Below are 57,671 nucleotides of genomic sequence, written 5' to 3'. Positions count from 1 at the left end.
TACGTTACCGAAGTAGCAAAAACCGGTGATGACATCTGGATTAATTTAAAGAACAGAATATTCGCAATTCCAGTTCCTACCACACCTAAAACCATTATAAACAAAATTGATTCCTGCACTTTCACATCATGTACCACTTCAAAAAAACCGGAGAAAAACAAGATAATGAATGCCGGAACAAACAGCACCATAAAATTCCCGGTAGTAATACTCACCGGACTCAAATCATGCAAATATTTTTTGATTAAATTGACATTGACTGCGTAACATATCGAAGCTATTAAAACCAAAATAGCATAATAATAATTTTGTTCCGGATGATGCATGGCACCGTTCAAAATCAACAAGGCGCTTCCTAATAAACCAATTAGAATTCCAAAAATCTGATTTCTTTTGAACTGCAGTCCAAAAACCAAAGCGCCAAGAATCAGCGTATTCAAAGGGGTCAGGGAATTCAAAATAGAACTCACGGAACTATCAATTTCAGTCTGTGCAATTGCAAACAAGTAAGCGGGTATAAATGTCCCGAATAAAGATGTTAAAGCAATGTATTTCCATTTAAATACTGGGATTTTAGACAAACTTTTGAACCCTATTAATATTAAAAAAACAGCTGCAAAAATAATTCGCAACGATCCCAATTGTAACGCTGTCAAACCTATTAATCCTTTTTTTATCAGTATAAAGGAACTTCCCCAAACCAAGGCAAGAACCAACAAATACACCCATTTTAACTGCTTCGATTCCATAAAAATAATTTTGCCCAAAATTGTAATTATTTTATGAATTAGTCCTTCTTTTTTTAATTAATTTTGTAATTCATAAAAAAGTAGTTAATCTTCAAAATATACATTATAATGAATTTCAAAAAATCAATCGCAACACTGGTACTTACAAGTCTTTTATTTGTAGGTTGCAAAGAAAAAGAAACAGACATAGCTTCAAAAGAAACGGCTGAAACAACTGCTCCAAAAGTTAAAAAGGAAATTGCAGCTGCTAATCTTCAAACAGCGAGTTTCTCTGTAGAAGGAATGACGTGCGCTGTAGGCTGCGCCAAAACGATTCAAGAAGATCTAACCGCACAGGATGGTGTTCAAAAAGCAACAGTAGATTTTGATACTAAAATGGCCACTGTAACTTTTGACAAAACAGTTCAAACACCAGAAAAATTGATAACAGTAGTTGAAGCCGCTGCTGATGGCAAAACATACAAGGTTTCTAAAATGAAGTCCTAAATAGAACTTTCCCTTTATCGCAACAAAACATTCTCTTTACGGGGATGTTTTTTTTTGAACCACACAAGGATGTTGAAGGTCATTAAAAAAAGCGTACAGTTAGTGTTAACAGGCTAATTTAAACTTAAAAGCCTTATTTATTCTAAAAAGAGTATTGCTTATTTTGTACTATTCCGGTAAATGGCTATTGTTGTTATTTCCATTTCAAGGTTTCCATTAACCGCTGCATATCATTTTTGATATAACTTGCCGCTGGCATAATCGAGTCATAATTGGGTTTCGCATAAAAATAAACGGATCCCGTCAAAAAATGACTAGTACTGTCCGTAGCATAAAACTGGGAATTCGTTGCTGCATTTCCTTCTACCTGATAAAACATACCATACACTTTCTTATCGGGATTCAAATACGGTTGTTCCAGAATATCATCTGCTTTTATCACGTGTTCATAAGTCAATTTTTGTGCATCCCGCAACAGTTCATTAATGTTTTTAGTGACTGGTTTATAGGTGAGATAAATAGTCGCTTTCATTTTTGGATAGGTAATCGTGAAACCACAATTGGGCTCTTTCTGGATAACGGCCTCTGAATTCATTTCAAAAGCAAAAGGACATTCGTTTTCAAAATTCATATAACTGGCTTGCGGATAATCCAACCGCAAATAAGCGGATGGTTTTGGGATCACGGCGTCTTTGCAACTAAAACTCAACAATGACGTTAGTGCTATTACCAGAAAAGGGATTGTTTTTTTAAACATTTCTATTTTTTTTAATCTTACAAATTTTAAGAAAACGCATTCCAATGGCTCTCTTTCCTTCGCAGAGGACCATGGAAGGATTATTCAATCGTTACTTTTATCTGTTTAACTCGTTTTTTATCCACTGCTTCTATAGTAAACAGACAGTTTTCGAATGCAATTTTTTGATCTTTTTTAGGGAAATTGCCTAAAATTTCCAGAATAAATCCGGCTAATGTTTCGGCTTCTCCTTTTTTAATTTCGAATAATTCTTCATCAACATCAATAATCCGATAAAAATCTCTCAGGTTTATTTTTCCTTCAAAAAGGTAATTTTTTTCATCAATTTGAGAAAAACTAATCTGCTCATCATCAAATTCATCGCTGATATCCCCAACAATTTCTTCAATAACATCCTCAAGAGAAACTAACCCTGAGGTTCCTCCATATTCATCTACCACGATCGCTAAATGACTTTTCTTGTTCTGAAAATCTTTCAGCAAATTATCCAGCTTTTTGTTTTCAGGGACAAAAAAAGGTTCTCGCAGCAATGCTTTCCAGTCAAATTCATTTGTATTAATATGCGGAAGCAAGTCTTTGACAAACAAAACGCCTTCTATCTGGTCTATATTGTCTCGATATACCGGAATTCTGGAATATCCTTTTTCTATAATTTTGGGACAAATAGCAGCAAAAGATTCTTCTATTTCTAAAGCAAAAATATCGATTCGCGGACTCATTACTTGTCTGGTATCCGTATTTCCAAAACTCACAATTCCTTCTAATATTTTTTGCTCTTCGGAAGAGGTTTCATCCGAAGCCGTAAGCTCTAAAGCCTGTGATAATTGATCAACAGAAAAATTTGTTTTTTGTTTTCCTAATTTGTTATGCAAATAAATCGTTGCTGCACGCATTGGTAAACTAATAGGCGTCAAAAGCTTATCTAAAAAGAAAATAGGGTAAGCAATAAGTTTGGCAAACTTGGTATTATTTCGACTGGCATATACTTTAGGCAAGACTTCTCCAAAGAGCAAAATCAAAAAAGTGACTACCAATACTTCCAAGATGAATTTCAATACCGGTTGGGTTATCGCTGCAAACATGCTTTTGCCAGTATATGAAAACAATATTACTATCGCTATGTTGACAAAATTATTAGCAACCAGAAGTGTGGCCAGCAGTTTTTTAGGTTTTTCTAAAAGCGCAGCAATAATTTTTCCTTTAGAATCATTCTCCTGAATGATTTCATCAATCTCTTTTTGTGACAACGAAAACAAGGCTACTTCGGCACCTGAAATTAATGCGGAACAAAACAGCAATATGATTATTACTGTAAAACCAAATGCTAAATTAGTATCTATTGCGTAAGCAAAAAGCAAACTGGGCTCTGAGTCCAAATTGGTAAGGATTAGTTAAACACTCAAAATGGCAAGTCGTTTATAGGCAAGACATTCTTTTCGGTGTCAAAATTAGTGTTTTTCGGGACATCAGATACAGGAATTTGTTTATTACTTTCAGTGTCTTTCTTAGTTGACAGAAAAGTAAATTCGGTTACCTGAATTTCAGTGGTGTGTTTAGTACTCCCATCCTCTGACTGCCATTGACGGGATTTAATGCGTCCTTCCACGTAAATTTTATCGCCTTTAGAAAGGTATTTTTCACAAAGTTCCGCCGCTTTGTTGCGAACAACTAAATTGTGCCACTCCGTAGAAGTGATTTTTTCATTGGTGGTTTTGTTGATATACACTTCGTTTGTGGCCAACTGAAATCTTCCAATACAATTGCCTCCATCAAAATAATGCATTTTGATGTCGTCGCCAAGAAAACCAATTAGCATAACCTTGTTTAATGTTCCGTTCATTTTAGAATATGGTATTTTATCAAAGATACATTTTTTTAGAAACTCTATAAATCCTTTTCAATAAAATTATGAATCACAATTGGGAACGGAAAAGTTCTCAAAGTTTCAACGTCAATTCCGTTTTCAATTGTTCCTTCAATTTTCACTTTCCAAAACTTAATATGTAAATGCTGGTGTGACAATTTATGAAGGATACTTTTTTCGTTGTATTCTAACATACTTACGACAGTATTTTCTTTAAAATAATCCGCTTGAATAGCTTCGCTAACACAATCAAAATCTTCCTCTTTTTCGGTTTCTATCAAAGGAAATTCATAGAGATTGTGCCAAATTCCTTTGTCGGTTCGTTTTTGAATTATGGTGTTGTCATTTTCATCTGCAACAACCAGATAATTAAAGTAACGGCTTCTCACTTTTAGTTTTTTAGTCTTAACAGGCAACTGATTAACTTTGTTTTTTTGCAAAGCAGCGCAACTTTCATTAAAAACACAAATACCGCAATTTGGACTTTTAGGAACACATTGCAAAGCCCCAAATTCCATAATGGCTTGATTGAAGGTTGCCGGGTTATCTTTTGGCATCAGTTCGAAAGCCAAAGCAGCGAATTCTTTTTTGGCAGAAGCCTGAGCAATATCTGTATCTATATCGAAATAACGCGATAAAACTCGGAATACATTTCCATCAACAACCGGAACGGCTTCGTTATAAGAAAAAGAAGCGATGGCCGCAGCGGTATATTCCCCAATGCCTTTTAATTTTAGTAAATCCGCATAGTTATCCGGAAAACTTCCCCCTAAATCTGAGGCCACATATTGCGCCGTTTTATGCAAATTTCGCGCTCTGGAATAATATCCTAATCCCTGCCAAAGTTTCAAAACATGCTCTTCATTGGCTTTAGCTAAATCAAAAACAGTAGGAAAAGCGGCAGTAAAAGACATAAAATAAGGCATTCCTTGGGCAACGCGTGTCTGCTGCAACATGATTTCGGAGAGCCAAATAGGATACGGATCCGTAGTGTTTCGCCATGGCAAATCCCGTTTATTTTGTAAATACCATTTTATCAGCAGGTTAGAAAAATTCATTTTTAAATATTAGACTGCAAAAGTAAAAGTTTATGTGATTAAAATTTAATGAATTAGCTTGAATAATTGTTTTTTAAATTCCTATATTTGCAAACTCAAAAAAATAGTACAACATTATAAATAGGAAAGAAAATGACGAAAGCAGATATCGTAGCAAAAATTTCAGAAAAATTAGGTCTTGAAAAGGGAGATGTACAGGCAACTGTAGAGACTTTTATGAATGAAGTAAAAAATTCATTAGAAACTGGAGACAATGTTTATTTAAGAGGTTTTGGAAGCTTTATAGTGAAAACCAGAGCAGAGAAAACTGGAAGAAACATTTCTAAAAATACTACAATAAAAATTCCTGCACACAACATTCCTGCATTCAAACCTGCAAAAGTTTTTGTTGAAGGGGTGAAAATAAATAACGAAGCAAAATAATAATATTAATTAATCATAAAATCATAAGATATGCCAAGTGGTAAAAAAAGAAAGAGACATAAGGTAGCAACTCACAAACGTAAAAAAAGAGCGAGAGCTAATCGTCACAAAAAGAAAAAGTAGTTTTAAACTACTTTTTTCTTTTTAAATGTTCATTGAAATTGAAAGTTAGTAATCAGTATTCAGTTTTTAGTAGTCAGTCAACTGCGAACTTAACACTGCAAACTGCCAGCTAATTTTCCCCGGGTTCAATACCTGTTAAAAATATTGTTTAATCCATTTGTTCGCCACAGCGAATAGATAAAAATGTACAGCGTGAATAAAGAATTAATCATCCGATCTAGTTCTGAAGCCGTAGATTTTGCCTTATTAAAAGATGGAAAACTAATTGAATTACACAAAGAAGAAGAAAAAAGCAACTTCCAAGTTGGCGATATTTTTATTGCCAAAATCAGGAAACCCGTTGCCGGACTAAATGCTGCTTTTGTAAATGTTGGCTTTGAAAAAGATGCCTTTTTACATTATCATGATTTAGGACCCAATTTAGCTTCCCAACTGAAATTCATAAAACTTGTAAGCGCAGGTAAATTAAAAGATTTCTCCCTAAAAAACTTTCAGTTTGAAAAAGAAATAGACAAAGATGGTACCATTACTGATGTTTTGAGTGCCAATCAATCTGTTTTAGTACAAGTTGTCAAAGAACCTATATCTACCAAAGGACCAAGGATTAGCGCTGAGCTTTCTCTTGCCGGAAGATTTATAGTTTTGGTTCCGTTTTCTGATCGTGTTTCTATTTCTCAAAAAATAGAAGACAAAAAAGAAAAAGAACGCTTGAAACGATTAGTACAATCCATCAAACCAAAAGGATTTGGTGTTATTGTTCGCACAGTAGCCGAAGGCAAAAATACAGCCGAATTAGAAAAAGATTTGCAGAACCTGCTCAGCAGATGGACTGCAATGTGTAAAAAATTACCAACTGCTCATCATCCTTCCAAAGTATTAGGAGAACTCAATAGAGCCTCTTCGATATTAAGAGATGTATTTAATGATACCTTTAGTGGTATTCAAATTGATGATGAAGAGTTGTACAACCAAACGAAGGATTATTTGCAAGAAATTGCCCCTTCGAAACAATCAATAGTGAAGTTTTATCAATCAAATGACACACCTATTTTTGAGAAATACAACATAGAGAGACAAATCAAAACTTCTTTTGGAAAAACAGTATCCATGAGTAAAGGGGCGTATCTTATTATCGAACATACTGAAGCCTTGCACGTTATAGACGTAAACAGCGGAAACCGTTCTAATAAAGCTACCAACCAGGAAGATACAGCCATGGAAGTCAACATGATAGCAGCAGCCGAAATTGCAAGACAACTGCGTCTTCGTGATATGGGCGGAATCATTGTGGTTGATTTTATCGACATGTCGAATCCTGAAAATCGCAAAGTGTTGTTCGACTTCCTCAGGGAAGAAATGAGCGATGATAAAGCAAAACATAAGATCTTACCCCCTAGTAAATTTGGACTAGTTCAAATTACAAGACAAAGAGTAAGACCAGAAGTAAATATTAAGACCAGAGAAGAAGATCCAAACAATGAAAGTGCCGAAATTGAAGCACCAATTCAAATCATTGATAAAATCGCTTTTGATCTGGAAAGAGTATTAAAAAACCACAAAGATGTTGTGCTTAATGTACATCCGTTTGTGGCCGCATACCTTACCAAAGGTTTTCCATCATTACGTTCAAAATGGTTTCTTGAACATAAAAAGTGGGTGAAAATCATACCTCGTGATGCTTACACGTATTTAGAATATCATTTCTACGACAAAAAAGAAAATGCTGTCATAGAATAAATTATAAACCGCCTTTCGTAAGATTGGCGGTTTTTTTGTGCGTCATTGCGAGATTTTTCGAAGCAAGCGGTCATTGCGAGGCACGAAGCAATCAGGAGCTAATCCAGCTATACGTTACAATCTTTTCTTTTTTAAAGAAAAAAAGAAAAGGATTTCCACTGCTATCTGGGCTAGGGATTTGTGTAAAAAGAATTATTTCCTTCTCTCCACAAAGAATCGCTTCATCAACTCCGAAGCTTCATTTGCCAAAACTCCTTTTACAACAGTTGTTTTAGGATGCAATTGTGTTCCCATTTTAACAAAACCCCTATTTTCATCAGTGGCTCCATAGACAATTCTCGAAATCTGACTCCAGTACAAAGCGCCGGCGCACATCTGGCAAGGTTCCAGTGTGACGTACAGCGTACAACCCATTAAATATTTTCCGCCAAGATAATTCGCAGCAGCAGTAATGGATTGCATTTCGGCGTGGGCCGTAACGTCATGGAGTAATTCGGTAAGATTATGTCCTCGAGCAATGACCTTATTATCGATAACAATTAGAGCACCAACAGGAATTTCGCCTTTTTCAAAAGCCATTTCGGCTTCCTGCAAAGCCTTTTTCATAAAATATTCGTCAGTGAAAGGATTTATCATAACTACAAAAATAGGGCTTTACAATTTATTTTTCAGTACATTTAAATATTGAAATTTAAAAATGGAAAGAAAGTACAAAATAGCGATTCCCGAACCTTGTAGCGAAAACTGGGATGAAATGACTCCAAACGAAAACGGTCGTTTTTGCTTAAGTTGCTCCAAGTCGGTCATCGATTTTACAACAATGTTACCTCAGGAAATACAGCGTTTTTTCATTCAAAATCAAAACAAAAATATCTGCGGAAGATTTAGAAAATCACAATTAGATACGATAACGATTCATATTCCGAGTCGTGTTTTATTCACACAAACACATTATCACAAAATGTTCTTATTGGCATTGTTTATCGCTATGGGAACCACACTATTTAGTTGTAAAAATGAAAATGGTAAAAAGCAAAAAATTGATAAAATAAAGATTGTTAAAGATACGAGCGAAATTAAAACTATTGGTGTTGGTAAGTTATTACCTCCACAATCAAATGATTCGTTGAATCATAAATTACAACCCACATCAAAAGTAAATCAAGTAAAATTTAAAAAACCTAAAACTATTAAATGTGGAGAAGTAACATCGAAAAAAGAAGAAAAAACAAAAAATGAAACAAGCGTTATCTACGAAGATAATACTATCTATGGCGGCCTAGGAATTAGCGTTTATCCAGATTATATAGGTGGTATGTCTAAGTTTTATTCTTTTGTTAAAGATAATTACCACTTATCTAAAAAAGTAAAAGAAGTAGGAGAAATTCAAGCTTCTTTCGTAATTGAAAAAGATGGAAGATTAAACGATGTGAAAATTATTAAAGGAATAGGAGTTATAAGCAGTGAGGAATTATCTAGAGTTTTAAAATCTTCTCCAAAATGGTATCCTGGAGAAGAGAATGGTAAAAAAAGAAATTGTGAATTTCAATTATCACTTACAATTATACCAGACACCATTAAAAAGTCTTTTTTTAGAACCAAAATTATAACGAAGATTGACACTTTACAAATTAAACGAATTACCAAGTACGAAAACGACATGTTCTAACATTAAAAATGTAATTTTGTTTTTTTGCAAATAATGAAAAATAGCCTTCTCTATAATATCAACAATCCAACCGATTTACGCCTGCTTGATGAAACCCAACTTCCTCAGGTCGCTCAAGAATTACGCAATTTCATAATTGATATTGTAGCCGCAAAAGAAGGCCATCTTGGGGCCAGTTTGGGTGTTGTTGAACTCACCATCGCTTTGCATTATGTGTTTGACACACCAAATGATTTGTTGGTCTGGGATGTAGGCCATCAGGCCTATGGACATAAAATACTCACCGGCCGAAGAGAAAATTTTCACACCAACAGGCAACTCGGCGGTATTTCCGGTTTTCCAAAAAGAAGTGAAAGTATCTATGATGCTTTTGGCGTAGGACATTCTTCGACTTCCATTTCAGCAGCATTGGGAATGGCGATTGCTTCTAATTTAAAAGGCGAATACGATAAACAACATATTGCAGTGATTGGAGATGCCTCCATCGCATCAGGAATGGCTTTTGAAGGATTAAATCACGCCGGAGTTACTGATGCTAATTTACTGGTGATTCTTAATGATAACGCCATCGGTATTGACCCGAGCGTTGGTGCGTTAAAAAAGTATCTTACTGCCGTAAAAGAAGGGAAAAATCCGAGGCAGAACAACATGATTAAATCATTGAATTTTGATTATTCGGGTCCTATTGACGGGCATAATCTTTTTGCGGTTATCAAGGAACTCAAACGCTTGCAAAAAGTAAAAGGACCAAAATTTCTCCATATCATTACCACCAAAGGTAAAGGACTGCAACAAGCCGAAGAAAATCAGGTTAAATACCATGCGCCGGGGAAATTTGACGCTACAACTGGGGAAATTCACATCAAATCAGAAGAGAATTTACCGCCGAAATACCAGGATGTTTTTGGCTTGACCGTATTGGATTTGGCCCGAAAAAACGAAAAAATAATAGGAATTACACCTGCAATGCCTTCGGGAAGTTCCCTCAAATTCATGATGGAAGCTTTCCCAAAACGCGCCTTTGATGTAGGAATCGCCGAGCAACATGCCGTTACCTTAGCAGCCGGAATGGTGGCACAAGGAATGATCGTATTTTGCAATATTTATTCTACTTTTTTGCAAAGAGCATACGACCAAGTCATTCATGACGTAGCACTGCAAAACTTACCGGTAATTTTCTGTTTGGACAGAGCGGGATTAGTGGGAGAAGACGGCGCAACGCATCACGGTGTTTTTGATCTTGCTTATTTGCGCTGTATTCCTAATATGATTATTTATTCCCCAATGAACGAAATAGCGCTTCAAAACATTCTCTATACTGCACAACTGGGATTGAATCAGCCCATCGCTATCCGTTATCCAAGAGGTCGCGGTGTGATTCAGAATTGGCAAGATCAACATCTGGGAAAGTATAAAAAAATAGCAATTGGAGAAAGCATTTGTATTAAAAAAGGAACACATATCGCAGTATTATCAAATGGAACTATTGGTCACAATGTCACTTTGGCTATAGCCAAGACAGACCATCAGGAAACCATTGCCCATTATGATTTTTCATTTGTCAAACCCTTAGACGAAAAAGCACTACATACTATTTTTAATAAATTTTCAACTATAATCACACTAGAAGATGGCACAGTAAATGGCGGTTTCGGGAGTGCTATACTTCAATTTGCTTCCCAAAATAATTACACTTCAAAAATAAAAATATTAGGCATTCCTGACGAATTTATTGAACAGGGAACAGTGGCTGAATTACAACAATATTGCAAAATTGACGTTAAAAGTCTTGAAATCCTTTTTTCAAGCTATTAAAATAATTATTTTGCACGTTTAAATTTAATCTCCCCCGTAATGAAATTACTCCCTACTGCATTTTTACTTTTTTTATTTTCAGTTTCTATAAATAGTTTTTCCCAAGAAGCAACAGTCAGTACTATGAAAACTGCACTTGAACCTGTAACAACACTCACAAAAGTAAAGAAACCGCTGACCGTAGTAGTCAATATACGAACTAAGAAACCACATGTCCCTTTATCGTATTGGACAAAAAAAAATAGTTTAGGATTTGACATATCCGAAGTCGCTTTTATCAACTGGAGTCCCGGAGGAACAAGCTCCGTTTCCGGGTTGTTCAACGGAAAATTTCTGAGAACGTACAACCGAAGCAATTACAATTGGACCAATGAACTTTTAATCCGATATGGTTTAAACAAACAAGACCGCATCGAAGTAAGAAAAACGGATGATGCCCTTTTATTAAACTCAACATTTGGTTATCGAAAAGACACTCTTTCGAATTGGTACCATTCCGCAAAATTAAATTTCAATACGCAGTTCACTAATGGTTATTCTTATCCAAATACTCAAACTGCAATATCAAAGCCCTTTGCACCCGCTTATGCCTTCATGGGAATAGGAGCTGAGAATATAAATAAAGAGAAAAAAAGAACGTTTTATATTTCCCCATTTACATTTAAAACAACCTTGGTTTTAGATCAAAGATTAGCGAATCAAGGTGCTTTTGGTGTCACTAAAGCCATTTACGATCTGAACGGAAATTTGATCGAAAAAGGCGAAAAATCCAGAACAGAGCTCGGATTTTTATTTACGGGTCATCTGAAAAAAGAAATTTTTAAAAATATTCATTTAGAAAATCGCCTCAGTTTATATTCTGATTATGTGAATCATTTTGGCAACATAGATATCGATTACGACCTCCAATTTGAATTAGTGGTAAACCAATACGTAAAAGCGAATATTGGCGCACATATTATTTATGATGATGACATTAAATCAAAAAGAGAAATAGCGGGAATTCAAGTCACTGAAGGCCCAAAAGTACAAGTACGGCAAGCTATAGGTGTTGGAATACAATATTTGTTTTAAAAAAATCCTGAAAAATTTTTTCAGGGCTTTAAAATTTATGCTATTAATTTTTAATTATTTTTTCAACATAATGTAAATTTTCTCCTTTTATATCCAATATATAAATCCCGGTTGCCAATGCACTTAAATCAATTGATTTTACTCTACTGAATTCTTGGTTTTTAACATCATAAAGCACTCGTCCGTTAAGATCTATTACTTGGATATTTACCCTACCAGAGTATTGATCAATTTTAATTGTTATTGGCCCTTTGGATGGGTTTGGAAATACGCGCATCACATCACTCTCAAAGTTGTCTACCGCTAAGGCGCAATTTGGTCCTGATACGGGTCTTGTAAAATCTTCAGCTTGATCATTCCCGACATTATTGTCTCCAGCAGATGCATTAAACCCAAGGCCTCTGGCAGCAAAAACTTCCCAAATCAAACAGAAATCCTTACCGCCTGTTATTGCCTGATCTGCAGCTATAATAGCATTTCTTGCATCTACAAAAGTAGGACTGCAAACTTGTAATTTGATTCCATCTAATACAATTCGCATGATTCTATTATTCCCGCCTGTTCCTGTATATTTATTGTTATCAAGACCATATTTATTGATATAAGCCCACGTTAAATCCCACAGCATAGTAGCCCAAACGGAACCTACCCCGTGTACGGAGGTTTTTGATACATTATCTGTGTCAATAAACTGATAATTATTGGTAGAGGCGTATGTCATTGGATTAATCGCCCTGTCCGTAGAATACTGAAAATCTCGTATTCCCCTGCCATCTGTGGCTTGTGAAGAAACAAAAGTCCCTATTCCTCTTTTGGCACCACCAGAATCTCCAGGTTTAATTTGCATCATTAATGCAAACCAATCAGACCAACCTTCTCCCATTTGATCCGCATTATTCAAACAACTGGAGTTATTGCTCCCGCCGGCCAGACGAGTAGAAATCCCATGACCATATTCGTGTGCAATAATCCCATTATCGAAATCACCATCTGAATTTATGAAAGGAGAAGCCTCTAATTGAATCTTTATATTCACGGTTTGAGTCTGCATCTGGGTTATAATATTCTCCCCAACGGACTGAGTAACACTTATCGCAGGTATGGTAATTGATTCATCAGCTCCTGACATAATTAAATCTCCATCAGCATTATTGACAACAATTACAGCGACAGCCCCTGCATTTTGCGCCGCTTTTACTTTCACCACAAACGTACAGCTCCCTCTTCTTAGCACAACGATTTTCCCACTCATTGCCGCAGCATTAGAAGGTGCTACACACCCTTGGGAGGTGCCGCCCGTACTATCTAAGTAGAGCACTACATCAGATTGCAGGAAATTGGGAGCCACAGGCAAATCAACACGTCCTGGGTTAAAGGAGTTTTGCCTTGCTACATAACTTCCAGCAATACTTGCAGGCGAATTAATTATTATTGGCTTAATTTCTGGACCTCGATCCCACAGAAACATCTGCATTCTTCCGCTACTCCCATCCACCGGAGTTGAAAAATTAGCATTATTTAAACTCATTGGTACCACTAATGATCCATCTTGTGCATCAGCATTAACATGATCCGTATCTTTCCCGCCACGATTGTAGTTATTCACTTGGAAATTTCCATTTGCTTCATCAAAACCATATTGATACCAAACATCATGCATGACATTATTCATATAAAAAAGGTTCGTAATTGCCGCATCTATATAGGTTGATGCCTGTACATTTGTACCACCATAAGGAAAATCAAAAAGTAGTGATGCTCCACCTGAAGGGCTAAAACCCGAAGTTGAATTAGTGCTGACAAAATCCTCTTTAGCCCATACATTATTTCCTCTGGTTATCGTAAATTCATGTCCCGCCACACCATCAACATCATGCCAGCCAAAAGGAGATGCATGGCTGTTCGCTGGGTTCGAAACAAGTTGAAAAGCAGAGTGGTTGGGACTTTCAAAATTGAATGGTATCACTCGGTAGGACCCGCTAGTTGTTTGCGTTGGAGAGGCCGAAAAAATTTGTTTGTAACTGGAGTCAAATGAATTTGCCCAAGACTCATGAGAATGACTGATTGCTTTACTATGATCAAAACTGCAAGAAATAACAAAATCATTTTTTTCTAACAGTCCCCCATCAGCGGCATCAATTCTCACGCTCCATATATGGTCCTGAGTTGGTGTATAAATGGTAAAATCCCACGCCAAAATTAATTTACCATTACTGGCTTGATGAAAAACTAAATTAGCAGTGACTGGCTCCTGAATGCCTAACCCATTGCTTATTTTAAATTTATGAGCTTCTTTATTTTCTATAACAGTGAAAATTTCATCGGCTTTCATGCCCAAGAGCGAATACGCTTTAGTCAAAGCATCTACTGCTGATAATGAGGGTTTGGTTGTATTTACTTTTTTAGAAACACCATCCACTATTCGTTTTTGAACATCAATAACTTCACTATTCTGTATTGAAAAATTAGAAACTGCCCTAAAGATTTCAATACCTTTATAACGTTGCACTACATAACAATTTTGTATTCCGGAGCTGGTCGCTCCACCATCACTTTGTATTACCCAATCCTTAAAATCGCTTTTCGAAACATTAATTTTAGCATTAGGAGTATTTAAATATCGTTGAATAATTAAAGTGTTCGATTGTCCTAAAGCAAAAAAATGCGTTAAAAAAACTAAAAAAAGTATAATTTTTTTCATAAAAATCTAATAATTCATCAATCATAAAAGCTGAAAACAAATCTAATTTTTTTAATCTACAATAACAAATTAATGATTAGTACACAATTGTTAATTTTTAACAGCAGTAATTGTTTTATAAAACAACAACGCATTTCCATCTGTCAGTAATGAGATAAAATGACAAATATGAAGTAATCTTCCGTATAAATTTTCTTTTTCCAAATGATGCTTTTCAGGCAACATTTTCAGAATTAAAGAGTCGTAATTAGATGCATTCCCATCGAATTTATTATTGAAAGCCGTTATGAATTTATCTAACAAGGTTTGAATAATCTGGTAGCCTACAATTTCTTTCTCAATGACTTCCCGACTTTGGTAAATATTATCCACACTTATTTTGATAATATCGTCCATCTGCGCTTTGTATTTGCTCTTATCCATTATGGCATACGGGAATTTTCCGTTCAGGATCAGCACTTCATTTTCGACAAATACTTTTACGGCATCATTGATTAAACTTCCAATTGCCAAAGCGCGCAAATAACTTATTCTATCTTCTTTGGTTTCTAAGGTCTTGTATTTTGAAGTATCAATGCTGTCTTTTACCAATTTTATCAAATATTCTAAAGCAAAATCTTCGGAAACTAGTCCTAAATTGATTCCGTCTTCAAAATCAATAATGGTATAACAAATATCATCAGCCGCTTCGACTAAATACGCTAAAGGATGTCTTTCAAAACCAATATCCATCCCTGTTTTATTTGGAATCAATCCCATATCTAAAGCCACATCTTGAAAAAAAGTTTTATCCGTTTGAAAGAAACCGTATTTTTTGTCGGCAATAGCTGTGGTTGGTTTCTTCGGCAAGCTTTCTTTTGGATACTTCATAAAAGCACCCAGAGTTGCAAACGAAATTCTAAGTCCTCCTTCAATTCCGGGACGACTGGCCGTCAGCACCGAAAAACCATTCGCATTCCCTTCAAAATCAATTAAATCCTGCCATTCTTTTGCCGTAAGCTGGTCTTTGTATTGTTGTCCTTTCCCAATGGAAAAATATTCACCAATAGCTTTCTCACCGGAATGCCCAAAAGGCGGATTCCCAATATCATGTGCCAACGATGCAGCGGCAACTATAGCCCCAAAATCATTCATGTGATAGCCATGCACTTCTTGTAGATGCGGATATTTCTCGATGATTTTTTTACCCACCAATCGCCCTAATGAACGTCCCACTACAGAAACTTCTAAACTGTGCGTCAATCTGGTGTGTACAAAATCAGTTTTTGACAACGGAATAACCTGCGTTTTATCTTGTAAACTTCTAAAGGCAGCCGAGAAGATAATACGGTCATAATCCACCTCAAAACCCAAACGGGTGTCGTCTTGTTCTATCCGCAATCGTTTGCCTTTGTCTCCTTGTCGTTTTAGTGATAAAAGTTGTTCCCAGTGCATCATTATATTTTTGGTTTTTACAAGGAGCGAATATAAAGAAAAGGTTGTGTTTATAAACAAAAAAACAGTCTAAAATGACTGCTAATTTTATCTTATCTACTTTCTTATTCTTCCGTAAATAATTTTTTCTTGGTTATAAACTCGTGTTTTTTCACCACATACGTTGCGGATAAAGTATCATGCAAACCTCTTTCTGTTTTACCCAGAAATGAAAAAGGGTCCATAGGATTAAGGCGGGATACTGCTCGTATCATAAAGTTTTTGGTATTGGGTTTAGATCCATCAACTCGTACTACAATCGTTTTGGTAAAATACTTAGCAAAGGTTCTGGAGAAGTACATCTCCGTAAATGCATAGTAAAAAAACAAAATAATAAGTCCAAAGAATAAATTTTCAATCAAACTTAATGATGAAACCCAATTCGATGCCTCATGACTGTTTGTTGTATCTCCAATTATATTAATGGTAGCGACAATACTTATTGCTATAATATAAATAATCAATATATCGATAAGTAGATTCAGGAGACGCTGGCTTTTGGAAGCTAATAAATCATCTGTAACAGTAAATTTTTCATTTTCCATTTTTTATCGTTTTGATTATTATAAAAAAGTCTTCAAGGCTAATAACTATCTCAAATATAGTGAATTGTTTACAAATATTACTGTTAAATCTTGGTGTTTTAGCCCCGATTAAAGTGAAAATCCTTTTTATTCGCCTTTTTTTGGTGAATAAAAAGATTGCAACGGAAAGCGGGACACGAGCGAAGCGAACTGACGAAGTAGATAGCTCCAAAAAAAAAGCAGTTATCATAACAATAACTGCTTTTTTGTTTTAAAACCATTTCGTTGATGTCAACAAAATGGTTTCAAAATGAGTTTGCTTCGTTTCTCGCAATGGCCTACGACCCACACATTTCACACTCATCCGGACCTGCATTTTTAGACAATTCGAGCATGGCTCTGTATTCATCGGCAGTCATTTCTACTGCTTCAGCGACTGCAGGAACAACGACTGATTGCTCTTTAATTTCGATTGGCTCTGCTTTTTTATCATTGTTTAATGTAAATTTAATCGCATCTACCGCAGCTTTTGTTCTCAAATAATACATTCCCGTTTTCAATCCAGATTGCCAAGCATAGAAATGCATCGATGTCAATTTAGAATAATTGGCATTTTGCATAAACAAGTTCAACGATTGGGATTGATCCACAAAATAACCACGCTGACGTGACATATCGATAATGTCTTTCATAGACATTTCCCAAACTGTTTTGTACAATTCTTTCAGGTCTTGCGGAATATTCAGGTCTTGAACCGAACCGTTATTTCGCATTAATTCTTGTTTCAACGTTTCGTTCCACAAACCACGCTCCACTAAATCGTGCAACAAGTGTTTGTTTACCACAATAAATTCTCCCGAAAGTACTCTTCTGGTGTAAATATTAGAAGTATAGGGTTCGAATGCTTCGTTGTTACCCAAAATTTGTGACGTCGATGCTGTTGGCATTGGTGCCACTAACAACGAGTTTCTCACTCCGTGTTCCATCACTTCTTTTCTTAACGAAGCCCAGTCCCAACGACCAGATAATTCCTCATCTTTCATTCCCCACAAATTGTATTGGAATTCTCCTTGAGAAATTGGCGAGCCTTCAAAAGTGGAATAAGGCCCTTCTTCTTTGGCCATTTCCATCGATGCGGTTACCGCAGCAAAGTATAATGTTTCAAAAATTTCCTGATTCAGTTTTTTAGCTTCGTCGCTCGTAAACGGCATACGCAACATAATGAAAGCATCGGCTAATCCTTGCACTCCAAGACCAATTGGTCGGTGGCGTTTATTAGAATTTTCCCCTTCTATTACCGGATAATAATTCCTATCGATTACTTTATTTAAGTTTCTGGTTACTCGTTTTGTAACGGTATACATTAATTCATGGTCAAACTTCCCATTGGCAACAAACATCGGCAAGGAAAGAGAAGCTAGATTACAAACTGCAATTTCATCTTTGGATGTAAATTCCATAATCTCGGTACACAAATTCGAAGAACGAATGGTCCCTAAATTTTTCTGGTTTGATTTTCTATTAACTGCATCTTTATACAACATGTAAGGCGTTCCAGTTTCGATTTGCGATTCTAGAATTTTCTCCCACAATTCATGTGCTTTAATGGTTTTTCTACCTTTTCCACGTTTCTCGTAATCAATGTACATGGCTTCAAATTCTTCGCCATACACATCATACAATCCCGGACATTCATTAGGACACATCAACGTCCAATAACTGTCTTCTTGTACTCGTTTCATAAATAAATCAGACGTCCACATGGCAAAAAACAAATCTCTAGCGCGCATTTCTTCTTTTCCGGTATTCTTTTTTAAGTCCAAAAATTCGAAAATATCCGCATGCCAAGTTTCGATGTAAATCGCAAAACTTCCTTTACGTTTTCCACCACCTTGATCTACATAACGGGCTGTATCATTAAAAACACGCAACATCGGAACAATTCCGTTTGACGTTCCATTAGTTCCACGAATATAAGAACCAGTTGCTCTTACATTGTGAATCGAAAGTCCAACACCACCAGCTGATTGCGAGATTTTAGCCGTTTGTTTCAACGTGTCGTAAATTCCGTCAATACTATCATCTTGCATCGCCAAAAGGAAACAAGAAGACATCTGAGGTTTTGGAGTTCCTGCATTGAATAATGTAGGCGTTGCATGCGTAAAGAATTTTTTCGACATTAAGTCGTACGTTTCAATCACTGAATCTAAATCATCTAAGTGAATCCCGACCGAAACACGCATCAACATGTGTTGCGGACGCTCCACGATTTTACCGTTTATTTTTAGTAAATAAGAACGTTCTAAAGTTTTAAACCCAAAATAATCATAATTAAAATCTCTATTGTATATCACATGGGAATCTAAAAATTCCGCATTTTTCATAATCACCTGATGTACTTCTTCAGATAATAAAGGTGCATCTTGTCCATTTCTCGGGTTTACATAATGAAACATATCGTTCATTGTTTCCGAAAATGATTTTTTAGTATTGGAATGCAAATTCGAAATTGCAATTCGCGCCGCCAATTGTGCATAATCAGGATGCGCAATAGTCATTGAAGCCGCAGTTTCGGCTGCTAAATTATCTAATTCTGACGTAGAAACTCCATCATAAAGCCCTTCAATTACTCGCATTGCGACTTTCACGGCATCTACTAAATCATTTAAACCATAGCATAGTTTTTTAATTCTATCTGTGATTTTGTCGAACATTACCGGCTCTTTGTGGCCATCTCTTTTTACTACGTACATACTTTTGTTTGTTTTTTAAAACAGAAAATCCCTTCGCTGTTTTTCGTTATTTGTTAGTCATTGCGAGGAACGAAACAATCTCAATTATTGTTTCATTTGCTCAATTTTTTTTGGAGCCATATCCAGCTATCCATTTCAATCTTTCTAGTCCTGAAAAAAGTTCAGGACTAGAAAGGATTTCCATTACTATCTGGGCTAATCAGTATTAGAAACAAAAAGAAATCAGTAAATCATTTAAGATTTAAAAAATCAAAATATTTCTTTAACATTAAAATATTTAGAAAAATTAAGACAAAACTTAATCGATCTTAATTCCTTCATGGTTTGATAAAAATCTAAAAATCGGCGTCAAAAGATATTTTTTGAGCATCACCATCTGTGTTCATTACACCTGCTTTTTGATATTCAGCCACTTTCTTTTCAAAGAAATTTGTTTTCCCTTGAAGCGAAATCATATCCATAAAATCAAACGGGTTTGTAGTATTATATTCTCTGTCGCAACCTAATTCCACTAACAATCTGTCAGCAACAAATTCTAAATATTGCGTCATTAATACGGCATTCATTCCTATCAAACTTACCGGAAGTGACTCGGTGATAAATTCTCTTTCAATATTTAAAGCATCTACAATAATGCTTCTGATTCTTTCTTTTGGCACTTTATTCACCAAGTGGTGGTTGTGTAAATGCACGGCAAAATCACAGTGAACTCCTTCATCACGAGAAATCAATTCGTTAGAAAACGTCAATCCTGGCATTAAACCCCGTTTTTTCAACCAATAAATCGAGCAAAATGCTCCCGAAAAGAAAATTCCTTCCACTGCTGCAAAAGCAATCAAACGTTCTGCAAATGAATCCGATTCAATCCATTGCAAAGCCCAGTCCGCTTTTTTCTTAATCGCCGGAAAAACCTCTAAAGCATTGAATAATTCATCTTTCTCCACTTCATCTTTTACATAGGTATCAATCAATAACGAATAGGTTTCGCTGTGAATGTTTTCCATCATAATTTGAAAACCGTAAAAGAATTTCGCTTCCGCATATTGCACTTCGTTTACAAAATTTTCTGCCAGATTTTCATTTACAATGCCATCTGAAGCAGCAAAAAACGCCAAAATGTGCTTCACAAAATAACGCTCATCATCCGAGAGTTTGTTGTTCCAGTCATTTAAATCCTGTGACAAATCGATTTCTTCAGCCGTCCAGAAACTGGCTTCCATACTTTTATAAAATTCCCAAATGTCATGGTGTTTGATAGGAAAAATTACGAAACGATTTTTATTTTCTTGTAAAATTGGTTCAACTTGAGTCATTATAATTGTTTGTTTTTTTTGAGGTTTTAACAAATTTTTAAGCTTTTTGAGAGATACAAAGATTGTAAAATATTGCGGTTAATAAAAGCCAAACTTATTCACAATCCCCTATAGTTTTTAACAAATAGAAAAATTAAGATATTTTTCATACAAATTTTAAAACACTTAAATTCAGTATTTTAAATAATAATTAAAGGAATGAAGCACCGTAAAATATAGTTTTTTTAAATAATTAAACAAGAAAAACAGAATTCTTATTTACTTATTTTTTCATGTCTTGCGCCACCTTTTCAAGTTCAGCATACCAGTCTTCGCCAAATTTACGAATCAGGGCTTCTTTGACAAATTTGTATACCGGAACTTCAAGTTCCTGACCTAAAGAGCAGGCGGGATCACAAATATCCCATTTGTCATAATTAACAGCGGCAAACTCCGTAAAATCTTTCACCCGAACTGGATACAAATGACAAGAAACTGGTTTTTTCCAACTAATTGCTCCTTGATTATAGGCTTGTTCAATACCACACAGAGCGGTCTTACCGTCAAATATTGCGTAGGCACAATCTTTGTCGTCAATCAATGGCGTTTCAAGATCACCATCGGTACCTTTTACCCAAGTTCCTTGCGCTTCAATTGCAGCAATTCCTTGTTTGCGTAAAAAAGGCTTGATCTTTGGATAAATAGATTCGAGGATTTGAGTCTCCTCAAAACTCAATGGTGCACCAGCGTCACCATCTACGCAACAAGCGCCTTTACAAGCAGTCAAATTACAAACAAAATCTTTTTCGAGTAAGTCTTCTGAGACTATGGTTTTTCCTAGTTGAAACATTCTGCAAAGATATTCAAGAAATTTGAAAAAGCACCTCAGCAACTCATAAATTCGTAAACAAAACCGAATAAAATTAAAACGAATTTACCTAATTTTATACTCCTGATTTTTTAACTTCGTTTACTTTTGTTTTCAAACTTATACAAACAATTGCATTTTTTATTTCTTTACAGTTCATCCTCTTTCACCAACCAAAAACACAGAACCATTTGAAATGGTTTTAAAAAATATTGAGTATTAATTGCCTTAGTTGTGCCCTAAAAACGATAAAAATCAAACTGTTACTTTTTTAGGACTATGAAATACAGGTCAACTATTCCCTCCTGGGAAAAAAATCTTCTCAAAAAAAAGGCATTAAAATTAAAAAATCTACTCCTCCAATAATCAGGGAAATTATCTACTTTTACCATAAATAAAAAAAGTCTGTTATGGAATTCGATATTCGAGAAATAATCACCGTAGGAATGGTACTTTTTGCCGTAATTGACATCGTGGGATCCATCCCGATTATCATTGATTTAAGAGCAAAACACGGACATATTGAATCCGAAAAAGCATCCATTGTAGCCGCCGTCATCATGATTGTTTTTCTTTTTGCCGGAGAAGAACTCTTAAAACTAATTGGAATCGATGTCAATTCTTTTGCTGTAGCCGGATCCTTTGTGTTGTTTTTCTTGGCATTAGAGATGATTTTAGGAATTCGGATTTACCGGGACGAAGAAGCCAGCTCTGCCTCAATTGTTCCCCTTGCCTTCCCTTTGATTGCTGGAGCCGGAACAATGACCACTTTACTCTCTTTACGCTCCCAATTTTATACCATAAATATTGTAATTGCCATTTTATTAAATATCATTTTGGTCTATATCGTTTTAAAATCATCCTCAAAAATAGAAAAATTATTAGGCGAAAACGGACTTGGTGTAATCAGAAAGACTTTTGGCGTAGTACTTCTGGCGATTGCTGTTAAATTATTCGCTGCGAATGTTAAAGGTTTGTTTGTCTAAAATATAATTTCCTAAATTTACCCTTAAATTATTGTAAAATAAAAAATCTGATTTTTTTGGAGCATTTTATTCTAAATAAATAACCCCTCCAAACATCTGCATTTTTTACCAAAAACAAAAACATCTTATGAAAATTTTCACTAACATCTTGGTATTTTTAGCAATAGCGCTAATCCTATTTAATGTTACTTTACTGGATTTCAAAAATCCATTTCAAGGAGATAGCGTAGTTGCATTTATTGGAATGGCAGCCTCTTTTTGTGCTGTATTGATTCTTCTAATATTCAGAATGTCAAAGAAAATAGAAGAAAAAACAAACGAAAAATAGCCTTGGTCTTTGATGTACTTATCCTTGGCGGTGGCGTATCTGGCATGTCATGCGCTCTAGTTTTGGGTTCTGCAAACAACAAACACTTTGTGTCTAATAAAAAAATCGGGGTGTTTACCCATCAAAAAACCTCTGCCCTTAAGGAAGCGCTATTCAATAATGTCTACGGAATCCCTGCAGGCACATTAGGCGCTGATTTATTGAAAGAAAGCACAGGACATCTTTTAGAAAAATATCCGCACATTACACAAATTCCCAACGAAAAAGTACTAAAAATTGAGGGCACCGCTCCTGAGTTTGCTGTAACTACAAATAAAAAAACCTACAAGACCCGCATAATTGTTGTAGGTGTCGGATCTGCAAATACTTTTGCTATTGAAGGTTTAATGCCATCTGTAGAACCACATCAAAAATCCCTTCCCGAAAAACAACGAATCCAACTCAAAAACAGCGATCACAAAGTCAAGGAAGGCATTTACGTGATAGGCACTTTAGCCGGATGGAGAAGCCAACTGGCCATTGCTGCAGGCAGTGGAGCTGCAGTAGCAACAGATATTCTAACTTTATGGAATGGCGGAATTCAGACTCATGCTCATGATAGCATTAGATAAATAGAATTTCATTCTGGAAAATCTCTCAAAAAATAGTGTTAGGTTTACACCTTCAATTCACTGTTTTATGGGATCATTTTTTTTGGGACTGGCAAGACTCCTGATTTTTATCGGATTTGTTTCTTTTTTTTCGATTGTGTTTTTTCTTTTTTCTTTTTTTCGAAGCAACGAAATTAACGCCCAAAAAGCTCTTATCCTGCGGGACTTTATAATTCGCACCTCAAATACCCTTTTGGGCATACGCACTATTATCTATGGCGACAAGCCGAAAGTTCAAGGACTAATCGTAGCCAATCACCGTTCCTATTTTGACCCAATTGTTATCGTAAACCAAATACATGCTTTTCCTGTAGGGAAAAAAGAAGTTGCCTCATGGCCTATGATTGGCTACATCTGCAAAATATCCGGCGTTTTATTTGTAGATAGAAAGTGTCCAAAAAGCCGACAAGAAACCGCCGAAAATATCCGAGAAGTTCTTGCCAAAGGATATTCGATCATTAATTTTCCAGAGGGGACAACAGCGGTTTTGCCAACGACTCTTGATTTCAATTACGGCTCTTTTGTAATGGCTACTAAGATTAAAGCTGCCGTGATTCCTATTGCAATAGATTATAAAGAAAAAACAGACGCTTTTATTGGTGACGACACTTTCATTCCGCATTTTTTAAAATGCTTTGGAAAACGGACCACTGAAATTAAAATAACTTATTTTCCGGCTATTTATTCTGAAGATGCAGCCTATTTATTAAGTACGTCAAAGAAAATGATAGATAACGAACTCATTCGATATAGAAAAGATTGGGACAATCAAAATTAGTTTTCTTTTTAAGGGCAAACAAAATCAAGAGTGAAATTTTCTAATTAAGCATCAAGTCCTAAGCTAATAAGCATCTCAAAAATAGAATCTTCATTTAGTGCCACTTTCTTTAAAACAGCTTTAATTCCTTCCACATTTTTTTGTTCCAGAGCATTATCAAAGTCATTTATAAGGCCTCCAACATACAAACGCTCATTAACTGTCATTCCAGAAAACTTACTTTCCATACTGTGAAATATAGTGATTATTATTTTTTCAAAATTGCCTTAATCATGGCATCCTCTTTCAATATAATCTCATAATAAGACCGTTCCCCATACAATTGCCGAGCAAATTCAGCAGCCAGGTATCGTTTTACCAATGATTTGCTTTTTCCAAATTTCAAATCCAATCCGTTGCCAAAAATAAATTTCTGAAATGAATTGAAATATGCCTCTGTTTGATTCATTTTAGATTGGAACTGAGCAAAAGTGAGTCCTTTAAAGGCGCTCCGATTTTTATCCAATTGTTCGAAAACAAAATTCCCTACGATTCCCGATTGCAATAAATAAGCGGTACTTCCATTTCCATGTTCCACCTCAAGCGGTACAAAAACATCAGGAACAATACCGCCACCGCCATATACAATTTTACCTTTTTTAGTTTTGAATTGCAAGGTGTCTGAAACTTTTATACTGTCTTTTTGATATAGTTCCCCATTTTCAAAACGCGTTTCTGATTCTTTAAAATACGCTTCATTCCCTTTTGAATAGGGTTTTTGAATCGACCGGCCTGTTGGCGTATAATATCTGGCAACAGTCAAGCGAACTGCTGAACCGTCAGCAAAATCTATTTCTCGTTGCACCAATCCCTTTCCAAAAGAACGGCGGCCTACAATAGTTCCCCGGTCATTATCCTGAACGGCTCCTGCAAGAATTTCACTTGCTGAAGCGCTGTTTTCATTAATTAGAATAAAAACATTTCCTTTTTCAAAACTACCTTTTTGGGTTGCAAATGTCTTGTCTATAGTACCTTTTTTGTTTTTGGTAAAAACAATCAGTTGTTTGTTTGGCAACAATTCATCCGCGATAGCAATTGCTTCTTCCATATAACCGCCACCGTTATCTCGGACATCAATAATAAGTGACTTCGCACCTCGTTGCTTAAGTGCAGACAAATTTTGCATAAACTCCTTGTAAGTAGTTTCGGCAAAACGATTTATTTTTATGTATCCTGTCGCATTACTCAAGAGCAAAGCGGCATCAACACTTTTTAAGGGAATAACATCGCGTTTTAGTTTTAGCTTGAGTTTTTTACGTTCTGATTTTCTATATATTGTAAGCTCAATATTAGAACCTACGGCCCCTTTTAATTTAGAAAACAAACTGTCTGTGGGCAACTTACGTCCGAACAATTTGGTTTTATCAGCATATAGAATCCGATCACCTGATTTTATTCCTGCTTTTGCCGAAGGGCCGTTTTCTACAGGTTTTATGACCGCTACAGAATCTTTATACATATAAAAATTCACTCCTATTCCCACAAAATTACCCTTCATGCTTTCCATTACCTGTTGCTGCTCGCTAGCGGGAACATATACGGAATGCGGATCAAGTTGCGCAAGAATATTATCAACGGTAAGATTTACAATAGAATCCGTATCAACCGCATCAACGTATTCAGTATCAATAAAATCAATGAGTGTATTCAGCTTAGTTTTAGAATTATTTTTAGCTGTGAAATCAGCTCTACCGGGAAAATGCAACATCCCGCCCAACACAACGCCAAAAGCAAGTGTTGAGAAAAGGAGTAGTGGTAAATATTTTGTATTAAATTTCATATAAAGTTATCATTAAAAAAATAATATAACCTGACGTGCATCATCGTTTTAATTTTTTTTGCACGTTCTTTTATTCCTCCAAAACTGGAATATGCTCAACCTCTACTCCGGCTTTTATCAAAAACTGAATGCCGGAATCATCGCGATAGCCATTGTGATAGACCACTCTTTTTATTCCCGACTGGTGAATCAATTTACTGCACTCCTTACAAGGTGAAAGTGTGATATACAAGGTGGCTCCTTCACAGGACTGTGTGGATCGCGCTACCTTGAGGATCGCATTTGCCTCAGCATGTAAAACATCCCAGCGGGTTAATCCTTGCTCATCTTCACAACAGTTTTCAAAACCGGAGGGCGTTCCGTTATACCCATCTGAGATTATCATTCTGTCACGCACAATAATTGCACCAACTTGTTTTCGTTTACAATAGGACAGCAAGCTCCATTCTTTGGCAATTCTAAGGTATGCTTTGTCGTATTTATTTAATTTTTTTTCGTTCATTTTATCTTATCCAGATTTCACTTTCCACAATCATTGGTATCACTACTCCTATTATAAATGCTGACATTACTAATGTCCAGTCGCGTTTTGAAAATCTAAAAACAGTCTGAACAATGTAGGCTAAAATCAAAACCAAAAAAACCACTACAATCTGGGCGGCTTCTATACCTAGTGCAAATTCTGACAGTGGCAAGACTTTAGACATAGCATTTCCTCCAAGAATCGATTTGAAATAATTTGAAAAACCCAACCCATGAATTATCCCAAAGAAAAGCGTGATAAAAAACATCAGATTGAGGCTTTCTTTCTTGCTCGATTTTCCTGCCGTAAAAAGATTAAACAATGCGGTTATCACAATTGTAATTGGGATTAACAACTCAACAATATTTACTTTTATGGCAATTATACCAAAAACAGAAAGCAGTAAAGCCATGGTATGACCAATGGTAAAAAGGGAAACCAAAAGTACAATTCGCTTCCAGTCCTTGAAAGAAAAAGGAACCGCTAGGGCGATTAAAAATAAAACATGATCATAAGCGTGAATATCCAAAACGTGTTTTAATCCTATTTGAAAGTAAATCCAAAATTCTGACATCAGTAAAGTATTAAGTTGATAAAGGGTTGTAAACTTACGATTAATTTTGAAAATGATTCATTTGAACATTCAAATAAATACAAATCAAAAGCAGGTATGTCGAAAGAAAAAATATAAAAAAAAATAAAAATTAATACTTTAAAATAGATATATCTTTGTACGATACAAAAACCACAATTATGTCATTTTCAGATTTATTTGATAGCGAATTCAAACAAAGAAATAGAGGTCATTTTTCATCTATTGTCCGCGTAGCACTAACTGACGAGAAGATTTCTCCAGAAGAAAAAGCATTTGTAGATAAATTAGCCGTTCGATTAGAAATTTCTCCTGCAGAATATGAAGAAATTTTACAGGATCCGCTAAAATACCCTATCAATCCTCCTTATTTATATGAACAAAGGATAGAGCGACTGTATGATTTAGCCAGAATCGTTCATGTTGACCACCATTTAGGAGACAAACAAGAGCTGATGTTACGAAAAATTGGCATTGGAATAGGATTTGACCCTGAAAATATAAATCAAATTGTAGAAAATGCTCTTCTGCTTGTAGAAAAAGAAGTAGATTTGGATACGTTCATTACTGAAATACAAAATATCAATACGTAGATTATACCTATAAAAAAGCTTCCGCCAAGACGGAAGCTTTTTGTTTTTAGTACTTGCTTAGTTTTGCTTTAAGCATAAATTCTTCCGATTTTTCAACCATATTGTAGCTTCCACAGAAAAAAGGAACGCGCTGATGCAGTTCCGTTGGTTCAATTTCCATCACCCGATCAAATCCATCCGATGCTTTTCCTCCCGCCTGTTCTGCGATAAAAGCTAATGGGTTGCATTCATACAACAATCGTAATTTCCCTTTGGATGCTTTTGAACTTGTTGGATATAAATAAATCCCTCCTTTAATCATATTGCGATGAAAGTCAGAAACTAAACTTCCGATGTATCGAGAAGTATAAGGCCTGTCTCCTTCTTCCAGCTGACAATATTTGATATAATCCTTTACTCCTTGCGGAAAATGGACATAATTACCTTCATTGATGGAATAAATATGGCCATCGGTTGGGAATTTCATTTTAGGATGAGACAAGTAAAAAGTACCAATAGCAGGATTCAGCGTAAATCCGTTCACACCGTGCCCAGTTGTATAAACTAACATAGTCGAAGTCCCATAAATCACATAGCCTGCAGCAACCTGATTGATCCCCGGCTGTAAAAAATCTTCCAACGTAACTGGAGTTCCTATTGGGGTAATTCTCCTGTAAACCGAAAATATTGTCCCTACAGAAACATTAACATCAATATTAGACGAGCCGTCAAGGGGATCCATCAATACAACATATTTATTATTGTGGCTGTGGTCACTTCCTTCCACAGTAATGAAATCATCATTTTCTTCAGAAGCGATTCCGCATACGATCTCGCGATTAATTAATGTTTGAATAAAAACTTCATTGGCATATACATCTAGTTTTTGCTGATCTTCCCCCTGTATGTTTTGCTCTCCGGCAGCACCCACAATATCAACCAGTCCAGCTTTGTTTACTTTATAATTGACTACCTTGGCAGCCAATCGGATGGAGTTGATAATTCGAGATAATTCGCCGGACGAATATTGAAAAGCATTCTGGTTTTCAATGATAAATTCTCCAAGTGTTTTGTTGCGTTCTTCCATTAAGAAATCGTTGTAGTTGTTTTGAAGTCACAAATATCGTTTTTTTTGTGAAATTGATTTGAAAAATAGTTGCTTAGTTTAACCGTATTGTATATTTGCTGATTAAAACATAAAATTAATACGTAAAAATCTAATTTTATTGCGATATTGAAGCATTAAAATAAAAAATTATGAAATGAGCCGTATTGGAGATTGATCCAATAGCCAATCGAAAAAGCAAATTTCTTATTCAACTAAAAAACACAAATACATCCCGCACATGACGATCAGAAAAGGAAATCCTGAAGATATGGAAGCTGTTTTAGGGCTCATCCAAGAATTAGCAACATTCGAGAAAGAACCCGATGCCGTCCTTGTAACTGTTGCCGATTTAATTCGAGATGGTTTTGGCCCGGTGCCACTATTTCATGTTTTTGTTGCCGAGGTTCAAGCGGACCCGAGCAATAGCGAACAGGCAAAACAAATCGTAGGTATCGCCTTGTACTACTACCGATTTTCTACTTGGAAAGGAAAAACAATTCACCTGGAAGATTTAGTGGTAAAAGAGACAATGCGTGGCACCGGATTAGGATATGCTTTATATTCTGAAATTATAAAACAGGGTAAAAAAGATCAGGTTCGAAGAGTAGAATGGAATGTATTGGACTGGAATACTCCGGCAATAGAATTTTATGAAAAATCAGGCGCCAAAGTACTCCGTGATTGGTATGTTGTTCACATGGACGAATTGGGAATCACCAATTTTGTGGAGAATAAATTGAAATAAAATAAAGAACAATTTTTGTTTAAAATATGAGAGTATTCAAATTTGGAGGAGCTTCTGTAAAAGATGCTGAAGGAATTAAAAACGTGTATGACGTTTTACAAAAAGTGGGTTATGAAGACGTATTGTTGGTCGTTTCTGCAATGGGAAAAACCACAAATGCGCTCGAGGTTGTCATAAAAAATTATTTCGATAAATCCGCTGAATTAAATTCATCTGTTCAAGAAGTAAAAAAGTACCACAATCAAATTTTGATAGATTTATTCGAGGACGAAAAAAACGAAGTCTTCAAAGCTGTTAACACTCAATTTTCAGATTTAGAGTATTTCCTGACCCACAATAAATCACCCAATTATAATTTTGTCTACGATCAAATTGTCAGTTATGGCGAATTAATTTCGACCACAATCCTAAGTCATTTCATGAATTTCATGGGCATAAAAACACAATGGCTGGATGTTCGGAATTTCATAAAAACCAATGCTATATACAGGGATGCGGAAGTAGATTGGGAATTGACACAGAAGAACATTGCCAAAAACGTAAAACGTAAAACACTAAACATTACACAAGGATTCTTAGGTTCTGACGAAAATAACTTTACCACCACTTTAGGCCGAGAAGGATCTGATTATACGGCTGCAATTTTTGCGTATTGCTTAAATGCCGAAAGCGTGACCATCTGGAAAGATGTTCCCGGAGTAATGAATGCCGATCCAAGATATTTTGAAAATGCGAGTTTATTGAATCAGATTTCGTACCGTGAAGCCATAGAACTGGCTTTTTATGGGGCAACGGTTATTCACCCAAAAACACTACAACCTTTGCAAAAAAAGGAAATTCCGTTGTATGTAAAATCCTTTATAAATCCGTTACTAAAAGGAACGAGCGTTTCCAAAGGAGTCGACTTAGAACCTTATTTACCGTGTTTCATCGTCAAAAGAAACCAGCTTTTGATTTCGCTTTCCTCTATCGATTTCTCTTTTATCATGGAAGAAAACATCAGCGAAATTTTTGCATTATTCCATCAATTCAAAATAAAAGTGAACTTGATTCAGAATTCAGCAATTAGTTTCTCCGTATGTGTAGAAGATAAATTTGACAATTTCAAAGCCCTGAATGCTATCTTGTCTAAAAAGTTTAAGGTAGAGTTTAATGAAAATGTCACCTTATACACCATCCGACATTTTAACGAAACAGCAGCCGAAACCGTTGAAAAAAACAAAGTTGTGTTATTGAAACAGGTCAGTCGGGAAACCATACAAGTGATCACAAAAGAAGTGTAACCCTTAAAAAACATGCGCAACCCAAAATATAAATGGAGATCAGAAATTGATTCTGATCTCCATTCCTTTAATACTTTAAAACCCAAACGCTAAAATCAAAACCTTTTGTAATTATCAAATTATAAATACTACTTTTGACACTTTCGAGTTATAGTATTTATGTTGAAAAAATTACTTTTTTGGACTGTAATAAGCTGTATTTCTGGGCTCCACGCACAGGAAATAAATTCGTTGTACAAAACCAAAAAAATCCCTTTTTCCCGTGACACCATTCATCTTGAAAAAGAAAGCATTAATTCCAGTTTTTTCAAATTGCTTGACGCCAATGGCAAACCCATCGAAACCCTTTTTTATACGGTAAATTTCAGTGAAGGGACTTTGTTTTTAAAAGAAAACAGCGCCCAATACAACGATTCAATAACCGTACACTATTTGAAATTTCCGGAGATCCTTACTAAAGAATACCGCATTTATGATTCTGCCAAAGTAGTAAGCAACGAAGCCGGATCAGGTGATTTATATACCCTCAAAAATAAAAACCCAAATAAAAATGTGCCTTTTGACGGCTTGAATACATCCGGAAGTATTACCCGTGGCATTACCATAGGAAACAATCAAAATGCCGTTTTGAACTCCAATTTAGACTTACAAATCACAGGAAAAATCTCTGAAAAAGTAAGCTTAAGAGCCTCCATTCAAGACAGTAACATTCCGCTGCAGGATGGCGGTTATTCCCAAAAATTAGACCAGTTCGATAATGTATTCATGGAATTATTCAGTGCCGATTGGAACATTCGAGCGGGTGATATTTTTCTGGAGAACAAGAAATCCCAATTCCTGAATTTCAATAAAAAAGTGCAGGGACTCGCCACCACCTTCACCTTTGGAACCGAAGAAAACAAAACAAATGTATTTGCCTCAGCAGCGCTGGTCCGAGGACAATATGCAAAAAGCGATATCGTGGGCCAAGAAGGCAATCAGGGTCCCTATAAATTAAAAGGGCAAAATGGAGAGTTGTATGTACTCGTTATTTCAGGTTCAGAGCGGGTGTATGTAAATGGTGTTTTATTAAAACGAGGCGAAAACAATGATTACACGATTGATTATAATGCGGGTGAAATCGTGTTTACCCCGCTTTTCACGATTACTTCCGAAATGCGAATTGCCATAGAATACCAATATTCAGATCGAAATTACACTCGATTTATAACCTATGCAGGCGCCACGCACGAAAATAAAAACTGGAGTTTTGGAGGCTATTTATATTCGGAAAACGACCTGAAAAACCAACCTTTACAACAAAATTTATCCCAAGAACAAGCCCAGATACTATTTAATTCAGGAGACAATCCAGATTTAATGGTTGTCCCGTCAGCATTTGCAGATTCCTATTCTGAAAACAAGGTGCTGTACCGAAAAACAATCCTCAATGCTGTGGAAATTTTTGAGTACTCAAATGAAGCACAGCAGGAATTATTCAATGTTCGATTTACTTTAGTAGGACTGAATAATGGAAATTATATTTTGACAAGTTCAGCCACGATCACCAGGGTTTATGAGTATATAGCTCCCATTAACGGCGTTTCGCAAGGAAGTTATGCACCCATCATACAATTGATTGCTCCTACAAAAATCCAAGTGACCACCTTTTTAGGGAAATACAATCCAACTGAAAAAACGGTACTCGATTTTGAAATTGGTCTCAGCAATAACGACAGCAATTTATTTTCGCCCGTTGACGATGCAAACAATCAGGGTCTGGCTGCAAAAATCAATGCCAAGCAACGGCTTTTTTCAAAAAAATGGCACGTAGATGCTTTTGCGAATTATCAATTTATTCAGCGAAATTTCAGGGCTGTAGAACGGTTGTACAACATCGAATTTGACCGGGATTGGAACTTAGGAACTGCGGCTATAGGAAATCAAAGTTTGTTAATTTCCGGACTGCAATTGGATTTAAACCCTAAACCCAACTCAACAAACAAAGGACTATTGATGTATCAGTTTGAAAAACTGGATTTTTCGGGAAATTTTTCGGGAAATCGACATGTTTTAAATGGCTTGTTTCAAATAAAAAACTGGACTTTTCAAAATCAAGGCAGTTCCCTAAAAAGTGACGGAACGATTTCATCCTCTGAATTTTTAAGAAACCAATCCCAAATCCGTTTTCATTTTGACAAAAACTGGATTGGCTCTCGCTTGCGCTTAGAGGACAATCAGGAGAAAAATAAAATTTCAAATGAATTTTCGGCTTTGAGTCAAAAATTTACAGAGTACGGATTTTTTACCGGTCGCGGAGACAGCACCAAAGTTTTTGTAGAATTGGGATACCTAAGAAGATCCAATGACAGTTTACAAAATGGACTGATCCAAAGGGTCAATTCGTCTCAGACTTTCCTTTTGAAATCAAAATTGATTCAAACTAATAAAAGCGATTTATCCCTATATGCTAATTACAGAATCTTGGATTTTGTGGATGCAACAAGAAAAAGAGAACCTACGTTAAATTCCAGAATAATTTATACGGATCGTTTTTTCAATCAATTGATACAAAGCACAACGGTTTATGAAACGAATTCCGGGACCATTCCCCAACAGGAATTCACGTATCTGGAAGTTCCTGCGGGCCAGGGAATTTACACCTGGAACGACTATAACGGCAATGGAATTCAGGAATTACAGGAGTTTGAAGTCGCCACGTTTATTGACCAGGCAAAATTCATCCGCATCTTTCTTCCCAACAGGGTTTACATAAAAACACATCAAAACAAATTCTCGCAATCCGTGACCCTGAATCCCAATCAATGGCAGAACGAAAAAGGTTTTAAGAAAATACTTTCGTATTTCTACAATCAAACCGCTTTTATAATCGACCGAAAAACTAGAAGTGAGGGTGATAATTTCGAATTAAATCCGTTCAGCAGTTCTACTGAAAATGTGTTGGGATTAAACTCGAGTTTAAGGAACAGTTTGTTTTACAATAGAGGAAAACAAAACCACTCCGCCACGTATTCATATCTGCAAAATAAAACTAAAAACTTGTTGTCTATAGGCTCTCAAGAGGCTACCAACAATTCGCATCAATTGCAGTACAATCATTTGTACCAGAAAAGCTGGCTACTTGGTTTTTTTGCCAAAACGATACAAACAACCATTGAATCAGAAAATTTCCCGGAGAAAAATTATGCTATAAACGGTTATCAATTAGCTCCTAAAATCAGTTATCTGTTTTCTAAAAGCACGAGCTGGGACCTCTTTTATGAATTACAGAATAAAAAAAACCAAATTGGGGTTTCAGAAACGCTGCTGCAAAACCGTTTTGGAACTGCCTTTTCGTATGCAGGCACAAAAAAATTTACGATGAACGGCGAAGTCTCTTTTTACCAAAATAAATTCGAAGGAAATGAATTCTCTTCGGTTGGATTTCAAATGCTGGAAGGGCTACAAACCGGACAAAACATCACTTGGAGGCTTCTTTTACAAAAAAATATCACCCAGTTTTTAGATGTTAATTTTAATTATCAGGGTCGGAAAAGTGAAACAACCCAGGCCATACATACTGGAAATATTCAATTGAGAGCCTATTTTTAATACCACAATTTAATAGTTTGGTAATGCCCTCGCAATATTAAATACACGTTCATTGTCTATCTTTCAAATTTAAACCACTAAACTACAGAGCCACATGGATTTGAATGCCAACCAACAAACTATTTTGATTGCGCCATTAAACTGGGGCTTAGGCCATGCTACACGTTGTATTCCAATTATTAAGGCCTTATTAGAGAACAACTACATTCCTATAATTGCTTCTGATGGAATTGCATTGGCTTTGCTAAAAAAGGAATTCCCTACTGTACAAACGCTGGAACTGCCATCCTACCAGATAGAATATGCAAAAAATGGAGCTCACTTTAAATGGAAATTATTAAAAAATAGCCCAAAAATGCTTGAAGCAATTTGGGAAGAAAAAAAAATAATTAAAAAATGGATCTCAAAATATAGGATAGACGGGATTATATCCGACAACCGACTGGGTGTGTTCAGCAAAAAAATTCCTTCGGTATTTATTACCCATCAATTGAATGTAATGACTGGCAATACCACTTGGATTACCAGTAAGATCCACCAACATATTATAAAAAAATACACAGAATGCTGGGTTCCAGATCTTGCCGGATCAATTAATCTAACCGGAAAAATGGGACATGTTGACGATCCAAATCTCAAAATTAGATACATTGGTCCTTTGAGTCGATTGCAAAAAAAATTAGTCCCAAAAAAATATGATTTAATGATTATTCTTTCCGGACCAGAACCTCAGCGCGGCTTGCTGGAGGATTCCCTGAAAAAAGAAATCGCACGATACCGCGGGAATGTCGTGTTTATTGAAGGAAAGATTGAAACCGAACAAATAGTAACTCAAATCAATCCTGTTACCTATTATAATTACATGAATTCTTCCCAGTTAGAGCAGGCTTTTAACGAAAGTGAAATGGTGCTGTGCCGTTCCGGATACACCACAATTATGGATCTAGCCCAACTCCGTAAAAAGGCTTTTTTTATTCCAACTCCAGGCCAATACGAACAGGAATATTTAGCCAGAAAGCTAAAAAAAGAAGGGTTAGTTCCCTATGCAAATCAAGACGATTTCAAAATTGAAAATCTTAGTGAAGTAGCCTCCTACCGTGGTTTACAAACCTTGCATTGCAATATTGACTGGAAATCGCTTTTTGATATTTTCCAAAACACAAAAATAAGTACCCTTAACCCCTAAAAACCCATTCTCTCAAATGGTTTTTTTAAGATTAGTATTGAATGTTTTCCAAAAAAAGAAGCACTCCTGAATTACAGATTTGTACCTTTTGAATTAGCATGGCTATTGAATTCTTTGAATAATTCGAGTAAGTGCATCGTTGCTTTTATCAAATCATTAGTTTCTAAAAGTAACGCGAAATACAACTTGCTGTTTTTAGGACTGGTTTCTACCGTTCTAATTCTTTCAATTTGTTTTTTAATTAATTTAGATACTTGATCGTAAATCTCCATTTTGGTTTCTAAAAGAACATCAATTTTGTCAAACGAACCTTCTTGAAAAATAACAATAATATCTTCAAATAATTTTTCAAGCTTATTGTCTAAGCTTTTCAAATCCCTAATTTGATTGAATTTCAATTGTTTGTGATTGTTATTGATATGTGCATAGCTGTTTTGTGAGATGAATCCAAGGGACTGAATCATGTCTTGAAGATAACCCAAAATCATGACATAAAACATACTGCCCTCGGCCGAGGTTTCATCCAGATTCTTTATAAAATAGTATACATTACTCTTTAATTCATCGACTTCTTTTTCGAGTTTTTTGATGTCTTTTTTATTCTCCTTTAACTTCCCTAAATCCTGAAGGCTAAGATTTTCGATAACCTCTCTATAAATCGTGTTTGAACCGCTTATCACTCTGGAAATCTGAATGGTACACTCCCTAATAACTTCATTTATGGTAACAATATCTTCTCTTTTCAAGAGCAATAATTCTTGCTGGGCTTTTATGGTTTTAGTATGCTTTCTTGAACTTCGATACAAAAGAATTCCTAATCCAACCAGCAATCCGATGAAAGCATATACTTGACCTACTTTGAGGAAATACGCAAAGATAAAGGCCGAAACAAATGCGACAATTGCTGTTACAAACCATCCTCCAATCACATTAAAAACCCCTGCAATACGATACACTGCGCTTTCGCGGTCCCAAGCGCGATCTGCAAATGAAGTACCCATGGCCACCATAAAAGTAACATAGGTTGTAGAAAGTGGCAACTTTAAAGAAGTCCCTATCGATATCAAAATACTGGCTACCATCAAATTTACAGCCGCACGAACCATATCAAAAGCAGGTTCGTCTTTTCGTTTTTTTCCTTTGACTTCCGGTTTCTCAAATTGCTTATCAATTTTAATTTGGATTGATTTTGGTAAAAAATAATTAATTCCCAGTCCGATATAAACACCAAATCGCACAATATATCTGGATAACATATTGGGTGAAAAACGCTCTACGCCATCACCCTGTCTGGATAAATTAAGGCCGGTCTCGATGACAGTTTTGGCTTTTTTTGAAGTCCAAAGTGTTATAACCATAACCACTCCTGCAAAAACTAAAAAATAAAATGGCGCCACAATATTATCATTAGCCAAAGCTCCCATCATAAATTGATCTCCAGAAATTCCTGAACCATTGAAAATTTCATAGGAGTTATAGGCCGCAATAGGAACGCCGATAAAGTTAACCAAATCATTCCCGGCAAAAGCTAAAGCCAAAGCAAAAGTCCCCACTATGATGATTACTCGGAGAATATTTATTTTGAAGAAAGTCATCAACACTTGAGAAAGCAGTGTGAAAAAAACAAAATTTACTCCTATTATCAGTAATTGATTGCTTTTTATCCAGACATGAGTAGCTTGATCGATAAAAGAAACTCCTTTCAATCCTTTAATCAGGATAAAAAAAGTAATCGCAGTAATGGCTAATCCTCCAAAAACTGCACCTATATATTTGACTCTTTTTTCATATTGAAAAGTAAAAATTAGTCGAGAAACATATTGCACAAAACTTCCAAGAGTGAAAGAAAGAATGACAGACAGTAGGATACTAAAAACAATTTGTGATGCTTTTTCAGTGTTGATATAATCACTTAAAGTATCAAAACTATCATCCAAAACATAAATTTTATAGACTGCCAAACAGAGCGCTGCCCCTAAAAGTTCAAAAATAATGGATACTGTTGTCGAAGTTGGTAATCCTATTGAGTTAAAAACATCTAATAATATAATATCTGAGATCATTACGGCCAGGAAAATAATCATAACATCATTAAAACTAAACATGCCGGGAACAAAAATACCACTTCGGGCAATTTCCATCATACCACTGGAAAATAGCGCTCCTACTAAAATACCTAGACTGGCCACAATCATAATAGTACGAAACGACACTGCTTTAGAACCAATTGCCGAATTTAAGAAATTTACTGCGTCATTACTAACCCCGACAACTAGATCAATTATTGCCAAAATACCTAAAACCACAAGCATTACTATATATATTTGTTCCATATCTGTATTAAAGTGAAAGGTGAAATTTTGTTTGCTCTGATGGAATTAGTTGGCCTTCAAAACAACTGTCTCATTGTACGACAACCTCATGATGATTTATGCCTGAGTGTTGCTTTATAGTTCAAAAAAGAATCGTGATGGTACGGTTACACTTGGATGTCATCATAAATATACCACAACAAACTTCCGGTGTCTTTTGCAAATATGACCCTCGAAAGTAAGACTGCCGTTACTAAATTATTATTTTGACATCAACTTAATAACATCAATAACACAAGTGAATGATCCTAAAATAATTGTGCTTATTAGGTAAAGGATATTATTAATTCTATTTGACCTGAAGGAATTTAGATGGCCGTACTTATTCCCCTGACTTGGATTTTTCCAGGGTAAATGAAAACTCAGATCCAACATGATACGTGCTGTCTACATAAATTTTCTCGTCATGTGCTTCGATAATATGTTTTACTATGGACAATCCCAGCCCAGAGCCTCCCTCTGTTCTTGCTCCGCTTTTATCTACTCTATAAAAACGTTCAAAAAGTCTTGGGATATTTTTTTTCTCAATTCCTTCTCCGTTATCGGTGACACGAACGATGACTTTTTCTGCTGTCAAATCCTCAATACTTACTTCGGTAGAACCCTTTAATTTTCCGTATTTGATTGAGTTTACAATAAGGTTCATCACCACTTGTTGTATTTTTTCCTGATCTCCAATGACCATAACGGGTTTGTTGTATTTCATGTCAAACATCAACAAAATATCTTTTTTAGATGCTTTCATTTCGAGCAAATCAAATACATTCTGAACGAGTTTAACGATGTCAAACTCGACAATTTCCAGATGCAAATCCCCTATTTCGAGTTTGGTAATCATGTCCAGATCCTGCACAATGTAGATCAGTCTTTCGACTCCTTTTTCGGCGCGTTCCAGGTATTTTTTTCGGATTGTTTTGTCATTCATGGCTCCGTCAAGTAAGGTTGACAGATAGCCCTGAACCATAAAAAGAGGTGTTTTTAGTTCGTGAGAGACATTGCCTAGAAATTCTCTCCGGTATTCCTCCCGAACTTTTAAGGTTTCAATTTCCAGCTTTTTGTCAGTAGCAAACTTCTTGACTTCCCTTGTAAGAGTCGCCATGTCCGTTGTTATGGGCTGGTTTCTGAAGGTGCTAGATTCTAATAAAGAAACGTCATCGTATATTTTTTTTACCTTTTTATAAATAAAACGCTCCACCCGATATTGAATCACTATAAATGAAAAAGTAGCAATCGAAATGGCAAAAATCAGGCTAAACTGATAGGAAAAAGTAAAAAAAAGGTAAATCAGTAAACTTACCAATGCAGTAGAAAAAAGGGTAATATACAGGGCCGACTTTACGGCAAAACGATATGTTTTTTTAAAATTTATTGTCATTTATACTTCAAACTTATATCCCACTCCTTTTATTGTTTTGAACAACTCTTCGCCAATTTTTTCACGTAATTTTCTGATGTGAACATCTATGGTTCTACCACCAACAACTACTTCATTGCCCCACACTTTATCCAGAATTTCATCTCTTTTGAAAACTTTTCCCGGTTTTGAAGCCAATAAATAAAACAATTCAAATTCTTTTCTGGGTAAGGCAATTTCGATATTATCTTTTACAATTTTGTATTCCTCCCGATTGATTTCGATTCCACCAACATTAAGAGTTTCGCTATTTTGTTCTTTTTCTTTTAATCGGCGCAGTAAGGCTTTTACTTTACTGACTAATAATTTAGGCTTTATTGGTTTAGTGATGTAATCATCAGCTCCGGCATCAAAGCCCGCAACTTGAGAGTAATCTTCGCTTCTGGCGGTTAAAAAAGTTATGATTACATTACTGAGTTCCGGTATTTTTCTGATGTTCTCGCAAGCTTCCATGCCATCCATTTCCGGCATCATTACATCCATTATAATTAGGTCCGGCAATTCTTTTTTAGCGATTGCTATAGCCTCTTTCCCGTTTGTGGCAGTACTGATTTGATATCCCTCTTGAGCGAGATTATACCCTACAATTTCTAAGATATCCGGTTCATCGTCTACTAGTAGAATTTTAGTATTTTTTTTCTTCATAAAGCACCAAAAATTATTTTGAATTGTAAATGTAATCATAAATGAGCTATTGAAAAGCTGTTAACGGTAATTTAATATTGAAGCCTCTTTATGATGTAAAATAAAACATAATCATAACAAACCAATAACTTACATTTTACATTTCGGCTGTTACTTTGCAAAAAATTTAAACCAGATGAAATTCAAATTATTATTTTTAACGTTATTTATAACCGCTGTTTCTTTTTCACAGAACAAAGGAACTATAGCAGGTATCTTGACAGATAAGGATTCTAACAACCAATCATTACCATTTGCTAACGTTCTCATTAAAGGAACTAATATAGGAACAAATACTGATATTGATGGTAAATATGCCATAACAATACTTCCCGGAAAATATACTTTACAGTTTAGTTTTGTAGGATATGAATCTGTAGAAGTTCCTGTAACAGTAGTTGCTAATCAAACTGTAACATTAAACAAAACTTTAGGTTCCGGAAGCTACAAACTAGAAGATGTAGTGGTGCGATCTACTGTAAATAGAGAAAAGGAAACCGCTCTTTTATTAGATCAAAAACAAGCGGTCGTGATAAAACAAAGTATCGGTTCACAAGAAATGGCTCGTAAAGGGGTAAGCGATGTTGAGGAAGGATTAACGAAAATTACCGGAATTACAAAAGTAGACGGAAGAGGTTTATTTATTAGAGGTTTAGAAGACCGTTATAATAACTTGTTGATAAACGATCTACAATCCCCTTCTAATAGTCCTTTCAAAAAAATTATTCCTTTGGATTTATTTCCTACTGACGTTGTAGGAGTTTTAAATGTATACAAAACATTCAATCCTAATATTTCAGGAGATTTTGCTGGAGCGACTGTCAATATTGAAACACCTCAGCCGAAAAATATCACAAAATTGAATATTGGTTTTGGTTATACCACAAACAACAATCTTGAAGCATTTTTGCTGTCCAATGATGCAAATTCTACTAAAGGGTCTTTAGGAATGCTTGGGAATGACAGAGCACTTCCTAGTGCTTTTGGTTCTGTTCCTAACGGTGCAGAACTTTCTCCTTCAGAATATGAAAATGGTTTTGGTAAAAAATCATGGGACGTTAACAATACTAAAAGCCCCTTGAATTCAAGCATTGGATTTTTACATGCTCAAAAATTCAATCTTAAAAACGAAAGTAATATAAGTTACATTATGTCTTTCAATTTTGATAATAAATACTCTTACAGAGAAGGTGTAGACAGAACCTTCAACCTTGGACAGAGTAATTACGATAATAATTTATACAACAAGCAATATAGTTATCAGACTACTTTTTCTGGATTAGCTGGAATGAAATACAAAACAAACCGATTCAACTTAAACTTCAATACTTTTTTAATTAAAGCGACTGACAGTAAAATTCAAGATCAAATAGGATATGTTAATAGTGCTGCCAATATTACTGATAATCTAATACGAATGAACCAATATGAGGAATCTAAGTATTGGAATACACAATTATTTGGAGACTATAAGTTAACTGAAGATGGCAAACATTCCCTTAAAGCTGGAGGTTCTTATGTAAAGACTTCATTCCAACAGCCCGACCGAAAATTCATTACAGGACGAATAAATGACAATCAAATTGACATGATATACGGTGGTAATAATTTAAACCGTCAATATCTAGACGTAAAAGGAAACTTTTATTATTCGTCTCTCTTAGAATATAATTTAAAATTTGGAAATGAAGAAGAATCCAATAAATTATCAATAGGATATAATAGCTCCCTAAATGACATGCAGTCTACTTATCGCTTCTTTTCAGGGAAAAGCAGAACTAATACACAACCTTACACTGCAAATGTCAACACTGTTAGTGAGAATATTAATCAAGACATAAACAATGGAATTGTATATGTTAAAGAGGAATCCAATGGTGATTATAAAGTCAAATTAAATCAGTTCGTTAATGCGGGATACTTCAATTTGTTCATGAATATTGGAGAAAAATGGGATTTAAATGCTGGAATTAGAGCAGAAAGCTCTACTCGTGAAATAAAATATAGAGAGCAAGGCGATCCTTTTGGAAGCGCTTATCGCAAAAAAACTGATGATAAACTTGATATCTTACCATCAGTAAATGCAAAACGTATTTTGAATGAAAACAGCAACCTTAGACTTTCATTAGCAAAAACAATCACTAGACCTGTAGCTGTGGAGTTGTTGCCAATAAATTACATTAATGCTGACGGAACCTCTGAAAGTGGAAATAAAGATTTGAAGGATAGCGAAAACTACAATGTAGATTTTAAATACGAATTATTTCCTAATAACAAAGAAATGTTTGCAGTAGGAGTATTTGGAAAAATGATAAATAATCCAATTGAAAGAGTATTCAAACCTACTGCGAATAGTGGTGGTCAGATTACTACTTTTAAAAACTCCCAGCAAGCCGTTATTTATGGTGCCGAAATAGAAATGCTAATCCAATTGAGCAGAATAAACGAATCGCTTTCTAATTTCTCTCTAGGTTTCAACACATCATTAATGAGTACTGATGTTCAAATTGATCTTAAAAAACAAGGAAATGAATTAGAAAACAGTACCAACCGTAAATTACAAGGTGCTTCAAGCTGGTTAATTAATTCTGATTTAAAGTATGATTTCATTCTTAACAAAGATTGGAAAAACTCTATGACCTTAGTGTATAACGTTTATGGAGATAGAATCTTTGCTGTAGGTTCTTCAGGAATTGATCATATCTACGAGAAATCTTTTAGTAAATTAGATTTTGTCTGGACAAATTCTATTTCTAAAAGTATTGAACTTAAATTTGGAATAGACAATATACTAAATCCAAGCTATAAAAAAGAGTTAGGAAGGAAAAGCACTTTGAACATTACTGAAGACTCTCTAGTTTTAAGAGAATTCAAAAAGGGTGTTGGGTTCTCCTTTACTATAGGGTATACGTTTTAAAAACCAAAAAAAGAGCTGTAACGGCTCTTTTTTTGGTTTTTATAGTAACGTAAACTTTACATCAAATTGATTGTTATATAATACTTTAGTAACAATTACATAACTAAATTACAAAAACTCTAGAGTAATTTTGATTAAAATAATAAACAAAAAAACTTATAATTTTAAATTATTAAAAATGAAAAAATTAGTATTTAGTCTTGCATTACTTACCTTGGTTTTTACAAGTTGCACATCAAGTGATAATGAAACAGTAACAACTACACCAACTGCAACAGGCGATATCACAGGTGACGTTACAACATCAAAAACCTACACTAAAGGCACTTACAAATTGATTGGAGCCGTAAGAATTAAAAGTGGTGCAACACTAACTTTTGAAGCGGGCTCAGTAATTACTGCTGACGTTACGGATGGTTCTGATGTTCTATTAGTAGAAAATGGAGGGAAATTAAATATTTCAGGTACAGCTGCAGAGCCTGTTGTCTTTACTGAAAAATCAAAAACTGCAGGTTCTTGGGGTGGTATTATCATGTTTGGTGATGCTCCAATTGTATCAGGAAAAACAAGTGACGGAACTCCGATTACAACAGCAACTTCTGAGGATGGTACAAATATTGTTTACGGAGGTACAAATGCATCACATAATGGTGGTTCATTAAAATATGTACGAGTAGAATACGCTGGTAAAAAGATTCTTGATGGAAATTCTGAGATGAATGGATTTTCATTTTATTCAGTAGGTTCCGGAACAGTTTTAGAAAACCTTGTTGCTTATAAAGGAGCCGATGATGGTTTTGAATTTTATGGAGGAACAGTAAGTGCTAAAAATCTAATTTCATACGGTAATACAGATGATTCTTTTGACTGGCAAGATGGATGGCAAGGTCAAGCAAATACTAACTGGTATGCTTATCAAACTGGAGCTGGAAATTTCGGAATGGAAATCGAATCGAAAAGTGTAAATAATTCATTTGGTCCTAAAGTATCAAACATCACTTTAAGAAGAGCCGCTGGAACTGTAACTGAGTCTGGCAATCCTACAGAAATAGATGCAATCCAATTTAAAAAAGAGGGAAATGGAGAATATTCTAATGTCGTAATTTCAGGATATACAAATACTGTAACTTCTGGAACTACAACAACAAATGCCGTTGCCGTTAGAATTCAAGATGCCAATACGAACACAAATCAAGTTCTTTCAGGTAAAATAAAAATGTTGAATGTTAAAATTTCTGATAATACTCCATTATCTGGAGCTGGTGCAAGTACATTTACTGTAGCTTTCCCATCTGCAAACTACACAACAAGCACTTCAGCAACTGGAGCGGCATTAACTCCTGGAACATGGGCAATTGTTGATGGCGTTAATTTGTTAGGGAATTTGTAATTAACAATCCAATCGATTTATATCAAACATCCTGAAAATTCAGGATGTTTTTTTTTGGTATGCTTTTTGAAATATATTTTGTATATTTACTATTCAAATTAATCTAATGGCAAAAAACTACTTTTATACTATTACTTTATTGGTTTTTTTATTTTCCCTTGGCATTAGTGCTCAGGAAACTAAGCAACAATCAAAGACACAAGAAAACGTCTCAATTGAAGGATTAAGCTTGTACCCGAACCCTGTGAGTAATGGTAGAGTGTACATTTCTACAAAAAACGATTTTGATAAAGAAATTATCATCTTTGATGTTTTAGGAAAAAAAGTACTTCAAACCATATTGAGCTCAAAAGAACTAAATGTCTCTAATCTAACCTCTGGTGTTTACATCATCAAGATCAATGAAAAAGAAGCATCAGCGACCAGAAAATTAATCATCCGATAATTTCAAAAATACATCATAAAAGCTCCAATCCTGTTGGGGCTTTTTTGTATAATGCTTAAACCAAATCAACTCCCAGATTCAAGTTTATACCATTCCGTTATTGGTTTGCCTTTAAATTTTTGATTACTTTTGCAAAAAAAAATATTGATCACATCTTCCGATATATTTGCCATTTCCAGTCAAAAACAGTTTGAGAAAATTGCTTTGAAAGTGTTTCGTTTCCAATACGAAAACAACTTGGTCTATCAGGAATTTTGCGATTTTTTAAAAACAGATCCTCACAAAGTAAAATCGCTACAACAAATTCCATTTTTACCGATTCAGTTTTTTAAGAGTCATGAAGTGGTTTCGAATACCAATCCTATTCAGGAAACTTTTACCAGCAGCGGAACCACAAGCCCCGTAGCCCATAAAGGGGGAAATTTGGATAAAAAAGTAATTCCCATAACTAGCAAACATTTAGTTACGGACGTCACTCTGTATGAAGAAAGTTACCGCAAAGGGTTTTCCGAATTTTATGGCAATATTGAAGATTATGTTGTTTTGGCCTTGCTTCCTTCCTATCTGGAACGGGAAGGATCTTCCTTAATTTACATGGTCAAGGATTTAATTGAACTTTCCAATCATCCTGAGAGTGGTTTTTACCTGCACAATCACGACGAACTGATTGCCAAGCTTATCGCTTTAGATCTAGCGGGTCAAAATGTAATCCTGATTGGGGTTACTTTTGCTTTATTGGACTTAATTGAAACCTTCAACGAAAAAAGTTCTTTTTTAGATAAAAAAAAGAAGGTTCGTGATGACCTTGGGCAAACAACTGAACTTTCAGAAAAAAAACATTCGTTTCAACTGCAGCACACCATTATCATGGAAACAGGCGGCATGAAAGGAAAACGTAAAGAAATGATTCGAGAAGAACTACACGAACAATTGTGTAAAGGATTTGGCGTTTCAGCCATACATTCTGAATATGGAATGACCGAGTTGCTTTCGCAAGCGTATTCCTTAGGAAACGGCGTATTTGAATGCCCATCTTGGGTGCAAATCCTTGTTCGCGATACCGAAGATGCTTTGACCTACATTTCAGACGGAAAAACGGGCGGTATCAACGTGATTGATTTAGCTAACATCAATTCCTGTTCCTTTATTGCTACGCAGGATTTGGGCAAAAAAAATCCCAACAACTCTTTTGAAGTATTGGGACGTTTTGATAATTCTGATATTCGAGGTTGTAATTTGATGGTCTTGTAAAAAGGTTAATCGTTAATTTATTTCATCGGTTAACCAAATTAACGAGCAAAATTATTCATAAATATCTTTTCTGTGACCTAAGTCGATAACATCAATTAGCAAAATATCATCGAAAATTTCATAAATAATTCTGTAATCTCCAACACGAATTCTATATCCTTTTCTTCCTTTCAATTTTCTATACCCTTGCGGCCGTGGATTTTCAGCTAAATCATAGATTTGCTTTTTGATTGCTGAATAGTGAGGCTCATTAATTTTGATTAAAGCTTTCAAAACTTTATTTCTAAATTCGATAGTATAAGCCATTACTTCGCTAATTTGCGCTTTTCTTCAATAATTTTAAAAGCTTCGTCTATAGAAATTCGATAACCGTCATCCTCTTTTTTGGCTTCATCATAAAGACGTACATCTTCTAAATCTTCCAATTTTTCAATCAATTTATTATATTTCTTGATAGGCAATACAACTGCGGTTCTATTTCCTTTTTCGTCAGTTAAAAATTGAGTTTCCATAGCTTTTCGTTATTTCAAGTAAAGTTATACAATTATTTAACCCGAAGCACAAAATAATTTTTCTTACCGCTTTGCAATAATACAAATTGATTGTTGATTAAATCTTTGTTCGAAAGCGAGAATTCTTCGGTTACTTTTTCTTTATTTACTGAAATAGAATTAGCTGTCAAAGCGCGTCTTGCTTCGCCATTCGATTTTAGAAATCCTGTTTTTTCGTTTAGAACATCAACAATATTGATTCCTGATTCAATCTCGGCTCTGCTGATTTCTGCTTGAGGAACACCATCAAAAACATCTAAGAAAGTAGCTTCGTCCAATTGCTTCAAATCATCTGAAGTAGAATTTCCGAACAAAATATTCGATGCTTTTATGGCGTTTTCTAAGTCTTCTGCTGAATGTACCAATACCGTAGTTTCTTCGGCCAAACGTTTTTGTAACAAACGTAAATGCGGTGCTTCTTTATGTTTTTCAGTTAAAACCTCAATTTCATCTTTGGATAAAAAAGTAAAAATCTTAATGTATTTCTCCGCATCAACATCCGAAGTGTTCAACCAATATTGGTAAAATTTATAAGGAGAAGTTCTAACGGCATCCAACCAAATATTTCCTCCTTCAGATTTTCCAAACTTGGTTCCATCCGCTTTTGTAATCAACGGACAAGTCAATGCATACGCTTTTCCACTCGCTATTCTACGCACTAATTCAGTTCCCGTGGTGATATTTCCCCATTGGTCACTTCCACCCATTTGCAACGTACAATTCTTTTCTCTGTACAAATGCAAAAAGTCATACCCTTGAACCAATTGGTACGTAAACTCAGTAAATGACATTCCTTCGGCAGCTTCAGAAGACAAACGTTTCTTCACAGAATCTTTGGACATCATATAATTTACCGTAATGTGCTTTCCAATATCCCGAATGAAATCGAGAAAAGAAAAATTCTTCATCCAATCGTAATTATTCACTAATTCCGCCGCATTTGGCGCATCGGAAGTAAAATCCAGAAAACGAGCCAATTGTCCTTTTATCGCTTCTTGATTGTGACGCAAGGTCGCTTCGTCCAATAAATTTCTTTCATTTGATTTTCCGGACGGATCACCAATCATTCCTGTTGCACCACCCACTAACGCTAATGGTTTATGTCCCGATAGTTGAAAATGTTTCAACAACATCACACCCACCAAATGTCCTATATGCAATGAATCGGCAGTTGGGTCAATTCCCACATACGCCACACGCATTTGTTCCATCAAATGTTCTTCTGTGCCGGGCATAACATCGTGGAGCATTCCTCTCCAAGTTACTTCTTCAATAAAATTCTTCATCTTTTTAATCAATTTCCACAAAGATAAAATTTATTGTGGATTCGGTTATTTGTTTAATAGGTTATTCGAAAAAAATTATTCGTATTTTCGTAGCATGATTTTAGTCACAGGAGGAACGGGTTTAGTAGGCGCACATTTATTGCTTCATTTAATTGATAATGGTAAAAAAGTACGTGCTATTTATCGAAGTGCCGTCTCGATGGAGAAAACGAAATCCCTATTTGTCATCTACAAAAAGGAATCGTTATTCGAGCAAATCGAATGGATTCTCGCAGATATTACCGAAATCCCTTCGTTAGAAATCGCCTTCCAGAATATTGATTCCGTCTACCATTGTGCCGCTTTGATTTCTTTTGATCCAAAAGATGAAGATGCTTTGCGAAAAACAAACATTGAAGGCACCGCAAATATTGTGAATTTTTGTATCGCTTATAAAATAAAAAAACTGTGTTTTGTAAGTTCCATTGCCACTTTGGGTGATTTGCTGCCTCATGAAAAATTCATCACCGAAGAAACCGAATGGAATCCGGAAAAGTACCATACTGATTATGCTATTTCTAAATATGGTGCCGAAATGGAAATCTGGCGCGGACAACAAGAAGGTTTAGATGTGATAATTGTAAATCCAGGCATCATTCTCGGGCCTGTCCCGAAGTTTCGGGATTGGGAGCAAGGAAGCGGACAACTTTTTACGAAAGTAAAAAAGGGACTGCAATTTTACACGCTAGGTTCAACCGGATTTGTTGCAGTTACTGATGTGGTCCGAATTGCGCATCAATTGATGCAAAGCGAAATCAAGAATGAACGCTTTACCTTGATTGCAGAAAACAGTGTTTACCGGGACATCCTGAATATTATGGCGGATGCATTGGGCGTGAAACGACCTGAAACTCATACAAAACCCTTTTTCATGGAAATTCTCTGGAGATTGGATTGGTGCGTTTCTACTATTTTTCAACAAAAGAGAAAATTATCGCACGCTACCGCAAAAGCTTCCTACTCGAAAAACAGGTATTCCAATGAAAAGATTAAAAACAGATTAAAAACAGATTTTACAAATATCACCGACTACATAAAAGACATTTCAGCGCTTTAAAAGGGCGCTTCATTCTGTTTTAATCGCGAAGTATCCTTAACAATTACAGGCGTTTTTTTCTTTTTCAAAAGAAGGGATTTCTTTTTCTTTTTATCTATGGTAAGTAAAGAATCAACTTGTTTTTTGTTATCCTCCAATCGTTGGGTCATTTGCTCAAACATCACTTTGTAACCCTCATAATCGGACGCATAATAAATATTACTTTTGGCAAACTGCAGGCTGTCAATTTTATATTTTTTATAAATATATTGTGTAGGATTTATTTTGAACGTGTCCAGGGAGGCTGGATTTTGGTATTTTATCGCTTCTAAAACAGACAAATCATACATCACATTTATCATAACGTCTTTATCAATAAGCCGTTCCGGTTTTTTGACTACTTCCTCTTTACAACCTAATAAGAGAGTCCCGATCGCTAAAAATGCTATAATTTTTTTCATTTATCAAAAATTTATCTTTCAAACAACAACCGTTTGCCCACACGAATGTCTTTTACCTTAAATGCGTTATATACTAATTGTCCATTTACAAAAGTATGGGTAATTCTGGACTTAAAAGTAAAACCTTCAAATGGTGACCACCCACATTTAGCCATAATATTTTCTTTCTTAACACTCCACGGCAAACCTGAATTTACGATCACTAAATCCGCATAATAGCCTTCTTTAATGAAACCACGTTTTTCTATTTTGAAAATCTTTGCCGGATTATGACACATTTTTTCCACAATTTTCTCCACGCTAATTTTACCTTGATGAAAGGCTTCAAACATAGCCACAACAGCGTGTTGAACCAGAGGCCCACCGGAAGGCGCATTCAAATACGATTGTTTTTTTTCTTTTAATGTGTGTGGCGCATGATCTGTGGCAATCACATCGATTCTATCATCCAGCAAGGCTTCCCAAAGCACTTTCCGGTCATTCGCAGTTTTTACCGCGGGATTCCACTTGATCAGATTGCCTTTGGTTGCATAATCATCATTGGTAAACCACAAATGATGGATACAAACCTCAGCTGTGATTTTCTTGTCTTCCAATGGAATTTTATTGGTAAACAAATCCATTTCTTTAGCAGTTGAAAGGTGAAAAACATGCAAACGCGCTCCTGTTTTCTTTGCCAGCGCAACCGCTTTGGAAGACGAAATATAACACGCTTCCTCACTGCGGATCAGGTGATGTGCGGTAATGGGAACATCTTCTCCATACTCTGCTTTGTATTTTGCTAAATTATTTTGGATAGTCGTTTCATCCTCGCAATGTACCGCGATAAGCAGTGGTGTACTGGAAAATATTTTTTCTAATGTGGCTTCATTATCCACCAGCATATTTCCCGTTGAGGATCCTAAAAATATTTTGATTCCGGCAACATTCTTTGGATTTGTTTTTAGAACCTCTTCTAAATTATCATTGGTTGCACCCATCATAAACGAATAATTCGCATACGATTTTTGGGCAGCCAACTCGTATTTTTGTTCTAATATTTCTTGGGTAACCGCATTCGGAACCGTGTTCGGCTGTTCAATAAAGGACGTAATTCCCCCCGCAATTGCGGCTTTAGATTCGGATTCGATGTCGCCTTTGTGCGTGAGTCCTGGCTCTCTAAAATGCACCTGATCATCAATGGCTCCGGGAATTAAATAATTTCCCTCGGCATCAATGATTTTACATTCAGAGGATTTAGCGCTGATGCTTTCTGCAATTTCAACAATAAGGTCATTCTCAATTAACAAATCACCTTCAAAAATGACTCCTTCATTTACTATTTTGGCATTCTTTATTAAAACCCTGTTCATCGTATTTTTTTCTTATAATGTATTGAAAAGTCTTTTTAATCTAAGCGAAATAACTCCAAAAACGGCTTCAATAATTATTGAATTACTCATTTTGGATTGCCCCTTGGTTCTATCAGTGAAAATAATTGGAACCTCTACGATTTGAAAATTCTTACAATATGTTCTATATTTCATTTCAATTTGAAAGGCATACCCAACGAATTTAATGGAATTTAAATGGATTTCTTCTAAAACTTTTCTTTTGTAACAGACAAACCCAGCGGTAGCATCATGAATTTTCATTCCGGTAATCATGCGCACATAAACAGAGGCAAAATATGACATTAGCACCCGGCTTAAAGGCCAGTTCACTACATTGACACCGGTTACATATCTAGATCCAATTGCTAAATCAGCATCCCCAAAATGACAGGCACTGTACAATTTTTCTAAATCATTGGGATTATGAGAAAAATCGGCATCCATTTCAAAAATATATTCATATCGGCGCTCCAATGCCCATCTGAATCCATGTACATAAGCCGTTCCCAAACCTGATTTCTTTTTTCTTTTCTCTAAAAACAACCTGCCTGCAAATTCTCTCTGAAGCAAAACAACCTTATCAGCAGTGTGATCTGGTGAATTATCATCAATAATAAGCACATGAAAGGGTTTGTGTTGAGAAAGCACCGATCGGATAATGCTTTCTATATTTTCAATTTCGTTATAGGTAGGAATTATAACAATACAATCATTCATATTTAGGCTAATTTCACCGCAAAAGTAAACTTTTTATGCCACTTGATCCTTAATAAAATTATAATAAAAAGAATGGCATAAAAATTAGTAATTTTGCACTGTTATGATAGAAACCATACTTCATCCAAGAATAACAGAGAACAAAGACTGGGCGACCGTACTTTTTGTGCTGTCATTTGCTATTATTGCTATTACTAGATCCATTTTCGAAAATCGTTTTGGTGATTTTGCGAACCTTATTTTCTCCAATAAATACACCAAAGTATACCGTGACAGCAGTCATCTCAAAAGCGGATTCACTGTTGCTTTATTTTTGGTTCAAATCATCTCCCTTGCGTTCTTCATCCAAATTGCATTGAGCTATTTTGGCCCTGTTTCAAAAACGGACTGGTTGCTTTATATTCAAATATTTACGTTCTTGATCTTCTTCGTTTTAGCAAAGTATTTAATCGAAAAAATAATTGCAACCTCATTCAATATTGAAGAATTTATGGAGCAGTTCAACCTTCAAAAGGTAACTTACAGGACCTATATTGGATTAATCATACTGCCATTCAATATTATTTTGTTTTATAACGACACAATCTCAATAAATATTCCATTATTAATTATAGGCATTATATTGACAATCAATGTTATAACTTATTTTATTTCAATAAAAAATTATCAAAATTTAATAATCGGTAAGTTGTTTTATTTTATTTTATATCTTTGCGCTCTCGAAATAGCTCCCTATTATTTCATGTATTATTGGTTCACAAAAGGGAGTGCTTAGAAAACGTTAAAATATGAAAGTGAAAACAATTTTGGTATCACAACCAGAGCCTAAAGTGGAAAATTCCCCATACTTTGAACTTCAACAAAAGCATAAAGTAAAAATTGATTTCAGGCCTTTTATTCATGTAGAAGGAGTTAATGCAAAAGAGATCCGCCTTCAAAAAATTGATCTTAATCATTACACCGCAATTATTTTAACCAGTAGAAATGCAGTAGACCACTTTTTCAGAGTGGCCGAAGAAATGCGATTTAAAGTACCCGAGGGATTAAAATATTTCTGCCAATCAGAAGCAGTCGCTTTTTACCTGCAAAAATATGTGGTATATCGAAAACGGAAAATTTACGTTGGACCAAAAGACTTTGCCGATTTATCCCCACTGATTAAAAAATACAAAGACGAAAAATTCTTATTACCTGCTTCAGATCAACTCAATGCGGATGCTCCAATAACGCTGGACGCCTTAAAAGTAGACTGGACTCCCGCTATTTTTTACAAAACAGTGATGAGCGATTTGTCTGATTTAGCCGATGTATATTATGATGTTTTGGCCTTCTTTAGTCCAACCGGAATAAAATCATTGTTCATGAATTTTCCGGAATTTGAACAAAACAATACTCGAATTGCTGTTTTTGGCAGTACCACCCAAAAAGAAGCTTTGGATCATGGCTTAAGAATCGATATTCTTGCGCCAACCCCGGAAACTCCCTCGATGACAATGGCTTTAGAGAAATATGTTATGGAAGCCAACAAAGGAAAATAAAAAATTACTTTTCGAAATAAAATCAAAAAAGTCATTCGCAATCCGAATGGCTTTTTTGATAATACAAAATCTAAAATTCCGTTGTGGTTCTTTATCGTGTATTACTGATACATATAAATTAGTACTACTGTCAGTTCGAGCACAATCGAAAATCATTTTAGCATCCAGACTGCGCTCAATATCACATAAAACTCAACAAATACTAAATTTAATCGTTTTTTTTTTAAATTTGATTTTCAATTCAAACTAAATTTAATAGTTTAGTTTAAAACAACAACCTATGAAAATCAATTCACTAGTAGTAGAAATTGACGGTATCGATAAAGAAATCTTGCGCGACTTGATGGAAGATGCCCGAAAGCCAATTCTTCAAATCGCCAATAAAATTGGAATTTCCGGAGCTGCGATTCATCAACGTTTGCGAAAACTGGAACAATCCGGCGTTATTTCGGGATCAAAATTTACGGTAAACAATAAAATTTTGGGCTATAACACGATGGCTTTTGTTGGAATTTATCTGGACAAGGCGGCTAGAAATCCAGAGGCGGTACGTGATCTAAAAAAAATTCCTGAAGTACTAGAATGCCATTATACGACAGGAAACTGGTCTATTCTTATTAAAATAATTTGTCGAGATAACGAACATTTAATGCAATTACTCAATACCAAAATCCAAGCGATAGAAGGCGTTTCCAGAACAGAAACTTTTATTTCTTTGGACCAACAAATTGAAAGACAAATTCAATTGTAGCACCACTTTTATCCCTTTGTGACTCCATGAACTTTGTTATTTCTGCGTAGGATAAATCACATACTCTGAATAACTTGATGAGATTTCTTCTCCGTCGAGATGAATTAGAGGCAAAAAAATCCGTCTTGTTCTTACACAAGACGGATTTGTATTTTTTTAGCAAACATCTAATTCCTTCTTCCTCCCATATAAATCGAAACATAATACAAGAGTGTAGCGATGGATCCTAAAGCAGCCACAACATACGTTCTAGCAGCCCATTTAAGCGAATCTTTGGCTCCCGCTTGTTCTTGTTGTGTCAGCATCCTTTTATTTTCTAACCAAGCCAACGCCCGATTACTCGCATCATATTCGACCGGCAAAGTAACTATAGAAAATAAAGTAGTTGCTGCAAAAATGATAATTCCCACCAGTAGTAATTGCGGAAAAGTCTTCATCATCAAGATTCCTCCTAGCAAGATCCACTGCATATACGTAGAGGCTACATTTACCACCGGCACTAATTTAGATCGCATTGTCAGCCACTGATACCCTACAGCGTGTTGCACCGCATGTCCACATTCGTGAGCCGCAACAGCTGCCGCAGCCGCATTTCTTTGGTTGTAAACGGCCTCGCTTAAATTCACAGTTTTGTCAGATGGATTATAATGATCCGTCAAACGCCCCGGTGTAGAGATTACTCGTACATCCCGAATCCCATTATCGGCAAGCATTTTCTCGGCGATTTCAGCACCGGACAATCCGTTTTGCAATTGCAATTTAGAATAATGTTCAAATTTGCTTTTTAGTCTTGAACTAACTAACCAGCTGAAAAGCATGATTGCTCCGGCAAGAATCAAATAACCCATTCCCATATTTTTGTTTTTTAATTGTATTGTTTAAAATAAAACATCAAATTTTGAACCATTTTTTTATTGCGTCAATTTGGCATTCCTAAAAATGGAACGCAGATTACGCGGATGAAAAGGATATGCGCAGATTTATACGGATTAGTATGTTTGTTAAAAATTTACCCCACTAAATTAATAATTTTTCCCGGAACAATTATTACCTTGTTTGGCGTTCTTCCTTCTAATTGTTTGATAGTTCTTTCATCTTTCATTACAATTTTCTCGATTTGCTCCTTGGTTAAATCCAAAGGCAAAACCATCGTGAAACGCATTTTTCCATTGAAAGAAACCGGATATTCCTTTTCACTTTCTACTAAATATTTAGCTTCAAAAACAGGAAAAGCAACTGTTGCAATCGAACCTTTATTTCCTAGCAACGACCATAATTCTTCGGCGATGTGTGGTGCATACGGCGAAATCACAATCGCTAAAGGCTCCAAGATTGCACGAGAATGACAATTCTGCGTTGACAATTCATTCACACAAATCATAAATTGTGAAACCGATGTATTAAAAGAGAACCCTTCAATATCTTCTGCCACTTTTTTGATAGTTTTGTGCAATGATTTTAGATTCTCCCCCAACCCCTCCGAAGAAGGGGAGTCAGAAACGTAGAAAGAGTCATCTGGTCCAGTATGATACAAACGCCATAATTTTTTCAAGAAACCAAAAACTCCTGATATTCCTGCTGTATTCCAAGGTTTTGCTTGTTCCAATGGTCCTAAGAACATTTCATACAAACGCAATGTATCAGCTCCATATTCGTTACAAATATCGTCTGGCGTTACTACATTGTATTTGGATTTCGACATTTTTTCGATTTCGCGACCTACAATGTATTTTCCGTTTTCATCTAAAATAAATTCCGCATCTGCATAATCTTCTCTCCAAGCTTTGAATCTTTCAATATCTAATTCATCAGAAGAATTAACCAATGAAACATCAGCGTGAATTTGATTTAAATCTATTTCTCCATCACGAAGCATAACATTATCTAAACCAAATAATTTATTCAAAACACTTTGAAGTTCCTTTTTCAAAGTGTTTTTATCAATATTTTTAGAAACGAATATATTAGGTAATTGACTTTCGTCAAATACATCTGGATTACCAATAACGCCCCACATCACTCTATACACAAACGCACTCATTCCCAAAATCATCCCTTGATTGATCAATTTTTTGAACGGTTCTTCAGTTGGTGCAAAACCTTTATCTTTTAGGAATTTGTTCCAAAAACGAGAATACAATAAATGTCCGGTGGCATGTTCGCTTCCGCCAATATATAAATCTACGCTTTCCCAATATGCCAATGCGTCTTTACTTGCAAATTCGCTTTCGTTCTGCGCATCCATATAACGCATCCAATACCATGAACTTCCCGCCCAACCTGGCATCGTGTTCAATTCTAATGGGAATATAGTTTCCTCCCCCAACCCCTCCGAAGGAGGGGAGAGAAGCTCATTCGAAACCACTTTATTATTTACACTGTCCCAAGCCCAAACCAAAGCGTTACCTAAAGGCGGTTGCCCGTCTTCGGTTGGTAAGTATTTCTCTACTTCCGGCAAGATGATTGGTAAATGTTTTGCTGCAATCATTTGCGGCAAGCCATTCACATAATATACCGGAAACGGCTCTCCCCAATAGCGCTGGCGCGAGAAAACAGCATCACGCAAACGGTAATTGATTTTTCCTTTTCCTTGGTTTAGTTTTTCTAATTCTTCTATCGCTTTTTTAGTTGCTTCTTTGTATGTCAGTCCGTTTAGGAAATCAGAATTGGCGATAATTACATTGTCTTTCGAACCGTATGCAACCTCAGAAATATCGACATTCGCGAAAATGTTTATGATTTCCTGCATTCCGTTTTGACCTTTGAAGAAATTCGCAAAAGCATAATCTCTTTCGTCGCCACAAGGAACCGCCATAACCGCACCTGTCCCGTAACCTGCCAAAACATAATCCCCAATCCAAACCGGAATTGGTTCTTTCGTGAACGGATGTTCGGCATACGCTCCAGTGAAAACGCCCGAAATGGTTTTGACATCAGCCATACGTTCTCTTTCAGAACGTTTTGACGTTTTTTCGATATATGCATTGACTGCCGCTTTTTGTTCCTCAGTTGTTATTTCTTGAACCAAAGGATGCTCTGGAGCCAAAGTCATGAATGTAACTCCAAAAATGGTGTCGGGCCGAGTGGTGAAAATCCCCACCCCAACCCTCCCCGAAGGGGAGGGAGCCGAAGCTGAATTCGTAATATCTTCTCGTTTTCTATTATTTAATTCAGTTTGAATTTTAGACAAAACTGCTTCAATATCTTTTTTTACCTCATCATTTGAAAATCGAATAACTTTGAATCTGTGTTTTTGTTCTAATTCAAAAGTCCTTTCTTCATCAAGTTCTATTTGTTCAGGAGTATTATGATATTCTCCATCAACTTCAACAACCAATCTACTTTCCAAACAAACAAAATCAGCAATGTAATTACCAATTAAATGTTGTCTTCTAAACTTACTGTCTAATTTTTTATTCCGAACAGCATCCCACAATAACGCTTCAGCAAATGTTGGTTCTTTTCGCATTTCCTTGGCACTAACCAATAAATGTTTAGCATTCTGAGAATCCCCTGTCATGTACCCAGGCTCGGCTCCCCCTCTTTTGGAAGGGGCTGGGGGGAGGAGATTAAAGGTTACCATCGCCCCAACACTTTTCCCAATCCAGTTTCTCTGACTTTCCTTAATGCTTTCGCTCCAGTCAATATCGTTTAAGCCTTGTAACAAACGTTCTGCATAAGCCGAAATTCGCATGCTCCATTGTGTCATTTTCTTGCGCACCACTGTAAAACCGCCACGCTCTGAAACACCATTTACGATTTCGTCATTTGCTAAAACCGTTCCCAATCCCGGACACCAGTTTACTTCAGTCTCGGCCAAATAGGTCAATCTGTATTGCAATAAAATTCGCTCCTGTTGCTCTTTTGCGAAAGCGTTCCATTCATTTGCTAAAAAAACTTCACTATTTTCATCGCAAAC

Annotated in this window: 51 protein-coding genes (2 of these 51 cut by a window edge); 23 read left to right on the top strand and 28 right to left on the bottom strand. The window is 35.6% G+C overall.

All coding sequences use genetic code 11. The annotated features are described in order from the left end of the window. Positions 1-749, bottom strand: the 5' portion of a protein-coding gene (locus tag EKL95_RS04235) for a DMT family transporter (protein WP_126563610.1). It extends 118 nt beyond the left edge of the window; 749 of the gene's 867 nt are visible here — the first part of the coding sequence; the start codon lies at positions 747-749; the stop codon falls past the left edge of the window. 108 nt (positions 750-857) lie between these two features. Between EKL95_RS04235 and EKL95_RS04230 the strand changes: the two genes are divergently transcribed. Then, on the top strand, positions 858-1,235 hold the full coding sequence (locus EKL95_RS04230; protein ID WP_126563609.1) for a heavy-metal-associated domain-containing protein: 378 nt from the start codon (positions 858-860) through the stop codon (positions 1,233-1,235). A 193-nt stretch (positions 1,236-1,428) separates the two neighbouring features. Here EKL95_RS04230 and gldD read toward each other — a convergent pair whose 3' ends face one another. The 4 genes from gldD to mutY form a co-directional block, all read right to left on the bottom strand. After that, positions 1,429-1,992, bottom strand: coding sequence for a gliding motility lipoprotein GldD (gene gldD / locus EKL95_RS04225; RefSeq protein WP_126455137.1), 564 nt, complete (start codon positions 1,990-1,992; stop codon positions 1,429-1,431). Positions 1,993-2,072: 80 nt separating this feature from the next. Further along, complete coding sequence (locus tag EKL95_RS04220) at positions 2,073-3,368, bottom strand: gliding motility-associated protein GldE (RefSeq protein WP_126563608.1); 1,296 nt, start codon at positions 3,366-3,368, stop codon at positions 2,073-2,075. Positions 3,369-3,391: 23 nt separating this feature from the next. Then, positions 3,392-3,832 (bottom strand): single-stranded DNA-binding protein, encoded by a 441-nt coding sequence (locus tag EKL95_RS04215; RefSeq protein WP_126457570.1) that lies wholly within the window; start codon positions 3,830-3,832, stop codon positions 3,392-3,394. 44 nt (positions 3,833-3,876) lie between these two features. Next, entirely contained in the window at positions 3,877-4,914 is a 1,038-nt protein-coding gene (gene mutY, locus EKL95_RS04210) for an A/G-specific adenine glycosylase (RefSeq protein WP_126553957.1), read from the bottom strand. 132 nt (positions 4,915-5,046) lie between these two features. Between mutY and EKL95_RS04205 the strand changes: the two genes are divergently transcribed. Both EKL95_RS04205 and EKL95_RS04200 read left to right on the top strand, forming a co-directional pair. Then, the gene (locus EKL95_RS04205; protein WP_016989051.1) at positions 5,047-5,337 is read left to right on the top strand and encodes an HU family DNA-binding protein; all 291 of its coding nucleotides are present in this window, start codon (positions 5,047-5,049) and stop codon (positions 5,335-5,337) included. A gap of 315 nt (positions 5,338-5,652) precedes the next feature. Then, positions 5,653-7,197: a ribonuclease E/G gene (locus tag EKL95_RS04200; protein ID WP_126455129.1), complete on the top strand. Its 1,545-nt coding sequence runs from the start codon at positions 5,653-5,655 to the stop codon at positions 7,195-7,197. Between the two features lie 192 nt (positions 7,198-7,389). Here the strand turns inward: EKL95_RS04200 and EKL95_RS04195 are convergent, their stop codons facing one another. After that, complete coding sequence (locus tag EKL95_RS04195; protein WP_126561464.1) at positions 7,390-7,833, bottom strand: nucleoside deaminase; 444 nt, start codon at positions 7,831-7,833, stop codon at positions 7,390-7,392. Positions 7,834-7,894: 61 nt separating this feature from the next. Here EKL95_RS04195 and EKL95_RS04190 point away from each other — a divergent pair, with 61 nt between their 5' ends. From EKL95_RS04190 to EKL95_RS04180, 3 genes are all read left to right on the top strand, one after another. Further along, on the top strand, positions 7,895-8,866 hold the full coding sequence (locus tag EKL95_RS04190) for an energy transducer TonB (RefSeq protein WP_126563607.1): 972 nt from the start codon (positions 7,895-7,897) through the stop codon (positions 8,864-8,866). A gap of 33 nt (positions 8,867-8,899) precedes the next feature. After that, the gene (locus tag EKL95_RS04185; protein ID WP_126563606.1) at positions 8,900-10,681 is read left to right on the top strand and encodes a 1-deoxy-D-xylulose-5-phosphate synthase; all 1,782 of its coding nucleotides are present in this window, start codon (positions 8,900-8,902) and stop codon (positions 10,679-10,681) included. A gap of 123 nt (positions 10,682-10,804) precedes the next feature. Beyond that, a complete protein-coding gene (locus EKL95_RS04180; RefSeq protein ID WP_317125127.1) occupies positions 10,805-11,755 on the top strand; it encodes a DUF3078 domain-containing protein in 951 nt (316 codons plus the stop codon). Between the two features lie 43 nt (positions 11,756-11,798). Here EKL95_RS04180 and EKL95_RS04175 read toward each other — a convergent pair whose 3' ends face one another. The 6 genes from EKL95_RS04175 to EKL95_RS04150 form a co-directional block, all read right to left on the bottom strand. Beyond that, positions 11,799-14,456, bottom strand: a complete 2,658-nt coding sequence (locus EKL95_RS04175; protein WP_126563605.1) for a T9SS-dependent M36 family metallopeptidase — start codon at positions 14,454-14,456, stop codon at positions 11,799-11,801. A gap of 90 nt (positions 14,457-14,546) precedes the next feature. Then, complete coding sequence (gene dgt, locus EKL95_RS04170) at positions 14,547-15,890, bottom strand: dGTP triphosphohydrolase (protein ID WP_126563655.1); 1,344 nt, start codon at positions 15,888-15,890, stop codon at positions 14,547-14,549. 104 nt (positions 15,891-15,994) lie between these two features. Continuing rightward, positions 15,995-16,474 (bottom strand): RDD family protein, encoded by a 480-nt coding sequence (locus EKL95_RS04165; protein WP_126563604.1) that lies wholly within the window; start codon positions 16,472-16,474, stop codon positions 15,995-15,997. A gap of 317 nt (positions 16,475-16,791) precedes the next feature. After that, a complete protein-coding gene (locus EKL95_RS04160) occupies positions 16,792-19,206 on the bottom strand; it encodes a ribonucleoside-diphosphate reductase subunit alpha (RefSeq protein ID WP_126563603.1) in 2,415 nt (804 codons plus the stop codon). Between the two features lie 335 nt (positions 19,207-19,541). Beyond that, positions 19,542-20,519 carry a ribonucleotide-diphosphate reductase subunit beta gene (locus EKL95_RS04155; protein ID WP_126457579.1) on the bottom strand — a complete coding sequence of 326 codons (978 nt, stop codon included), beginning with the start codon at positions 20,517-20,519 and terminating at the stop codon, positions 19,542-19,544. Between the two features lie 262 nt (positions 20,520-20,781). Further along, positions 20,782-21,348: a DUF3109 family protein gene (locus tag EKL95_RS04150; protein ID WP_126456402.1), complete on the bottom strand. Its 567-nt coding sequence runs from the start codon at positions 21,346-21,348 to the stop codon at positions 20,782-20,784. Positions 21,349-21,776: 428 nt separating this feature from the next. Here EKL95_RS04150 and EKL95_RS04145 point away from each other — a divergent pair, with 428 nt between their 5' ends. The 4 genes from EKL95_RS04145 (at position 21,777) to EKL95_RS04130 (ending at position 24,108) form a co-directional block, all read left to right on the top strand. After that, positions 21,777-22,352 carry a MarC family protein gene (locus EKL95_RS04145; protein ID WP_126457580.1) on the top strand — a complete coding sequence of 192 codons (576 nt, stop codon included), beginning with the start codon at positions 21,777-21,779 and terminating at the stop codon, positions 22,350-22,352. 127 nt (positions 22,353-22,479) lie between these two features. After that, positions 22,480-22,680, top strand: coding sequence for a hypothetical protein (locus EKL95_RS04140; protein WP_126456406.1), 201 nt, complete (start codon positions 22,480-22,482; stop codon positions 22,678-22,680). Positions 22,681-22,724: 44 nt separating this feature from the next. Then, positions 22,725-23,291 carry an NAD(P)/FAD-dependent oxidoreductase gene (locus EKL95_RS04135; protein ID WP_126563654.1) on the top strand — a complete coding sequence of 189 codons (567 nt, stop codon included), beginning with the start codon at positions 22,725-22,727 and terminating at the stop codon, positions 23,289-23,291. Between the two features lie 67 nt (positions 23,292-23,358). Then, entirely contained in the window at positions 23,359-24,108 is a 750-nt protein-coding gene (locus tag EKL95_RS04130) for a lysophospholipid acyltransferase family protein (protein ID WP_126457581.1), read from the top strand. A gap of 44 nt (positions 24,109-24,152) precedes the next feature. Here EKL95_RS04130 and EKL95_RS04125 read toward each other — a convergent pair whose 3' ends face one another. The 4 genes from EKL95_RS04125 to EKL95_RS04110 all read right to left on the bottom strand — a co-directional run bounded on the left by EKL95_RS04125 (position 24,153) and on the right by EKL95_RS04110 (position 27,024). Next, entirely contained in the window at positions 24,153-24,335 is a 183-nt protein-coding gene (locus EKL95_RS04125) for a hypothetical protein (protein WP_126457582.1), read from the bottom strand. A gap of 20 nt (positions 24,336-24,355) precedes the next feature. Continuing rightward, positions 24,356-25,927: a S41 family peptidase gene (locus EKL95_RS04120; RefSeq protein WP_126561455.1), complete on the bottom strand. Its 1,572-nt coding sequence runs from the start codon at positions 25,925-25,927 to the stop codon at positions 24,356-24,358. 70 nt (positions 25,928-25,997) lie between these two features. Then, positions 25,998-26,429, bottom strand: a complete 432-nt coding sequence (locus EKL95_RS04115) for a deoxycytidylate deaminase (RefSeq protein ID WP_126457584.1) — start codon at positions 26,427-26,429, stop codon at positions 25,998-26,000. Between the two features lies 1 nt (position 26,430). Beyond that, positions 26,431-27,024 (bottom strand): HupE/UreJ family protein, encoded by a 594-nt coding sequence (locus tag EKL95_RS04110; RefSeq protein WP_126457585.1) that lies wholly within the window; start codon positions 27,022-27,024, stop codon positions 26,431-26,433. Positions 27,025-27,203: 179 nt separating this feature from the next. Here EKL95_RS04110 and EKL95_RS04105 point away from each other — a divergent pair, with 179 nt between their 5' ends. Further along, a complete protein-coding gene (locus tag EKL95_RS04105) occupies positions 27,204-27,635 on the top strand; it encodes a TerB family tellurite resistance protein (RefSeq protein WP_126457586.1) in 432 nt (143 codons plus the stop codon). 46 nt (positions 27,636-27,681) lie between these two features. On the opposite strand, the gene fbp is transcribed toward EKL95_RS04105, so the two are convergent. Next, on the bottom strand, positions 27,682-28,701 hold the full coding sequence (gene fbp / locus EKL95_RS04100) for a class 1 fructose-bisphosphatase (protein ID WP_126457587.1): 1,020 nt from the start codon (positions 28,699-28,701) through the stop codon (positions 27,682-27,684). Between the two features lie 259 nt (positions 28,702-28,960). Between fbp and EKL95_RS04095 the strand changes: the two genes are divergently transcribed. The 4 genes from EKL95_RS04095 to EKL95_RS04080 all read left to right on the top strand — a co-directional run bounded on the left by EKL95_RS04095 (position 28,961) and on the right by EKL95_RS04080 (position 35,527). After that, positions 28,961-29,467 carry a GNAT family N-acetyltransferase gene (locus tag EKL95_RS04095; RefSeq protein WP_126457588.1) on the top strand — a complete coding sequence of 169 codons (507 nt, stop codon included), beginning with the start codon at positions 28,961-28,963 and terminating at the stop codon, positions 29,465-29,467. Between the two features lie 26 nt (positions 29,468-29,493). After that, the gene (locus EKL95_RS04090) at positions 29,494-30,750 is read left to right on the top strand and encodes an aspartate kinase (RefSeq protein WP_126563602.1); all 1,257 of its coding nucleotides are present in this window, start codon (positions 29,494-29,496) and stop codon (positions 30,748-30,750) included. Positions 30,751-30,909: 159 nt separating this feature from the next. Further along, on the top strand, positions 30,910-34,341 hold the full coding sequence (locus tag EKL95_RS04085) for a hypothetical protein (protein ID WP_126563601.1): 3,432 nt from the start codon (positions 30,910-30,912) through the stop codon (positions 34,339-34,341). A gap of 94 nt (positions 34,342-34,435) precedes the next feature. Beyond that, positions 34,436-35,527 carry a glycosyltransferase gene (locus tag EKL95_RS04080; RefSeq protein ID WP_126563600.1) on the top strand — a complete coding sequence of 364 codons (1,092 nt, stop codon included), beginning with the start codon at positions 34,436-34,438 and terminating at the stop codon, positions 35,525-35,527. Positions 35,528-35,598: 71 nt separating this feature from the next. Here EKL95_RS04080 and EKL95_RS04075 read toward each other — a convergent pair whose 3' ends face one another. The 3 genes from EKL95_RS04075 to EKL95_RS04065 form a co-directional block, all read right to left on the bottom strand. Then, complete coding sequence (locus EKL95_RS04075; RefSeq protein WP_126563599.1) at positions 35,599-37,860, bottom strand: inorganic phosphate transporter; 2,262 nt, start codon at positions 37,858-37,860, stop codon at positions 35,599-35,601. A 361-nt stretch (positions 37,861-38,221) separates the two neighbouring features. Further along, positions 38,222-39,274, bottom strand: coding sequence for a sensor histidine kinase (locus EKL95_RS04070; protein WP_126457593.1), 1,053 nt, complete (start codon positions 39,272-39,274; stop codon positions 38,222-38,224). Beyond that, positions 39,275-39,958, bottom strand: a complete 684-nt coding sequence (locus EKL95_RS04065) for a response regulator transcription factor (RefSeq protein WP_126455532.1) — start codon at positions 39,956-39,958, stop codon at positions 39,275-39,277. A gap of 175 nt (positions 39,959-40,133) precedes the next feature. On the opposite strand from EKL95_RS04065, the gene EKL95_RS04060 reads away from it, so the two are divergent. From EKL95_RS04060 to EKL95_RS04045, 4 genes are all read left to right on the top strand, one after another. After that, the gene (locus tag EKL95_RS04060; RefSeq protein WP_126563598.1) at positions 40,134-42,914 is read left to right on the top strand and encodes a TonB-dependent receptor; all 2,781 of its coding nucleotides are present in this window, start codon (positions 40,134-40,136) and stop codon (positions 42,912-42,914) included. Between the two features lie 178 nt (positions 42,915-43,092). Next, complete coding sequence (locus EKL95_RS04055) at positions 43,093-44,304, top strand: hypothetical protein (protein WP_126563597.1); 1,212 nt, start codon at positions 43,093-43,095, stop codon at positions 44,302-44,304. Positions 44,305-44,410: 106 nt separating this feature from the next. Continuing rightward, on the top strand, positions 44,411-44,749 hold the full coding sequence (locus tag EKL95_RS04050; protein WP_126457596.1) for a T9SS type A sorting domain-containing protein: 339 nt from the start codon (positions 44,411-44,413) through the stop codon (positions 44,747-44,749). Positions 44,750-44,893: 144 nt separating this feature from the next. Beyond that, on the top strand, positions 44,894-46,000 hold the full coding sequence (locus EKL95_RS04045) for an acyl transferase (protein ID WP_126563596.1): 1,107 nt from the start codon (positions 44,894-44,896) through the stop codon (positions 45,998-46,000). A 51-nt stretch (positions 46,001-46,051) separates the two neighbouring features. Here the strand turns inward: EKL95_RS04045 and EKL95_RS04040 are convergent, their stop codons facing one another. From EKL95_RS04040 to tyrS, 3 genes are read right to left on the bottom strand one after another with little or no spacing between them, the layout of a single operon-like run. Next, complete coding sequence (locus tag EKL95_RS04040; RefSeq protein ID WP_126563595.1) at positions 46,052-46,306, bottom strand: type II toxin-antitoxin system RelE family toxin; 255 nt, start codon at positions 46,304-46,306, stop codon at positions 46,052-46,054. After that, entirely contained in the window at positions 46,306-46,512 is a 207-nt protein-coding gene (locus EKL95_RS04035) for a hypothetical protein (protein WP_126457598.1), read from the bottom strand. Before EKL95_RS04035 ends, EKL95_RS04040 begins: the two co-directional genes overlap by 1 nt. Before the next feature lie 32 nt (positions 46,513-46,544). Continuing rightward, complete coding sequence (gene tyrS, locus EKL95_RS04030; protein WP_126563594.1) at positions 46,545-47,837, bottom strand: tyrosine--tRNA ligase; 1,293 nt, start codon at positions 47,835-47,837, stop codon at positions 46,545-46,547. Between the two features lie 94 nt (positions 47,838-47,931). Between tyrS and EKL95_RS04025 the strand changes: the two genes are divergently transcribed. Further along, positions 47,932-48,933 carry an NAD-dependent epimerase/dehydratase family protein gene (locus tag EKL95_RS04025; protein ID WP_126563593.1) on the top strand — a complete coding sequence of 334 codons (1,002 nt, stop codon included), beginning with the start codon at positions 47,932-47,934 and terminating at the stop codon, positions 48,931-48,933. On the opposite strand, the gene EKL95_RS04020 is transcribed toward EKL95_RS04025, so the two are convergent. From EKL95_RS04020 to EKL95_RS04010, 3 genes are read right to left on the bottom strand one after another with little or no spacing between them, the layout of a single operon-like run. Further along, positions 48,930-49,373, bottom strand: a complete 444-nt coding sequence (locus EKL95_RS04020) for a DUF4296 domain-containing protein (protein ID WP_126561444.1) — start codon at positions 49,371-49,373, stop codon at positions 48,930-48,932. The two genes, EKL95_RS04025 and EKL95_RS04020, sit on opposite strands and share 4 nt — an antisense overlap. A gap of 11 nt (positions 49,374-49,384) precedes the next feature. Then, the gene (locus tag EKL95_RS04015; RefSeq protein WP_126457602.1) at positions 49,385-50,725 is read right to left on the bottom strand and encodes a dihydroorotase; all 1,341 of its coding nucleotides are present in this window, start codon (positions 50,723-50,725) and stop codon (positions 49,385-49,387) included. A 12-nt stretch (positions 50,726-50,737) separates the two neighbouring features. Next, the gene (locus tag EKL95_RS04010; RefSeq protein ID WP_126554000.1) at positions 50,738-51,463 is read right to left on the bottom strand and encodes a polyprenol monophosphomannose synthase; all 726 of its coding nucleotides are present in this window, start codon (positions 51,461-51,463) and stop codon (positions 50,738-50,740) included. A 103-nt stretch (positions 51,464-51,566) separates the two neighbouring features. On the opposite strand from EKL95_RS04010, the gene EKL95_RS04005 reads away from it, so the two are divergent. The 3 genes from EKL95_RS04005 (at position 51,567) to EKL95_RS03995 (ending at position 53,752) form a co-directional block, all read left to right on the top strand. Then, the gene (locus tag EKL95_RS04005) at positions 51,567-52,238 is read left to right on the top strand and encodes a DUF4271 domain-containing protein (RefSeq protein WP_126457604.1); all 672 of its coding nucleotides are present in this window, start codon (positions 51,567-51,569) and stop codon (positions 52,236-52,238) included. Positions 52,239-52,251: 13 nt separating this feature from the next. Beyond that, the gene (locus tag EKL95_RS04000; RefSeq protein ID WP_126457605.1) at positions 52,252-53,001 is read left to right on the top strand and encodes a uroporphyrinogen-III synthase; all 750 of its coding nucleotides are present in this window, start codon (positions 52,252-52,254) and stop codon (positions 52,999-53,001) included. 280 nt (positions 53,002-53,281) lie between these two features. Further along, positions 53,282-53,752 carry an Lrp/AsnC ligand binding domain-containing protein gene (locus EKL95_RS03995; protein WP_126457606.1) on the top strand — a complete coding sequence of 157 codons (471 nt, stop codon included), beginning with the start codon at positions 53,282-53,284 and terminating at the stop codon, positions 53,750-53,752. A gap of 167 nt (positions 53,753-53,919) precedes the next feature. On the opposite strand, the gene EKL95_RS03990 is transcribed toward EKL95_RS03995, so the two are convergent. Together EKL95_RS03990 and EKL95_RS03985 are read right to left on the bottom strand one after the other, a co-directional pair. Further along, entirely contained in the window at positions 53,920-54,606 is a 687-nt protein-coding gene (locus tag EKL95_RS03990; protein WP_199736773.1) for a zinc metallopeptidase, read from the bottom strand. Positions 54,607-54,761: 155 nt separating this feature from the next. Further along, positions 54,762-57,671 carry the 3' portion of a leucine--tRNA ligase gene (locus EKL95_RS03985; protein ID WP_126563592.1) on the bottom strand. It continues 555 nt past the right edge of the window, so the window shows 2,910 of its 3,465 coding nt (coding positions 556-3,465); its start codon lies beyond the right edge, outside the window — the gene reads right to left on this strand; the stop codon is at positions 54,762-54,764.

The sequence above is a fragment of the Flavobacterium sp. LB2P53 genome, from assembly GCF_003970305.1.
Lineage (GTDB): Bacteria > Bacteroidota > Bacteroidia > Flavobacteriales > Flavobacteriaceae > Flavobacterium.
This window is presented reverse-complemented; position numbering and strand designations above follow the sequence as displayed.

Coding starts and splice junctions, on each gene's coding strand:
- tyrS (WP_126563594.1), bottom strand. CDS start 47,837: ATGAAGAATTTTATTGAAGAAGTAACTTGGAGAGGAATGCTCCACGAT.
- EKL95_RS04085 (WP_126563601.1), top strand. CDS start 30,910: ATGTTGAAAAAATTACTTTTTTGGACTGTAATAAGCTGTATTTCTGGG.
- EKL95_RS04095 (WP_126457588.1), top strand. CDS start 28,961: ATGACGATCAGAAAAGGAAATCCTGAAGATATGGAAGCTGTTTTAGGG.
- EKL95_RS04015 (WP_126457602.1), bottom strand. CDS start 50,725: ATGAACAGGGTTTTAATAAAGAATGCCAAAATAGTAAATGAAGGAGTC.
- EKL95_RS04145 (WP_126457580.1), top strand. CDS start 21,777: ATGGAATTCGATATTCGAGAAATAATCACCGTAGGAATGGTACTTTTT.
- EKL95_RS04165 (WP_126563604.1), bottom strand. CDS start 16,474: ATGGAAAATGAAAAATTTACTGTTACAGATGATTTATTAGCTTCCAAA.
- EKL95_RS04040 (WP_126563595.1), bottom strand. CDS start 46,306: ATGGCTTATACTATCGAATTTAGAAATAAAGTTTTGAAAGCTTTAATC.
- EKL95_RS04215 (WP_126457570.1), bottom strand. CDS start 3,832: ATGAACGGAACATTAAACAAGGTTATGCTAATTGGTTTTCTTGGCGAC.
- dgt (WP_126563655.1), bottom strand. CDS start 15,890: ATGCACTGGGAACAACTTTTATCACTAAAACGACAAGGAGACAAAGGC.
- EKL95_RS04140 (WP_126456406.1), top strand. CDS start 22,480: ATGAAAATTTTCACTAACATCTTGGTATTTTTAGCAATAGCGCTAATC.
- fbp (WP_126457587.1), bottom strand. CDS start 28,701: ATGGAAGAACGCAACAAAACACTTGGAGAATTTATCATTGAAAACCAG.
- EKL95_RS04050 (WP_126457596.1), top strand. CDS start 44,411: ATGGCAAAAAACTACTTTTATACTATTACTTTATTGGTTTTTTTATTT.
- EKL95_RS04070 (WP_126457593.1), bottom strand. CDS start 39,274: ATGACAATAAATTTTAAAAAAACATATCGTTTTGCCGTAAAGTCGGCC.
- EKL95_RS04230 (WP_126563609.1), top strand. CDS start 858: ATGAATTTCAAAAAATCAATCGCAACACTGGTACTTACAAGTCTTTTA.
- EKL95_RS04000 (WP_126457605.1), top strand. CDS start 52,252: ATGAAAGTGAAAACAATTTTGGTATCACAACCAGAGCCTAAAGTGGAA.
- EKL95_RS04205 (WP_016989051.1), top strand. CDS start 5,047: ATGACGAAAGCAGATATCGTAGCAAAAATTTCAGAAAAATTAGGTCTT.
- EKL95_RS04160 (WP_126563603.1), bottom strand. CDS start 19,206: ATGTACGTAGTAAAAAGAGATGGCCACAAAGAGCCGGTAATGTTCGAC.
- mutY (WP_126553957.1), bottom strand. CDS start 4,914: ATGAATTTTTCTAACCTGCTGATAAAATGGTATTTACAAAATAAACGG.
- EKL95_RS04060 (WP_126563598.1), top strand. CDS start 40,134: ATGAAATTCAAATTATTATTTTTAACGTTATTTATAACCGCTGTTTCT.
- EKL95_RS04105 (WP_126457586.1), top strand. CDS start 27,204: ATGTCATTTTCAGATTTATTTGATAGCGAATTCAAACAAAGAAATAGA.
- EKL95_RS04175 (WP_126563605.1), bottom strand. CDS start 14,456: ATGAAAAAAATTATACTTTTTTTAGTTTTTTTAACGCATTTTTTTGCT.
- EKL95_RS04020 (WP_126561444.1), bottom strand. CDS start 49,373: ATGAAAAAAATTATAGCATTTTTAGCGATCGGGACTCTCTTATTAGGT.
- EKL95_RS04035 (WP_126457598.1), bottom strand. CDS start 46,512: ATGGAAACTCAATTTTTAACTGACGAAAAAGGAAATAGAACCGCAGTT.
- EKL95_RS04190 (WP_126563607.1), top strand. CDS start 7,895: ATGGAAAGAAAGTACAAAATAGCGATTCCCGAACCTTGTAGCGAAAAC.
- EKL95_RS04065 (WP_126455532.1), bottom strand. CDS start 39,958: ATGAAGAAAAAAAATACTAAAATTCTACTAGTAGACGATGAACCGGAT.
- EKL95_RS04180 (WP_317125127.1), top strand. CDS start 10,805: ATGAAAACTGCACTTGAACCTGTAACAACACTCACAAAAGTAAAGAAA.
- EKL95_RS04185 (WP_126563606.1), top strand. CDS start 8,900: ATGAAAAATAGCCTTCTCTATAATATCAACAATCCAACCGATTTACGC.
- EKL95_RS04025 (WP_126563593.1), top strand. CDS start 47,932: ATGATTTTAGTCACAGGAGGAACGGGTTTAGTAGGCGCACATTTATTG.
- EKL95_RS04125 (WP_126457582.1), bottom strand. CDS start 24,335: ATGGAAAGTAAGTTTTCTGGAATGACAGTTAATGAGCGTTTGTATGTT.
- EKL95_RS04055 (WP_126563597.1), top strand. CDS start 43,093: ATGAAAAAATTAGTATTTAGTCTTGCATTACTTACCTTGGTTTTTACA.
- EKL95_RS04155 (WP_126457579.1), bottom strand. CDS start 20,519: ATGACTCAAGTTGAACCAATTTTACAAGAAAATAAAAATCGTTTCGTA.
- gldD (WP_126455137.1), bottom strand. CDS start 1,992: ATGTTTAAAAAAACAATCCCTTTTCTGGTAATAGCACTAACGTCATTG.
- EKL95_RS04195 (WP_126561464.1), bottom strand. CDS start 7,833: ATGATAAATCCTTTCACTGACGAATATTTTATGAAAAAGGCTTTGCAG.
- EKL95_RS04110 (WP_126457585.1), bottom strand. CDS start 27,024: ATGTCAGAATTTTGGATTTACTTTCAAATAGGATTAAAACACGTTTTG.
- EKL95_RS04090 (WP_126563602.1), top strand. CDS start 29,494: ATGAGAGTATTCAAATTTGGAGGAGCTTCTGTAAAAGATGCTGAAGGA.
- EKL95_RS03990 (WP_199736773.1), bottom strand. CDS start 54,606: ATGGGAATGGGTTATTTGATTCTTGCCGGAGCAATCATGCTTTTCAGC.
- EKL95_RS04005 (WP_126457604.1), top strand. CDS start 51,567: ATGATAGAAACCATACTTCATCCAAGAATAACAGAGAACAAAGACTGG.
- EKL95_RS04120 (WP_126561455.1), bottom strand. CDS start 25,927: ATGAAATTTAATACAAAATATTTACCACTACTCCTTTTCTCAACACTT.
- EKL95_RS03995 (WP_126457606.1), top strand. CDS start 53,282: ATGAAAATCAATTCACTAGTAGTAGAAATTGACGGTATCGATAAAGAA.
- EKL95_RS04135 (WP_126563654.1), top strand. CDS start 22,725: ATGTCATGCGCTCTAGTTTTGGGTTCTGCAAACAACAAACACTTTGTG.
- EKL95_RS04115 (WP_126457584.1), bottom strand. CDS start 26,429: ATGAACGAAAAAAAATTAAATAAATACGACAAAGCATACCTTAGAATT.
- EKL95_RS04010 (WP_126554000.1), bottom strand. CDS start 51,463: ATGAATGATTGTATTGTTATAATTCCTACCTATAACGAAATTGAAAAT.
- EKL95_RS04150 (WP_126456402.1), bottom strand. CDS start 21,348: ATGTTTCAACTAGGAAAAACCATAGTCTCAGAAGACTTACTCGAAAAA.
- EKL95_RS04075 (WP_126563599.1), bottom strand. CDS start 37,860: ATGGAACAAATATATATAGTAATGCTTGTGGTTTTAGGTATTTTGGCA.
- EKL95_RS04130 (WP_126457581.1), top strand. CDS start 23,359: ATGGGATCATTTTTTTTGGGACTGGCAAGACTCCTGATTTTTATCGGA.
- EKL95_RS04080 (WP_126563600.1), top strand. CDS start 34,436: ATGGATTTGAATGCCAACCAACAAACTATTTTGATTGCGCCATTAAAC.